Source organism: Phormidium tenue FACHB-1052 (assembly GCF_014696675.1).
GTDB classification, from domain to species: domain Bacteria; phylum Cyanobacteriota; class Cyanobacteriia; order Phormidesmidales; family Phormidesmidaceae; genus Nodosilinea; species Nodosilinea tenuis_A.
The window spans coordinates 113,431-170,886 of record NZ_JACJQN010000008.1 but is presented as its reverse complement, the minus strand read 5'-3'; the positions used below and the strand labels follow the sequence as shown (position 1 = coordinate 170,886).

Annotated in this window: 52 protein-coding genes (2 of these 52 cut by a window edge); 26 read left to right on the top strand and 26 right to left on the bottom strand. The window is 58.8% G+C overall.

Annotation, left to right across the window (positions count from 1 at the left end):
- Positions 1-1,843, bottom strand: partial view of a phosphoketolase family protein gene (locus H6G07_RS12980; RefSeq protein WP_073608487.1) — the 5' portion only. It extends 557 nt beyond the left edge of the window; 1,843 of the gene's 2,400 nt are visible here — the first part of the coding sequence; the start codon lies at positions 1,841-1,843; the stop codon falls past the left edge of the window.
- 87 nt (positions 1,844-1,930) lie between these two features.
- Between H6G07_RS12980 and H6G07_RS12975 the strand changes: the two genes are divergently transcribed.
- A complete protein-coding gene (locus H6G07_RS12975; protein WP_139297031.1) occupies positions 1,931-2,260 on the top strand; it encodes a hypothetical protein in 330 nt (109 codons plus the stop codon).
- 40 nt (positions 2,261-2,300) lie between these two features.
- Here H6G07_RS12975 and H6G07_RS12970 read toward each other — a convergent pair whose 3' ends face one another.
- Both H6G07_RS12970 and H6G07_RS27285 read right to left on the bottom strand, forming a co-directional pair.
- A complete protein-coding gene (locus tag H6G07_RS12970; RefSeq protein ID WP_073608488.1) occupies positions 2,301-2,831 on the bottom strand; it encodes a ComEA family DNA-binding protein in 531 nt (176 codons plus the stop codon).
- A gap of 34 nt (positions 2,832-2,865) precedes the next feature.
- Positions 2,866-3,246 carry an NINE protein gene (locus tag H6G07_RS27285; RefSeq protein ID WP_199312062.1) on the bottom strand — a complete coding sequence of 127 codons (381 nt, stop codon included), beginning with the start codon at positions 3,244-3,246 and terminating at the stop codon, positions 2,866-2,868.
- 168 nt (positions 3,247-3,414) lie between these two features.
- Between H6G07_RS27285 and H6G07_RS12960 the strand changes: the two genes are divergently transcribed.
- From H6G07_RS12960 to H6G07_RS12935, 6 genes are all read left to right on the top strand, one after another.
- A complete protein-coding gene (locus H6G07_RS12960) occupies positions 3,415-4,380 on the top strand; it encodes a tetratricopeptide repeat protein (RefSeq protein WP_073608490.1) in 966 nt (321 codons plus the stop codon).
- Between the two features lie 152 nt (positions 4,381-4,532).
- A complete protein-coding gene (gene acnA / locus H6G07_RS12955; RefSeq protein WP_171973010.1) occupies positions 4,533-7,226 on the top strand; it encodes an aconitate hydratase AcnA in 2,694 nt (897 codons plus the stop codon).
- Positions 7,227-7,331: 105 nt separating this feature from the next.
- On the top strand, positions 7,332-8,456 hold the full coding sequence (locus tag H6G07_RS12950) for an anti-sigma factor antagonist (RefSeq protein ID WP_244901923.1): 1,125 nt from the start codon (positions 7,332-7,334) through the stop codon (positions 8,454-8,456).
- A 54-nt stretch (positions 8,457-8,510) separates the two neighbouring features.
- Entirely contained in the window at positions 8,511-9,662 is a 1,152-nt protein-coding gene (locus H6G07_RS12945) for a Ycf66 family protein (RefSeq protein ID WP_073608491.1), read from the top strand.
- A gap of 221 nt (positions 9,663-9,883) precedes the next feature.
- A complete protein-coding gene (gene ileS / locus H6G07_RS12940) occupies positions 9,884-12,709 on the top strand; it encodes an isoleucine--tRNA ligase (RefSeq protein WP_242026764.1) in 2,826 nt (941 codons plus the stop codon).
- Between the two features lie 14 nt (positions 12,710-12,723).
- Positions 12,724-13,347, top strand: a complete 624-nt coding sequence (locus tag H6G07_RS12935) for a Uma2 family endonuclease (protein ID WP_073608493.1) — start codon at positions 12,724-12,726, stop codon at positions 13,345-13,347.
- A gap of 17 nt (positions 13,348-13,364) precedes the next feature.
- Here H6G07_RS12935 and H6G07_RS12930 read toward each other — a convergent pair whose 3' ends face one another.
- Both H6G07_RS12930 and H6G07_RS12925 read right to left on the bottom strand, forming a co-directional pair.
- On the bottom strand, positions 13,365-14,426 hold the full coding sequence (locus tag H6G07_RS12930; protein ID WP_073608494.1) for a potassium channel family protein: 1,062 nt from the start codon (positions 14,424-14,426) through the stop codon (positions 13,365-13,367).
- A gap of 147 nt (positions 14,427-14,573) precedes the next feature.
- Positions 14,574-14,771, bottom strand: a complete 198-nt coding sequence (locus H6G07_RS12925) for a hypothetical protein (RefSeq protein ID WP_073608495.1) — start codon at positions 14,769-14,771, stop codon at positions 14,574-14,576.
- A gap of 230 nt (positions 14,772-15,001) precedes the next feature.
- Between H6G07_RS12925 and gloB the strand changes: the two genes are divergently transcribed.
- The 6 genes from gloB to H6G07_RS12895 all read left to right on the top strand — a co-directional run bounded on the left by gloB (position 15,002) and on the right by H6G07_RS12895 (position 22,546).
- On the top strand, positions 15,002-15,775 hold the full coding sequence (gloB, locus tag H6G07_RS12920) for a hydroxyacylglutathione hydrolase (RefSeq protein WP_073608496.1): 774 nt from the start codon (positions 15,002-15,004) through the stop codon (positions 15,773-15,775).
- A gap of 96 nt (positions 15,776-15,871) precedes the next feature.
- Entirely contained in the window at positions 15,872-16,219 is a 348-nt protein-coding gene (locus tag H6G07_RS12915) for an NAD(P)H-quinone oxidoreductase subunit M (protein WP_073608623.1), read from the top strand.
- 210 nt (positions 16,220-16,429) lie between these two features.
- Positions 16,430-18,775, top strand: coding sequence for a PP2C family protein-serine/threonine phosphatase (locus H6G07_RS12910; protein WP_073608497.1), 2,346 nt, complete (start codon positions 16,430-16,432; stop codon positions 18,773-18,775).
- A 44-nt stretch (positions 18,776-18,819) separates the two neighbouring features.
- Positions 18,820-20,460 carry a CHAT domain-containing protein gene (locus tag H6G07_RS12905; RefSeq protein WP_073608498.1) on the top strand — a complete coding sequence of 547 codons (1,641 nt, stop codon included), beginning with the start codon at positions 18,820-18,822 and terminating at the stop codon, positions 20,458-20,460.
- Between the two features lie 97 nt (positions 20,461-20,557).
- On the top strand, positions 20,558-21,181 hold the full coding sequence (locus tag H6G07_RS12900) for a hypothetical protein (RefSeq protein WP_073608499.1): 624 nt from the start codon (positions 20,558-20,560) through the stop codon (positions 21,179-21,181).
- 198 nt (positions 21,182-21,379) lie between these two features.
- Positions 21,380-22,546 carry a tetratricopeptide repeat protein gene (locus tag H6G07_RS12895; protein WP_073608500.1) on the top strand — a complete coding sequence of 389 codons (1,167 nt, stop codon included), beginning with the start codon at positions 21,380-21,382 and terminating at the stop codon, positions 22,544-22,546.
- Here the strand turns inward: H6G07_RS12895 and H6G07_RS12890 are convergent.
- Positions 22,512-23,042, bottom strand: coding sequence for a phosphoribosyltransferase (locus H6G07_RS12890; protein ID WP_073608501.1), 531 nt, complete (start codon positions 23,040-23,042; stop codon positions 22,512-22,514). The genes H6G07_RS12895 and H6G07_RS12890 overlap by 35 nt on opposite strands.
- Positions 23,043-23,264: 222 nt before the next feature.
- On the opposite strand from H6G07_RS12890, the gene H6G07_RS12885 reads away from it, so the two are divergent.
- Positions 23,265-24,686 (top strand): MFS transporter, encoded by a 1,422-nt coding sequence (locus tag H6G07_RS12885; protein WP_073608502.1) that lies wholly within the window; start codon positions 23,265-23,267, stop codon positions 24,684-24,686.
- A gap of 78 nt (positions 24,687-24,764) precedes the next feature.
- Here H6G07_RS12885 and cupB read toward each other — a convergent pair whose 3' ends face one another.
- The 3 genes from cupB to H6G07_RS12870 are packed head-to-tail and all read right to left on the bottom strand — an operon-like array spanning position 24,765 to position 29,368.
- A complete protein-coding gene (gene cupB, locus H6G07_RS12880; RefSeq protein ID WP_073608503.1) occupies positions 24,765-25,901 on the bottom strand; it encodes a CO2 hydration protein CupB in 1,137 nt (378 codons plus the stop codon).
- Complete coding sequence (locus H6G07_RS12875) at positions 25,898-27,523, bottom strand: NADH-quinone oxidoreductase subunit M (RefSeq protein WP_073608504.1); 1,626 nt, start codon at positions 27,521-27,523, stop codon at positions 25,898-25,900. Before H6G07_RS12875 ends, cupB begins: the two co-directional genes overlap by 4 nt.
- Before the next feature lie 9 nt (positions 27,524-27,532).
- Entirely contained in the window at positions 27,533-29,368 is a 1,836-nt protein-coding gene (locus tag H6G07_RS12870) for an NAD(P)H-quinone oxidoreductase subunit F (RefSeq protein WP_073608505.1), read from the bottom strand.
- A gap of 851 nt (positions 29,369-30,219) precedes the next feature.
- Here H6G07_RS12870 and H6G07_RS12865 point away from each other — a divergent pair.
- The 6 genes from H6G07_RS12865 to ccmO all read left to right on the top strand — a co-directional run bounded on the left by H6G07_RS12865 (position 30,220) and on the right by ccmO (position 35,022).
- Positions 30,220-30,528: a carbon dioxide-concentrating mechanism protein CcmK gene (locus H6G07_RS12865; RefSeq protein WP_073608506.1), complete on the top strand. Its 309-nt coding sequence runs from the start codon at positions 30,220-30,222 to the stop codon at positions 30,526-30,528.
- A 137-nt stretch (positions 30,529-30,665) separates the two neighbouring features.
- Positions 30,666-31,004, top strand: a complete 339-nt coding sequence (locus H6G07_RS12860) for a carbon dioxide-concentrating mechanism protein CcmK (RefSeq protein WP_017296879.1) — start codon at positions 30,666-30,668, stop codon at positions 31,002-31,004.
- Between the two features lie 6 nt (positions 31,005-31,010).
- Positions 31,011-31,313: a beta-carboxysome shell vertex protein CcmL gene (gene ccmL, locus H6G07_RS12855; protein WP_073608507.1), complete on the top strand. Its 303-nt coding sequence runs from the start codon at positions 31,011-31,013 to the stop codon at positions 31,311-31,313.
- A gap of 127 nt (positions 31,314-31,440) precedes the next feature.
- Complete coding sequence (locus tag H6G07_RS12850; protein WP_073608508.1) at positions 31,441-33,402, top strand: RuBisCO small subunit-like domain-containing protein; 1,962 nt, start codon at positions 31,441-31,443, stop codon at positions 33,400-33,402.
- Between the two features lie 24 nt (positions 33,403-33,426).
- On the top strand, positions 33,427-34,110 hold the full coding sequence (ccmN, locus tag H6G07_RS12845; protein ID WP_139297032.1) for a beta-carboxysome scaffolding protein CcmN: 684 nt from the start codon (positions 33,427-33,429) through the stop codon (positions 34,108-34,110).
- Positions 34,111-34,146: 36 nt separating this feature from the next.
- On the top strand, positions 34,147-35,022 hold the full coding sequence (ccmO, locus tag H6G07_RS12840) for a beta-carboxysome assembly protein CcmO (protein WP_073608510.1): 876 nt from the start codon (positions 34,147-34,149) through the stop codon (positions 35,020-35,022).
- A 182-nt stretch (positions 35,023-35,204) separates the two neighbouring features.
- On the opposite strand, the gene miaA is transcribed toward ccmO, so the two are convergent.
- Positions 35,205-36,185 (bottom strand): tRNA (adenosine(37)-N6)-dimethylallyltransferase MiaA, encoded by a 981-nt coding sequence (gene miaA, locus H6G07_RS12835; protein ID WP_084173130.1) that lies wholly within the window; start codon positions 36,183-36,185, stop codon positions 35,205-35,207.
- A gap of 125 nt (positions 36,186-36,310) precedes the next feature.
- On the opposite strand from miaA, the gene gyrB reads away from it, so the two are divergent.
- Together gyrB and H6G07_RS12825 are read left to right on the top strand one after the other, a co-directional pair.
- A complete protein-coding gene (gyrB, locus tag H6G07_RS12830; RefSeq protein WP_073608511.1) occupies positions 36,311-38,251 on the top strand; it encodes a DNA topoisomerase (ATP-hydrolyzing) subunit B in 1,941 nt (646 codons plus the stop codon).
- A gap of 188 nt (positions 38,252-38,439) precedes the next feature.
- Positions 38,440-39,498 carry an oxidoreductase gene (locus H6G07_RS12825; protein ID WP_199312061.1) on the top strand — a complete coding sequence of 353 codons (1,059 nt, stop codon included), beginning with the start codon at positions 38,440-38,442 and terminating at the stop codon, positions 39,496-39,498.
- Positions 39,499-39,558: 60 nt separating this feature from the next.
- Here the strand turns inward: H6G07_RS12825 and H6G07_RS12820 are convergent, their stop codons facing one another.
- The 4 genes from H6G07_RS12820 to H6G07_RS12805 form a co-directional block, all read right to left on the bottom strand.
- Positions 39,559-40,188: a cupredoxin domain-containing protein gene (locus H6G07_RS12820; protein WP_073608513.1), complete on the bottom strand. Its 630-nt coding sequence runs from the start codon at positions 40,186-40,188 to the stop codon at positions 39,559-39,561.
- 107 nt (positions 40,189-40,295) lie between these two features.
- Positions 40,296-42,548: a heavy metal translocating P-type ATPase gene (locus tag H6G07_RS12815; protein WP_073608514.1), complete on the bottom strand. Its 2,253-nt coding sequence runs from the start codon at positions 42,546-42,548 to the stop codon at positions 40,296-40,298.
- A 33-nt stretch (positions 42,549-42,581) separates the two neighbouring features.
- On the bottom strand, positions 42,582-42,776 hold the full coding sequence (locus tag H6G07_RS12810; RefSeq protein ID WP_073608515.1) for a heavy-metal-associated domain-containing protein: 195 nt from the start codon (positions 42,774-42,776) through the stop codon (positions 42,582-42,584).
- A 384-nt stretch (positions 42,777-43,160) separates the two neighbouring features.
- Positions 43,161-43,316 carry a hypothetical protein gene (locus H6G07_RS12805; RefSeq protein WP_171973011.1) on the bottom strand — a complete coding sequence of 52 codons (156 nt, stop codon included), beginning with the start codon at positions 43,314-43,316 and terminating at the stop codon, positions 43,161-43,163.
- 443 nt (positions 43,317-43,759) lie between these two features.
- On the opposite strand from H6G07_RS12805, the gene H6G07_RS12800 reads away from it, so the two are divergent.
- Positions 43,760-45,151 (top strand): NCS2 family permease, encoded by a 1,392-nt coding sequence (locus H6G07_RS12800; protein WP_073608516.1) that lies wholly within the window; start codon positions 43,760-43,762, stop codon positions 45,149-45,151.
- 97 nt (positions 45,152-45,248) lie between these two features.
- Here H6G07_RS12800 and H6G07_RS12795 read toward each other — a convergent pair whose 3' ends face one another.
- Both H6G07_RS12795 and H6G07_RS12790 read right to left on the bottom strand, forming a co-directional pair.
- A complete protein-coding gene (locus H6G07_RS12795; RefSeq protein ID WP_073608517.1) occupies positions 45,249-45,641 on the bottom strand; it encodes a hypothetical protein in 393 nt (130 codons plus the stop codon).
- 46 nt (positions 45,642-45,687) lie between these two features.
- Positions 45,688-47,115 (bottom strand): site-2 protease family protein, encoded by a 1,428-nt coding sequence (locus tag H6G07_RS12790; protein ID WP_338420701.1) that lies wholly within the window; start codon positions 47,113-47,115, stop codon positions 45,688-45,690.
- 184 nt (positions 47,116-47,299) lie between these two features.
- Here H6G07_RS12790 and H6G07_RS12785 point away from each other — a divergent pair, with 184 nt between their 5' ends.
- On the top strand, positions 47,300-48,004 hold the full coding sequence (locus tag H6G07_RS12785; RefSeq protein ID WP_073608519.1) for an MBL fold metallo-hydrolase: 705 nt from the start codon (positions 47,300-47,302) through the stop codon (positions 48,002-48,004).
- A 179-nt stretch (positions 48,005-48,183) separates the two neighbouring features.
- The gene (ispG, locus tag H6G07_RS12780) at positions 48,184-49,422 is read left to right on the top strand and encodes a (E)-4-hydroxy-3-methylbut-2-enyl-diphosphate synthase (protein ID WP_073608520.1); all 1,239 of its coding nucleotides are present in this window, start codon (positions 48,184-48,186) and stop codon (positions 49,420-49,422) included.
- A 60-nt stretch (positions 49,423-49,482) separates the two neighbouring features.
- Here the strand turns inward: ispG and H6G07_RS12775 are convergent, their stop codons facing one another.
- Together H6G07_RS12775 and ureE are read right to left on the bottom strand one after the other, a co-directional pair.
- Positions 49,483-50,196 (bottom strand): urease accessory protein UreF, encoded by a 714-nt coding sequence (locus H6G07_RS12775; RefSeq protein ID WP_073608625.1) that lies wholly within the window; start codon positions 50,194-50,196, stop codon positions 49,483-49,485.
- The gene (gene ureE / locus H6G07_RS12770; protein ID WP_073608521.1) at positions 50,183-50,653 is read right to left on the bottom strand and encodes an urease accessory protein UreE; all 471 of its coding nucleotides are present in this window, start codon (positions 50,651-50,653) and stop codon (positions 50,183-50,185) included. Before ureE ends, H6G07_RS12775 begins: the two co-directional genes overlap by 14 nt.
- 164 nt (positions 50,654-50,817) lie before the next feature.
- Here ureE and H6G07_RS12765 point away from each other — a divergent pair, with 164 nt between their 5' ends.
- The gene (locus tag H6G07_RS12765) at positions 50,818-52,170 is read left to right on the top strand and encodes a hemolysin family protein (protein WP_073608522.1); all 1,353 of its coding nucleotides are present in this window, start codon (positions 50,818-50,820) and stop codon (positions 52,168-52,170) included.
- A gap of 35 nt (positions 52,171-52,205) precedes the next feature.
- Here the strand turns inward: H6G07_RS12765 and H6G07_RS12760 are convergent, their stop codons facing one another.
- The 8 genes from H6G07_RS12760 to H6G07_RS12725 form a co-directional block, all read right to left on the bottom strand.
- Positions 52,206-52,604 carry a DUF1622 domain-containing protein gene (locus tag H6G07_RS12760; protein ID WP_073608523.1) on the bottom strand — a complete coding sequence of 133 codons (399 nt, stop codon included), beginning with the start codon at positions 52,602-52,604 and terminating at the stop codon, positions 52,206-52,208.
- Positions 52,605-52,612: 8 nt separating this feature from the next.
- Positions 52,613-53,413 (bottom strand): peroxiredoxin-like family protein, encoded by an 801-nt coding sequence (locus tag H6G07_RS12755; RefSeq protein WP_073608524.1) that lies wholly within the window; start codon positions 53,411-53,413, stop codon positions 52,613-52,615.
- A gap of 80 nt (positions 53,414-53,493) precedes the next feature.
- Positions 53,494-54,384, bottom strand: coding sequence for a M23 family metallopeptidase (locus H6G07_RS12750; RefSeq protein ID WP_073608525.1), 891 nt, complete (start codon positions 54,382-54,384; stop codon positions 53,494-53,496).
- Positions 54,385-54,483: 99 nt separating this feature from the next.
- Positions 54,484-54,681, bottom strand: a complete 198-nt coding sequence (locus tag H6G07_RS12745) for a hypothetical protein (protein ID WP_073608526.1) — start codon at positions 54,679-54,681, stop codon at positions 54,484-54,486.
- An 84-nt stretch (positions 54,682-54,765) separates the two neighbouring features.
- On the bottom strand, positions 54,766-55,335 hold the full coding sequence (def, locus tag H6G07_RS12740; protein ID WP_073608527.1) for a peptide deformylase: 570 nt from the start codon (positions 55,333-55,335) through the stop codon (positions 54,766-54,768).
- 85 nt (positions 55,336-55,420) lie between these two features.
- A complete protein-coding gene (locus H6G07_RS12735; RefSeq protein ID WP_073608528.1) occupies positions 55,421-55,816 on the bottom strand; it encodes a hypothetical protein in 396 nt (131 codons plus the stop codon).
- Between the two features lie 96 nt (positions 55,817-55,912).
- A complete protein-coding gene (locus H6G07_RS12730) occupies positions 55,913-57,046 on the bottom strand; it encodes a glycosyltransferase (protein ID WP_073608529.1) in 1,134 nt (377 codons plus the stop codon).
- 152 nt (positions 57,047-57,198) lie between these two features.
- Positions 57,199-57,456: the 3' portion of an ATP-binding protein gene (locus H6G07_RS12725; RefSeq protein ID WP_073608530.1), read on the bottom strand. It continues 201 nt past the right edge of the window; the window shows 258 of its 459 coding nt (coding positions 202-459); its start codon lies beyond the right edge, outside the window; its stop codon occupies positions 57,199-57,201.

Genomic DNA, 57,456 nt, shown 5'->3' with positions numbered 1-57,456 from the left:
AAATACCCAGGCCCTTGGTGCAGTGAATAATCGCCTGCTCCATATTGAGGTACTGGAGATGGTTCTGCTTGTCGGAGACAATCACGTTGATGTAGTCAACGCTGCGGAAGCAGTGGTCGGCCACCGACAGCAGACAGTTGGCATCGGGCGGAAAGTAAACCCGCACCACGTCGGGGCTTTTGTTGGTCACCAGATCGACATAGCCGGGGTCTTGATGGCTAAAGCCGTTGTGGTCTTGCCGCCACACCAGCGACGACAGCAAAATGTTTAGCGACGACACCGATCGCCGCCAGGGCACGTGATTTTTGCAGATATCGAGCCACTTGGCGTGCTGGTTAAACATCGAGCTGACCACGTGGGCAAAGGCCTCATAGCTATGAAACAGACCGTGGCGACCGGTGAGCAAATAGCCCTCTAGCCAGCCCTGGAGGGTGTGCTCGCTGAGCATTTCCATCACTCGGCCATCTTGGGAAAGCTCGCCACCGTCGAGGTCTTCAGGCAAAAAGTCGGCCATCCATGCCTTTTTAGAAACCTCGTACACCGGGTTCAGCCGGTTGGAGGCGGTTTCATCTGGCCCCATGAGGCGGAAGTTGTTGGGGTTGTGGCGCATAATTTCGCGCATTAGAATGCCCAGGGCCTTGGTGTTCTCAAACTCCACGCTGCCGGGCCGGGGCACATCGATCGCATAGTCTCTAAAATCAGGCATCTTCAGCGCCTTGCGCAGCATGCCGCCGTTGGCGTGCAGGTTGGCGCTCATGCGGCGGGGGCCAGCAGGAGCCAGCTCCCGCAGTTCTGAAACCAGGGTGCCGTTTTCGTCGAAGAGTTCGTCAGGGCCATAGCTGCGCATCCACTCTTCGAGCAGGCGCAGGTGCTCGGCGTTGCTGTGCATGCCGCCCATGGGTACCTGGTGCGATCGCCAGAAGCCTTCCACCTTATGGCCATCCACATCCTTCGGCCCCGTCCAGCCCTTGGGGCTGCGCAGCACAATCATCGGCCAGCGGGGGCGATACACATTGCCATTGACCCGCGCATCCCGCTGAATTTCTTTAATTTTCAGGACACATTCTTCCATCGCCGCCGCCATTTTTTGGTGCATTTCGGCGGGGTCGCTGCCCTCCACAAAGTAGGGGGTATAGCCATAGCCCACAAACAGCGCTGCCAGCTCCTCGTGGGAGATGCGGGAGAGAATGCTGGGGTTGGCGATTTTGTAGCCGTTCAAGTTGAGAATGGGCAGCACTGCCCCATCGCGGGCCGGGTTAATGAATTTGTTCGAGTGCCAGGAGGTAGCCAGTGGCCCGGTCTCGGCTTCACCATCCCCCGCCACGCAGGTGACAATCAGATCGGGGTTATCCAATACTGCCCCGTAGGCGTGGGAGAGGCTGTAGCCCAGTTCCCCCCCCTCGTGAATGGAGCCAGGGGTTTCGGGAGTGACATGACTACCGATGTGGCCGGGGAACGAGAACTGATTGAAGAAGCGGCGCATGCCGTCTTCATCCAGGCTCTTGTCGGGATAGATCTCAGAATAGGTGCCTTCTAGATAGACCGGCCCTAGCACCCCTGGCGCACCGTGGCCCGGCCCGGCCACAAAGATCATGTCGAGGTCGTACTTTTTAATTAGCCGGTTGCAGTGGATGTAGGTAAAGCTCAGGGCAGGGGAAGCGCCCCAGTGGCCAAGCAGCCGATGCTTGACATGCTCAGGTTTGAGCGCCTCTTTTAGCAGGGGATTGCTGCGCAGGTAGATCATGCCGACGGCGAGGTAGTTGCAGGCTCGCCAGTAGGCGTGCATCTTGCGCAGCTCTTCGTCGGTGAGGGGTTTAGTTTGGGGCGGGGAGGCGACTACCATGACATTAATTCCAGCAAAAGTGCTCGCTATTTTGAGGAGGCAAGGACAGAGATTTCAGTCTTAGATCGGCCTAGCTAATGTCTGTCCATGTTTATTACTACAATAGGCTCAATAGGCCAAGTTGGCATTCCTAAACAGGGGGTTTTTCTGAATTACGCTTTGGTTAATGTTCTAAAGCATTTTTTATTACCTGAACAATATTTCTATAAAATTAAGCTGCGATCGCGATTTCTTAAAGGGGTCTTAACCCTTGCTGGGCAGGGCTTAGGGCAGATTGGCGATCGCAATCTGTCATCTTGCTTCTACACTCTGCCTACGCTGTCGAACAACTATTCAACCTATAGAATTGACCCAATGGCAGATGCAATTGCTTTGGGAGCAACTTCAAAGAAAGCGTTAAAAATATTATTTTTGTGAGAATTGCTATAGCTGTTCCCAAGGGCCTTTAAACCCACAGTTAGGGCCGTAGGTAGTACATCAAAGCCTGCACCAGGTCGGGAGCCAACCCCAGGCGACGCTGGAGGTCGGCTAAATCTTGGTAGGGGCCGCGATGCGATCGCTCCTGTACAACAGCCTGGGCCAGCGCAGGGGGCATCCCCGGTAGACCACACAGTTGAGAAACCGTAGCCTGGTTCAGGCTCACCGTGGGCAGAGTACCGCAGTGCTCCTCGTAGTAGCAAAACGACAGCACCGCCGCCAGGGGAGTCAGTTGGGTCGGGGCCGTTCCCAATGCCGCCGCCAAATCCTCCAGGCAGTGAAACTGTACCCCAGCCTGGCGTAGGCGCACCAATCCTTGGGCCTGGCGAATCGACAGACCCGGCAACCGCAGCCAATCATCGACCGTCGCCCGGTTTACATCCAGGGTGAACCCCAGCTTGGCAGCCTGGTCAACTTCCTGGTAAGACCGCAACCGATAGTTTGGGTCTTGGCTCAAGCGACTAGCGAGGGGATCGAGCTGCGCCCTCAGAGTTTGCCAACGCCTCAACACAAAGTATCTACCCCTTTTCCGACTGGGTTTCTGCCTAGGCTACCTGATCGAGCAGTAAGCGGCGCTTCTGCTCAAATTCAAGCTCCGAAATCAGTCCCTCTTGGCGCAGGGTATCCAGTTCTCGCAGGGCTTCTCCCAAAGCATTGATCTGCTTGAGGTCAAGGCCCGCCTTAGCCTCTTTAGCCGGAACAGCGATCGCACCAAAGGCATCTGCGGGCTGAGTCATTAACAGCAAACCTTCAACAGCGCAGGCGACCCGAGGAATTTGTGTCCAGCCCAGGAGCAAGTAAACGACTCCCCAAAAAGGTTGCCCCAGGTAAAATTTATGTAACCCTGACAGGGGAAGAAAACTGGGAGTGAAAACCCCAGCCCACGCTAGAATGACGGCTGTTCGACGGGAACGCTGTGCCAACATTATTGCCCTTCGCTATCCGATGGAGCCCGTAGAGGCCAAAGCTTTGAACTATCTTGTGAATTCAGTATAGGACGGGCGTAAAGAATCGACATTGCTCTCCGGATTCTGGTATGCCGTTCCTACGAATTCCGCGACAATAAAATAATCTCCCCTAAGTTCTGTTCCTGAATGCCCCACGCTGCCTTCTCCCCCGAATGGCTCAACCGCTATACCGATCCCTATGCGCTACTGGGTGTGTCAGTGGCGGCTGACGAGCGTCGCATTCTGAAACGCTATCGCGTGGTGGCTAAACAGCTGCACCCCGATGCATTGGTCGATGTGCCGACCGAGCTGCGCCAGCTCGCCGACCAAGTGCTGCCCAAGCTAGTCAACCCTGCCTACCAGCGCCTCAAGCAAGATAAGGGCCGCAACGAGGTGCTAGCAGCCCTCCGCTTTAAAGTGCGCCGCCTCAGCCGCGATCAGCAGCTTCAGCCCACCAGCAAGCCTGGCAAGTATCTGCTAGACGTGGCGGAGGCCGAGGTAGACGTGTTTTACGAACAGGCGGTCGATCAGCTGTGCGATCGCCAATACGCGTCGCTAGCTGAGTTTGAAACTTGCACTCAGCAGCTCAGCGAACTCAACCTGGTGTATCTGCGCCGCAAAATGGGGGCACCGGTGATTCGCGAAAAGCGCAGCGGGCTAGTAGCTGCCACCGCGATCGCCTCTGATCCCCTAGCGGATCACCCTGCTAACAACGGCAAATCATCGGGGCAGGCCTACGCCGATCGCCACTACGGTCGAGCCCAGGAATATCTCAAGGGCAAAAACGTGCAGGCCGCCATCCAAGAACTCAAGGATGCCTTGAAAATTGATCCCCAAAACAGCAGCTACCACTGCCTCATGGGCCAGGCCTATCTGCTGCAAAAACTGCCCGGCATGGCCAAGGTGCACTTCAGGCAGGCGCTGCGCCTCAACCCCAAAAATGCCGTGGCTCTGAAATATGCCCGGCAGCTTAACCTCACCATGACTGATCCCCCGCCGCGCCCTGCCGCCACACCCACCCAGGACAGTCCTAAGCAGCCGGATAGCAAACCCTTAGACAGCCCTAAGCGATCGCTGTTCGGCAGGCTATTTTCCAAAGGTTCTAGCCGCTAAGCGCTGAGCTATCCTCAGGCAATCCTTAGGTTTAGAGAATGATTGGCAACAAAGCCTACAGCACAGCGGTACGGCGAATGTAATAAAATCGCAACGCTATCTATGATCTAGGTAGTTATAGATCCCCGTCGCGATCGGAGAGGCCCAGCCCTGTGAACAGCCCTGTGAATAGTTACGACGCCAAGACCCACCTCACCGTAGGCGACACCACCTACACCATTTACAGCCTGCCTGCGGCGGCGGCAGCCCTAGGCGATATTAGCCGCCTGCCCTTCAGCCTCAAGGTGCTGCTCGAAAACCTGCTGCGCCACGAAGACGGGCGATCGGTCACAGCAACAGATGTGCAGGCAGTAGCCGACTGGCTTCAAGACAAAACCTCCAACCGCGAGATTGCCTATCGTCCAGCCCGCGTGCTAATGCAAGACTTTACCGGCGTGCCCGCCGTGGTAGACCTGGCCGCCATGCGCGACGCCATGGTCAACCTGGGTGGCGACCCCGACAAAATCAACCCCCTCTCTCCGGTCGATCTGGTGATCGATCACTCGGTCATGGTCGATGCCTTCGGCAGTGCCGATGCCTTTGGCCAAAACGTCGAAAAAGAATTTCAGCGCAACTTTGAGCGCTACGCCTTTTTGCGCTGGGGTCAGAGCGCCTTCGACAACTTCCGCGTCGTGCCCCCCGGCACCGGCATTTGCCACCAGGTTAACCTAGAGTATCTGGCCCAGGTCGTGTGGACGAAGGACGACAATGGCGAGACCATCGCCTACCCCGACACCCTGGTGGGCACCGACAGCCACACCACGATGATCAACGGCCTCTCGGTGCTGGGCTGGGGCGTGGGCGGCATTGAGGCCGAGGCGGCGATGCTGGGCCAGCCGATCTCGATGCTGATTCCTGAGGTGGTGGGCTTTAAGCTCACCGGGTCGCTGCCCGAGGGGGCCACCGCCACCGACCTGGTGCTCACCGTAGTGCAAATGCTGCGAGCCAAGGGCGTCGTCGGCAAATTTGTCGAATTTTATGGCGACGGCCTCGACCACCTCACCCTGGCCGATCGCGCCACCATCGCCAACATGGCCCCTGAATACGGGGCCACCTGCGGCTTCTTCCCCATCGATGGCGAAACCATTCGCTACCTGGAATTTTCGGGTCGCGACCCGGAGCGGGTCGCCCTGGTCGAAGCCTACGCCAAAGCCCAGGGCCTCTGGCGTGAGGCCAGCGCCCCCGAACCCGTCTTCACCGACTCCCTATCGCTCGATCTTGCCACCGTGGAACCCTCCCTCGCAGGGCCAAAGCGGCCCCAAGATCGCGTCACCCTGGCAGACCTGGCTCAGCAGTTCAAGGAAAGTGACTTCCCTGGCTTTAGCGGCAAGCCCTACGCCGAGAAGCGGTCCATCCCTGTGGCGGGTACCGATTACAGCCTCACCGACGGCGATGTGGTGATCGCCGCCATCACTAGCTGCACCAACACCTCCAACCCCTCGGTGATGATTGGTGCCGGTCTGGTGGCCCGCAAAGCTAGAGCAAAAGGCCTCACCGTGAAACCCTGGGTCAAAACCTCCCTCGCCCCCGGCAGTCAGGTCGTCAGCGACTACCTCGAAAAGGCCAACCTCCAGGCAGACCTAGATGCCCTGGGCTTTAACCTGGTGGGCTACGGCTGCACCACCTGCATCGGCAACTCTGGCCCCCTGTCTGGCCCCATTGCCGGCGCCATCGAGCAGCATGACCTGGTGGTGGGCGCGGTGCTGTCGGGCAACCGCAACTTTGAGGGGCGCGTCAGCCCTCACACCAAGGCGAATTATTTGGCCTCGCCGCCGCTGGTGGTGGCCTATGCGATCGCAGGCAACCTCGCCATTGACCTCAAAACCGACCCCATCGGCCAAGATCCCGAAGGCCGCCCCGTCTACCTCAAAGACATCTGGCCCACCAGCGCCGAAATCTTTGAAGTGATGACCGCCGCCCTCACCCCCGAGATGTTCCGCAGCCGCTACAGCAACGTGTTCACCGGCACCGCCGACTGGCAGCAGATCGCCACCCCTGAGAGCCAGACCTACACCTGGAGCGGCGACAGCACCTACGTGCAAAATCCGCCCTACTTCACCGACATGGCCCCCAGCATCAACGGTCAGGCCTTTGCCGACATCATTGGTGCCCGGCCCCTGGCGATTTTGGGCGACAGCATCACCACTGACCACATTTCCCCCGCCGGGGCGATTAAAACCGACAGCCCGGCGGGCAGCTACCTGGTGGGCAACCACGTCACCGCCGCCGACTTCAACTCCTACGGCTCGCGCCGGGGCAATCACGAAGTGATGATGCGCGGTACCTTTGCCAACATCCGCCTCAAAAACGAAATGGTGCCGGGGTCATCGGGCGGCGTCACCAAGTACATGCCCGACGGCACCGACATGTCCATTTATGATGCCGCCATGAAGTACCAAGCCAGCGGCACCCCGCTAGTGGTGATCGCGGGCAAAGAGTACGGCACCGGCTCATCTCGCGACTGGGCCGCTAAGGGCACTCGCCTGCTGGGGGTTAAGGCCGTCGTGGCCGAAAGCTTTGAGCGCATCCACCGCTCTAACCTCGTGGGCATGGGGGTGTTGCCCTTGCAGTTTAAAGACGGGGTGCACCGGGGCGTGTTGCACCTCGACGGCAGCGAAACCTTTGACCTCACCGGGCTCAGCGGCGGCATTCAGCCTGGCATGACCGTCAACCTGGTGATTCACCGAGGCGACAATGGCAGCACCACCGTGCCGCTGCTGTGTCGCATCGACACCCTAGACGAAGTAGAGTACTTCCGCCACGGCGGCATTTTGCCCTACGTGCTGCGGCAGTTGTTGGCTGCTTAAGGGAGTCCTGGAACCGTGACGGTCTGTGTCCGTCAAGGGTAGGAATCCGCAGATTCTCCTAATCAACTCATCAACGACTCGTTAAGACTCGTTGAAGATGGAGGCGTGGTCAAGGCAACCCCAGACCGCGCCTCCTATAGTTTGGACATTGTCAAGGGAATTCTGACAGTACCTATTGCCACCACCATTACCAGGGATGCCGGTATGACCTCATCCATTGCCCCAGATCAGGATCCACAAATAGTCGCAGAACAGCTCTCCAATGAGGCGATAGACACCGCTCGGGTTGTTAGCGTGCCGTCTACGTTAACCGTTGTTGAAGCGGTCGAGTTTGAGCAACAGGTGAAGCGCCACTGCCTGAGTCAGCCAACGCCTGAAACCATCATTATTGACCTGAGCCAGACCCAATTTATCGACAGCAGCGGCTTGGGTGCCCTAGTGATCTGCTATCGCACTTGCAACACTAAAGGCATTGCCATGGTGCTGCGAGGAGTGCAAGAGCAGGTGCGCATGGTGCTGGCCCTGACCGACCTAGAGCAGCTGTTTACCTTTGAACCGGTGGCTGGTGAGCCCGAAAGCCCTGCCCTGAAACCCGAGATGCGGTTTGTAGCGCTGACTACCCATCCCTCGGTGGCCTCAAAGGGCAAGCGACTGCTCGATATTGTTGGGGCGCTGGTGGGTCTGGTGCTGACCGCAGTGCTGTCGGTGCCCATTGTGATTGCCATTAAGCTCGAAGACGGTGGCCCAATTTTCTTTAAGCAGGTGCGGTGTTCCTGGATGGGCAAGCGCTTCCACATTTGGAAGTTCCGCTCGATGGTGACCGATGCCGAAGCGCTTAAGGCCCAGGTCAAAAACGAAGTCGAAGGGCCGCTGTTCAAGAACGAAAACGACCCCCGCATTACTAAGGTAGGTCGCTTTTTGCGCCGCACCAGCCTGGACGAACTGCCCCAGTTTTGGAACGTGCTGCGGGGCGATATGAGCCTGGTGGGCACCCGGCCCCCCACCCCCGATGAAATTGAGCAGTACAAGGTGCCCGAGTGGCAGCGCCTCGACGTCAAACCTGGAATGACCGGCGAGTGGCAGGTCAACGGTCGCTCCACAGTGAAAAAGTTTGAAGACGTGATTCGGATGGATCTCGACTACCAAAAGAATTGGAGCCTGGCCTACGACATTCAGCTGATTCTCAAGACCGTGCTGGTGCTGTTCTCGAAGAAGGCTGGAGCATCCTAGGGCGGGAATAGATGCGTCCTCAACAAGCCGCGATAGAGTAGTGGTGTCGAGGTAGTGGGCACGGTGGGCGGCATGGGGGTTCACATTCTGGCGATCGCGGTTTGGTCGGGCAGCCTCTCGCTGTATGGGGCCGCCTTCTTTTTTCCGGAGGTGCACCGCCGCCACGATTTTTTTTGGAGCGGGGTGGGGGCATTCTACGGCCTAGTGCTGTGGTTTAGCGCCGTTCAGACTTCGCCCACGGAGCTACTCGGTCATCTGGCCAGTGTAGTGCTGCTGGGCTGGCTGGGCTGGCAAACCTTGAGTCTGCGCCGCAAGCGCACACCGCTAGATTTGCAGACGCCCGTTACCCAAGATTCCTGGCCAACCTTTGGACGACAGCTAAAGCAGTGGTCGCTCGATCTGCTGCGGGCCACGCCCCTAGTGCGCTGGCTGCCCCAGGTAGAGGAGGGCAGGTTGCCGGGTGATCCGGCGATCGCAACCAGCGAAATTCGAGCGTCGTCCCTCAAGGATGTGGACTACGAGTTTGTCGATGAGTTAGCCCCCAGCCCGCGTCGGCCCTCCTCCCCTGGTACCATTCCTGACGTGGGTCACATTCCAGAAATTACTGTTTTAGAGCCGGTTAAAGCTCCGGCTTCCCCATCGGTCAAAGCCGTGCGATGGTCAAAGACTGGCCCGGTAGGGCCATCGTCCCAGCCTCGCGCTCCGCAGACTGCGCCAGCCGCTAAAAAACCTCAGAATCCCCCCAAAACTGCCCCTAAAATTTCCCCAGTCAAAACAAAGCAGAAGCCTCCTAATCTTGGGGGCAGGCTAGCCGGGTTGAAGGCTTGGGTGGGAGACGTTGTTAAAGCCAAAACCAGCCCCAAACCCAAGCGGGCGGTGATTGAAATACCGCCCCGGCCTTCGCCGTTGGCAAAAACCAGACCTCAACCTGCCGCCAGCCCCGATCCCGTTACTCAGGTACCGTCAGGCGTAGACCAATTCTCGACGGTGACTATCGTTGATACCGAGGCCATTGCGAGTGTTGACGGATTTGAAGAGGACGAGTCCTGCCGGGATACTGGTTCTGAGTCGGTTCCCGATTCTACGGAGCCGCAGGTAGTCTCAGAACCCGATACTGTTGAAGAGATTAGCCCATACCCTCAATCCCGCGAGGTTTCTAGCATCCCTGAAGCTGAGGAAGAGGAAAATTGGCCCAGCGATCTATAAGGTCGTTCTCTCCGTATCTGAGCGCCAAGATTAACCCGACAATTGCCCTCAACCTGGCCTAATGTATAGAGATGACTCACAAGAGGCGGCCCCGAGCAATTCTCAGGCGGGCCAAATCTGCCATAATGGCGCGAGCGTTCTTTACCTTTAGTCAACCTCCGGCTGTGACAGACTCCAAAAGCTACAAAGATACCGTTCTTCTCCCCCAGACCAGTTTTGATATGCGGGCCAACGCTACCCAGCGCGAGCCTGAGATTCAAGCATTTTGGGCTGAAAACCAGATCTACGAAACTCTGTCGACCAGCAACCCCGGCGAGATTTTTGTGCTGCACGACGGGCCGCCCTATGCCAACGGCGACCTGCACATTGGCCACGCCCTCAACAAGATTTTGAAAGACACGATCAACAAGTACCAACTGCTCAAGGGCCGCAAGGTGCGCTATGTGCCCGGCTGGGACTGCCACGGCCTGCCGATCGAGCTGAAGGTGCTCCAGGCGATGGATCCGGAGGCGCGGGCTAACCTGACGCCGATCAAGCTGCGCTACAAGGCTAAGGCCTTTGCCCTCAAAACCATCGATCGCCAGCGGGAGAGCTTTAAGCGCTACGGCATTTGGGGCGACTGGGATCACCCCTACACAACTCTCTCCCCGGAGTACGAAGCGGCTCAGATCGAGGTGTTTGGGCAGATGTACCTGAAGGGCTATATCTACCGTGGCCTTAAGTCTGTGCACTGGAGCCCGACCTCGCAGACGGCCCTGGCCGAGGCCGAGCTAGAGTATCCCGAAGGCCACACTTCTCCCAGCATCTACGCGGCTTTCCCGATGGTCAGTGCCTCCCCTGACGCGAAGACGGTGCTGGAGCCATACCTGGATGAGCTGGGCGTGGCAATCTGGACGACGACTCCCTGGACGATTCCCGCTAACCTGGGCGTGGCCGTGAATGGGGAGCTGACCTACGCCGTAGTAGAGGTGGCGTCTGGGAAGCCATTTAAGTACCTGCTGATCGCTAAGGATTTGTGCGATCGCATGGCCCAGGTGCTCGGCTCTGAACTAACGGTGAAAGCGGAGATCAAAGGCGCGGCGCTGGAGCACTCCACCTACCGCCATCCCCTGTTCGATCGCACCAGCCCCATCTTGATCGGCGGCGACTACGTCACCACTGAATCCGGTACTGGCCTAGTACACACCGCTCCTGGTCACGGCGACGAAGACTTTAAGGTGGGTCAGCGCTACGGCCTGCCCGTGCTCTGCCCCGTGGATGAAAAGGGCGACATGACCGCCGAGGCTGGCCCCTTCGAGGGGCTCAACGTCCTCAAGGACGCCAACCCAGCGGTGATCGAAGCATTAGATAAGGCTGGTTCTCTGCTCAAGCAGGAACCCTACGTCCACAAGTATCCCTACGACTGGCGCACCAAGCAGCCCACCATCTACCGCGCCACCGAGCAGTGGTTTGCCTCTGTCGAAGGCTTCCGCGACGAGGCGCTGAAGGCGATTCAGTCGGTGCAGTGGATTCCGGCCACAGGCGAAAACCGGATCACGGCCATGGTGGGCGATCGCTCCGACTGGTGCATCTCGCGCCAGCGCACTTGGGGCATGCCGATTCCGGTGTTCTACGACGAGGCCACGGGCGAGCCTCTGCTCAACGAAGTTACTCTGGCCCACATCAAGGCCATCTTTGCCGAAAAAGGCTCCGACGCCTGGTGGGAGCTGTCCGAAGCGGAACTCTTGCCAGAGCAGTACCGCAACAACGGGCACACCTACCGCAAGGGCACCGACACCATGGATGTCTGGTTCGACTCCGGCTCGTCCTGGGCAGCGGTGGCCCAGCAGCGCGGCGAGCTGGAATACCCGGTGGATATGTATCTGGAGGGCTCTGACCAGCACCGGGGCTGGTTTCAGTCGAGTCTGTTAACCAGTGTGGCGGTAAATGGCTGCGCCCCCTACAAGACCGTGCTCACCCACGGCTTTGCCCTCGACGAGCAGGGCCGCAAGATGAGCAAATCCATCGGCAACGTGGTGGATCCGGCAATTGTGATCAACGGCGGCAAGAACCAGAAGCAAGAGCCGCCCTACGGAGCCGACGTGCTGCGGCTCTGGGTGTCGTCGGTGGACTATTCCTCCGACGTGCCCCTGGGGGGCAACATCCTCAAGCAGATGTCGGATGTGTATCGCAAGATTCGCAACACGGCGCGGTTTTTGCTGGGCAACCTGCACGACTTCGACCCCGCTAAAGACGCGGTGCCCTACGACCAGCTGCCCGAGCTCGATCGCTACATGCTGCATCGCATGACTGAGGTGTTTGCCGACATCACCGATGCCTTTGAAACCTACCAGTTCTTCCGGTTCTTCCAAACCGTGCAGAATTTCTGCGCCGTCGATCTGTCGAACTTCTACCTCGACACCGCTAAAGATCGGCTGTACATCAGCGCGGCAGATTCCTTCCGCCGCCGCAGCTGTCAGACGGTGCTGGCGATTGCGATCGAAAACCTAGCCCGCTCGATTGCCCCGGTGCTCTCCCACATGGCCGAAGACATCTGGCAAAACCTGCCCTACCCCACCGCCCATAAATCGGTGTTTCAAGCGGCTTGGGTGCAGATGGACGATCAGTGGCAGCAGCCGGAGCTGGCTGAAACCTGGAGCCAAATTCGCACCGTGCGCCAGGAGGTGAACCGGGTACTAGAGCAGGCCCGCACCGCTAAGGATATTGGCTCTTCGCTGGAAGCTAAAGCGCTGCTGTACGTGGCCGATCCCGACCTGCGGGCGAAGCTGGCGGCGATGAATCCTACCGATGCGATCGCCCCCGACTCTAACCACGTAGATGAACTGCGCTATCTCTTCCTTGTCTCTCAGGTCGAGGTGTTGCACTCTCCTGACGCCCTTGCTGGCGTTAAGTGCAGTAGTGAGTCCGACGCCCTGGGGATTGGCGTAGTGGATGCCGAGGGTGAGAAGTGCGATCGCTGCTGGAACTACTCGACCCATGTTGGTGAAAGCAGTGAGGATCCGACGATCTGCGATCGCTGCGTTGAAGCTCTGGCTGGTACGTTCTAAAAGAGATCGGTGGGATGTTCCTCCTCAATGAAGTCTCGAATCGGTTAGCCCTAAAGGACTCAGAAGAACGGCGGGTCTTTAGCCAGATATCTTGGCAGCAGTACGAAGCACTGCTAGCCGATTTGGGGGAACAGTCTCCCTATCGAGTGCATTTCTTAGCGGGAGATTTGGAGATTGTGGCTCCCAGCCGTCGCCATGAGAGCGGCAAGACCCGCATTGGGGATTTGCTGTTGATCTACTTTCTAGAAACCAATACCGAATACTTCCCCATGGGGTCGACCACCCTGCGTCGGCCAGAGAGGCAGGCGGGGGGCGAACCCGACGAAAGCTACTGCATTGGGTCAGATAAGGACTTCCCTGATCTGGCGATCGAAGTGATTGTCACCAGCGGCAGCATTGACCGTTTAGAACTCTATCGCCGCCTAGGCGTGCGTGAAGTTTGGTTTTGGCAAAATGAGCGGCTGGCCATCTACCACCGCCGAGCAGACACCCCAGCTCAGTTCACCGCTACCGCTGGCTATGAACCCATTACCCGCAGCGAGCTGCTGCCCAATTTAGATATTGACCTGTTGACCCACTGCCTGCAAAACCCTAACCCCCTTGCTGCCGCCAGAGCCTTTCGCCAGGGGCTTCAGTGAGTGATCGGAGCGCTTGTCTACCGCACAATAGGGCTGATGATTTGGCTTAGCAGCCGCAGCTGATCGACGTTGCCCATGCTAATCACCATGTCGCCGGGGTAAAGGCGAGTGTCAGCACTGGGGGCAAAAATCAGCACCCCACCGTTCCGGCGAATAGCCAAAATCAGTGCCCCAGACTGACGACCCAGCTGCGCCTCAGCCAGGGTTTTGCCAATAATCGGACAGCTCTCGGGCAGCAGCAAAAATTCCTCGACATAGACCGTGCGCTCGGCCCCGGTGAGAATGCCGTCTAAGAAATCGACCACCTGGGGCCGCAGGGCTGCCGCCGCCATCCGCTTGCCGCCGGTAATGTAGGGCGACACCACCACATCGGCCCCGCCCCGCTGAAGCTTGAGAATGGCCTCTTCGCTGCTGGCTCGGGCAATGGTGCGAATATCGGGCGATAGGGTTTTGGCTGAGAGCACAATGTAGAGGTTTTCGGCATCAGAGGGTAGGGCCGCCACCAGACAGCGGGCCCGTTCTACCCCAGCCTGGAGCAACACCTGATCTTGGGTGGCGTCACCCTGAAGCGTGATATATCCCAACTGCTGGGCCCGCTGCACTGCGCTATCTTCAGAGTCAACCACCACAAACGGAATATTTTCTGCAAAAAACTCGGTGGCGACCTGGCGACCCGTGCGGCCCAGACCGCAGATAATGTAGTGACCCTGCATAGATTCCATAAATCTGCGCCGTTTAAGTGAGCGAAACCCGGCTTGAAAGTGCCCCTGCACGATCGCCTCGGTAAGATTGTTGAGGATATAGGCAATCACGCCGACCCCCGTCATGATCAGCAGAATAGTAAACAGGCGGCCCCTGGGGCTCAGCGGGTTGGTTTCGCCAAAGCCAACAGTCGAGAGGGTGATCACCGCCATGTAGACCGAGTCTAGCCAGCTCCACCCCTCCACAAAGTGATACCAGCACACCCCCGACACCATCACACAGCCCAGGGCGATCGCCCCGCGAGTCAGGTGTTGCCGGGTGCGCCGGTAGCTTTCTTCAACAGTCGTTTCGCCATAGCGAGGGCGGTTTTGACGCACAGGTGTTAACCGCTGAATCTCTAAATCTAAACGTGGCCCCAAAACACGGCCACCCCGTAGCTTACCGCAGCTCTATCGACCCTAGATTGTAAAAGCAAAACGCCCTGGGGCTAGCCAGGGCGCAGCGGTGCTCAATTGGGAAAAAGCTTAGTCGGCCAAGCGCACTCGCCCAGAGCGAATACTATCAAACACTTGGTTGATGTACTGGCGATCGCGGGCAGTCAGCAGCGGATTGCTCAACATCGCCGTCGATAGGCTCAGATGGTCGCGGCGGCTCAACGTCCCTTGCTCTATGGCAACGCTAACAAGCGACTGAATATCTGGGGCAGGTAGAGACGACACCATGATTGCAAATCCTCGATTCAGGAGTGACGATAGTAGAAGCTAGCTGGGTCATACCGCAGGCTGCGCTGTAGCCCTTGCTACAATTTCATGCTTCCTTCAGCATGCCCAATCTCTAGACACTACGGTTGAGCGACTAGTGAAGATTCAGTAAACCTGTATTAAAGCTTGGGCAACGGCAGGGATTCCACAGAAAAGTTACGGAAAAACCAGTTCACAGCCAGGAGTCCCCAATGGATATTCACCGGGTAGCGGCCTTCCGCGACAATTACATCTTTGTGCTCCACGATGCTGAGCAGGGCCAGGCCGCCGTAGTTGACCCCGGCGATGCCGAGCCGGTGCTCCATACCCTAGAGGAGCTGGGCGCAACGCTAACGGCCATTTTTAACACCCACCACCACAGTGACCATGTCGGCGGCAACCGTCAGTTGCTAGAGCGATTTCCCCAGGCCCAGGTCTACGGTGGCCTCGAAGATCGGGGCCGCATTCCGGGGCAGACCCACTTTTTGCAGGAGGGCGATCGGGTAGCGATTTGCGACTGCCAAGCCGAGGTTATGTTTGTACCCGGTCACACCCGCGCCCACATCGCCTACTACATCGCTCCGGCCACACCCAACGATTGGGGAGAACTCTTCTGCGGCGACACCCTGTTTGCTGGGGGCTGCGGTCGTCTATTTGAGGGCACCCCCCAGCAGATGCTTGAGTCGCTGGGCAAGCTGCGTCAGCTGCCCGACACCACCAGAGTGTGGTGCGCCCACGAGTACACGCTAAACAACCTCAAATTTGCCGTTACCGTGGATGGCACCAATGCTGCCCTGCAACAGCGGCTGCAACAGGTACAGGCGACCCGCGCCCAAGACCAACCCACGGTGCCCACCGAGCTAGGGTTCGAAAAACAGACCAACCCCTTCCTGCGGTGGGATGATGCCAGCCTACAGCAGGCGATGAACAGCACCTCAATGGTGCAGACCTTTGCCCGGCTGAGAGGCAAAAAAGACCTGTTTTAGGCTTTGGCCAGGGAACGGTTGCTATACAATCACAACAGCACATTCTGGGGTAAAGCCACCCTAGAGCATACCTATTTAGAAGGGCGACACCTGGCCATGATGCTTAAATCGACCACTCGGCACGTTCATATTTACACCGCCATTGTTGCCAACAACGAGCTGGTGCCCAGCGACGACAAGCTCACCCTAGACATTGACCCCGACAACGAGTTCAACTGGTCTGACGATGCCATAAAGGCCGTCTATGCCGAGTTTGATCGCCTCGTTGATGCCGCTGCTGGAGAAGACTTGACCGACTATAACCTGCGCCGCATCGGCTCCGATCTAGAGCATTTTATCCGGCAGCTCCTGCAGCAGGGAGCCATTAGCTACAACCTCAAAAGCCGCGCCCTCAATTACAGCATGGGGCTGCCTCGGGTTGAGGCCGATAAATCAGCTAGCTAGGGCTATCCCTGGCACCCTCCCCTAGGCGATAACCGCCGTGGAAGATATAGGTAAGGTATTGCTCTAGACCTGTCGCTGTCGAGGTTAGCTAGGCTGGGGCTAAAGATTCTGGCATTGAATCGGCTGGGGTTAGATACCATGAGAGATTAAGAGCTGTTTACCTACCTCAAACGGATCGTGATCCAGTGCTCTAATCCATCCTGTCGGTCGGTGTCGCCCCCCCCTGCCAGCCACTGCAAGGTTTGCCAAACTCCCCTGCTGTATCGCTTTTTGCTGGCAGTCGGCGATGGGCCGCTCACGGGGCGCTCTGGCACATTGATCGCCGGGCGCTTTTTGGTCTGGGGCGAGGGTCAAAAACGGCCCCAGGGGAAACATCAAATCTGGCTCGACACGCGGCCCGACACCCCTCCCCCTACTCTAGAAAAAATTCCGGCCCCGGTAATGGCTTACCTAAAGCTGTTTCACCTGGCTCAGCAGGTTCCTCGCCCCTATGCCTACCTAACGTCAGAGCAAACTGGGCTATCGGCCACGGTGCTGCTCTTGGACAGCGCTCCCATCGCTATGCGGCTACATTCCCAGGCCGTTGACGGGAAAAGTTTCCTTCCTGGGCAAGGGAAAATCGAAGCCGCTATCCTACCTTCCCTAGCTCAGCGGTGGCCAGAGGGTTCGCCGTTGCAGCAGCTTAACTGGCTACGGCAGGTAGCCGCTCTGTGGCCGATTCTGGCAGAAGAGCAGCTAGCTACCACCCTTCTAGAACTCGACGACCTGCGGATAGATGGTGCGCTGCTGCGGCTCACCACGCTGGTAGCCGACGATCCTAGCCCTACCCTGGTCCAGCTAAGCCAGCGGTGGCAGTCGCTGGTGGCTACGGCTCAACCCCAGGTGCGCCCCTACCTTAGCTGGCTGTGTAAGGCCCTCAAAGAGGGGAAATTAGCCTCCGATCAAGAGCTTGTAGCTGAGTTAGAGGGAGCCATTCATACCCTGGCTCAGGGGTTGCAAGTGACCGTGGATTGGGCGGCAGATACAGACCAGGGGCCGAGCCGCGATCGCAACGAAGACGCCTGCTATCCCGAAAAAGACCCCCACCAGCAGCGCCTACCGGTCTCAGCGGACAGCGTTGAGACCCTGCCGCTGCTGCTGGTGTGCGACGGCATTGGTGGCCATGAACAGGGCAATGTGGCCTCCCAAACAGCCATTAAGCTGCTTCAGCAGGAGTTAGAACCCCTCACTCAGCAGGCTTACCCGTCTCCGGGGGCGATCGCCCAGCGTCTCAGACAGGCGCTCATTTTGGCTAACGATGCCATCTCTGCCCGCAACAACGACGAGAATCGCTCAGCCCGCGCCCGTATGGGCACCACAGTAGTAGTGGCCCTAGTACATTTCCCCTACGTGTCCATCGCCCACATTGGCGACAGTCGCGCTTACCGAATCAGCCCCTACACCTGCTACCAAATCACCGTTGACGACGACGTTGCTTCCCGAGAAGCCCAAATGGGCTATGCCCTCTACTCAGAGGCCGTCCAGCTGCCCAGCGGTGGGGCGCTTATTCAGGCGTTGGGCATTAGCGACTCGGGGCAGCTATACCCCTCCGTACAGCACCTGCTGCTCGACGACCCGACGGTGCTACTGCTCTGCTCTGATGGTCTCAGCGACTACGATCGCGTCGAAATCCTCGCGCCCTACCTGGTAGCGCCTCTAACAACTGCCGCTAGCCCTCTCAGCCCGGTGGTAGCCGCCCTGATTCAGCAGGCGAATCGGCTCAATGGCCACGATAACGTCACCGTTGGGCTAATGCGGTTTATGCCCCAGCTCGGCCCGCTGCCGATCCTACCGGGGGGCTCCCTACGGCAGGCAGACCATGCTATTCCCAGCGTTCTCAGGGCTCCCGTTGCCGACGGTGCAGCCGTAACGCCGTCAACCCGGCTGGTGGCTCCAGTCTCCCCAGCCGATCCAACCCCAGTCCCCAGTCGGTCAGGCTTTCCCTGGGTGCCCTTTTTGGGGGGCGTTGGTATAGTGCTCGCCGCGCTAGCAGGCGTGGGCCTAGCCTTGAACCGCAGTTCCTCCGAGGCTGTTGCTTTCCGGCCAATGGCCTCCTCAGGGTTGGGACCGGCCCTGACGGGGCGACCGCTGCCAGAGGCCGCCTTGGCCGCCATTGTTGAGATCGCGGTTGGCTCCTTTTGGCAATCTGCCCCGCCTTTGAGTGCAACCGGCAACAGTGAACTGCTACAGCTAGGCCAACAGCCTGCCTTGAGTGCGGCGGAAGAGACTCGAGCCGTAGCCACAGGCAGTGTCCTTAGGGTTGTCAGTCGCCAAACCACGGCGGACAATGTCGATTGGGTGCGACTGCGGGTCTGCTCAATTCCCTCGGGCGAGTCCCTTGACCAACAACCTCAGGAAACCAATCAACCCCCTTCTGCCCTGCCTACCGCCCCTAAGCTGGGCCAACGCCTGTTGGCTCCGGGGGAAGAGGGCTGGGTGCAGACTCGCCAGATCTATGGGGCAGGCACGTTGCTAAAGCTAGTCACCCCGGCCCAAGCGGGTCGCTGCACGCCCTAACCTCCCCCTCATTATTTTTTGGCCCTAATGCCCTAGGCCTTCCTATGCCGTCATTCGATGACCTCACCCTGTGCCTTGCCATCGATCGCCTCACCCAGGCCGACTCTACCCACTACGCCATCTGGGTATTAGAGAGTCCGTTTCCGGGCGGCTATGCCCACCACGATCGCCTCTGGGATAGCCAAATGGCCCAAATCTGGGAGAGCTGGCAGCAGTTCTTTTCGCTGCGGGGGCTGCCCCAGGTGCCCCACGTGCCCTCGGCCTACGTGCCCCAGTTTCACCTCGACGATCTGCTCGATCGGGTGGCTCCGGCGGCGGAAGCTGGCGGCTACACCGGGCGGCTGATGCAGGGGCTGGGGGTCAGCCTATGGGAGTGGCTGTTTGATGGCCCCATTCGTCAGACCCTGGAGCGCAGTCTGGGCATGGCGATCGGTCAAAATCGCCCGCTCAAACTGCGGCTAGAGGTGCGCCCGCCTGAGCTGATTAGCCTGCCCTGGGAAATTATGCAGCCCCAGCCCGGCTGTCCGGCGCTGTCGCTGGGGCCGCAGGTGTTGTTTAGCCGCACTGCCAGTGCCGTCGAGCCGCTGCCGGAGGCGGAGCTGGATACCTCACTGCGTATTCTGCTGGTGCTGGGCCAGGACGACCCTGGCATCAGCGCTGGCGGTACCGAGCCGGTCTTACAGCTGCCCCAGGAAGCCGAGGCCCTGAAGCAGCTGCTAGAGCTGAGCGCCTCTCGCCTGAGCTACCGGGGGGCAAGCCCGGTGGTTTGCCAGGTGCAAACCCTGCTCGAACCCGATGCCAAAACCCTGCTCACAGCTCTGGAAACTGGCTATTTCAACGTGTTTTTCTACGCGGGGCATGGGGTGCCCGCTCCCGATGGCGGCATGCTGTTTTTGCGCCAGGGGGGCAGCCTCAGCGGCACAGAGCTGGCCCAGGGGCTGGCCCACAACGGCATTCGGCTGGCGGTGTTCAACACATGCTGGGGAGCTCAGCCCGACCTGCAACAGCAGCAGGTCATCCCCCGCAGCAGTCTGGCGGAGGTGCTGCTGCACCACGGGGTGCCGGCGGTGTTGGCCATGCGCGACTCCATTGCCGATGAGGAGGCTCTGAGTTTCATTCAGGTACTGGCTCGGGGGCTGGCCGAGCGCCAGCCGGTGGCCCAGGCGGTGGCTTTGGCCCGCCAACACCTGCTGACGGCCTACCGTTTTAACCACCCGGCCTGGACGCTGCCGGTGCTGTATCAGCACCCGCAGTTTGAGGGGCATCTGCTGCGTGAGGCGGCCTTAGCTGTGACCCAGCTGCCGGGGCAAGATCTGCGCATGACCCAATCGGTAGTACTGCGCTGTCTTGCTACCCCGAGTCGGCTGTGGCGGCTCTACGACGGCTATCTGCGGGTGGGGCGACTACCCGACAACGACTTGGTAATTTTGGAACCCTGGGTCTCGGGGCAGCATGCCGAAATTTTCTGCCGCACCCAGTTTGAGAATGGCGTGCAGGAGACTTTCTACTATTTGCGCGATCGCTCCCGCTATGGGTCGTACTACTTTGACAACCACGGCTGGCACCACGTTCACCGGGCCGAGGTGCCGCTGACCCTGGGCACGGCGATTCGGTTTGGCAGCCCCGAGGGCGAACTGATGGAATTTACCCTTGAGGGTAGCCCCAAATCATCCCCGCCCTGCTAGGAAAACCCGGAAATTGTTCGCTCCGTACGGAATCCTCTAGCCGTGCGTTGTATCCACAGTCATCAGGCTTTGTTACCCTCTTGTGCATCTGTAGATTATGAATCAGTCTTCCCTGTCGTCTAACTCCGCCGCTGAGCCCGCCATGGCCCCTGAACTCGATCTGCTTGTCAGTATTCTCAGCCCCGAAACCGGGTATCCCTGGCAACCGCTGGCCCCCGAGGCCGAGAGTTATCTGGCCAGCCTGGAGACAGAGTTTGACGCCCTCGACGGGGGAGAGCTGGATACGGCGATCGCAGCGGGATGGCAAGTCTTAGCGGCCCAGATGGCGACCCAAATGGGCGACTTCGAGTCTCAGCCGGCGGTGAATCCAGTGCTTGAGCAACTGCGACAATTCCAAAGTCGCGTACCCAGCGGGCTGCTGCACCGTCTGGCGATCTCTGCCACCGCCCTAGCCCGCAGCGGTCAACCCCTGATTGAGCAGATGGTACAGTGCGTGGATGACATTCTGCCCGGCTGGAACGCTGACGATTTGGCAGTCCTGGCTCGCCCCCTGGCCTACTCTCTACGCGATGGTCGAGGCGAAATTCTAGAGCTTAATCTGCGAGCCATTCCGGCAACTGACTGGGACTCGCTATCGAGCTTAGAGCAAGCGCGGCTCACCCTGACCGTGGCCTCGGTGGCCCTCAAGGTGGCCCAGGGCGAAGGCAACGAGCCCCTGTAACGTTGCTACAAATCCCGCTTTCTACAAATCCTTCTAGCGAGGGGGGCGATCGCGGCAATGAGTTGGCGATCCTGTATGACAGCGACTACCAAGCCCTAATGCTCCGTTACATTCTCGTAACGCTTCACTGACACGGCCAGTTTCCGAAGAGATTATGGGGGTGGTTGCTTCTCCGCCACCACACTATTCTCAAGGTTCATGGGACTCTACCTCACCCCCTGGTTACGTCGTCAGCAGGCTCGCTATCGTCATCGGCAAGCCTTGACCCAGATGCGAAAGGGCAACGTTGAGGTGGCGCTAACGGTGTTGCCCCATGCCCTAGATCACTCGCCCTGTCCAGCCAATATCCACATTGAGCTGGGTAAAGCCCACTGGCAAATTGGAGAGACGACGGCGGCACTAGAACATTTTTCGGCGGCGATCGCCCTTGACCCTACAAGCGTGCGCGCGTTCGGCAACCGTGGGCTACTCTACTGTCAGCAAGGGCGAGACGACTTAGCTCTGGCCGACTGGCATCAGGCGCTTCAGCACCAGCCCGGCCACGCTCTAATTCACTACAACCGGGGGCTACTATACTTCCGGCGGCAGGACTATGCTGCTGCCTTGGTTGACTTTGACGCCGCTCTAGACGACAACCCCAACCTGGCTGAGGTTTATCTGCACCGGGGCCACGTTCACGAGCAGCTAGGTCAAACCATCGCCGCTGCCCACGATTGGGAACTGGCTCTCTGCAACGATCTCAACCTTGATCAGGCGCGGCTAAAGCTGCACCGCTTGCAGCAGGTTGACCGCGATCGCGCCCTCTCCCAACGCCTCCAGGCGGAGCTGGGGCTCAGGCAAATCGTCATCGAGGCTGAGCATCAGGATGATTGTCTGAGCATTCAGGTGTACCGCCCGATGGGGGTAGGGCTCAACTATTTCACCCTGCCCGATCACATTCGCGCCCTGCTCATTAGCTGGCAAATGGATGACATCTACAGCTTTAACCTCACGGGCCAGGTTCAAGACCAGTCGATGGTCGAGTGGCGCGGCCATTACAAAGTGTTTCAAGGGCAACCCTGCCCACCAGCCCGGTGGCGTCAGGTGTTACTGACCGCCTTTGTGATTTTTCCGCCCCTGGGGATTCCGGCCTTGGCCTATGCCATGAACCTGCGCCAGGCCTACCAGCAGGGCGACTACCTCAGCGCCCTGCGGGCCTCTAAGGCTATTCAGGGACTGTGCCGCGCCGGGGGCATTATTTCCCTTACTCTGGTGACTATGCTAGGGGGATATTGGGGCTACCAGCGCTTCCATGGCCCGCCCGAAGCCTCAGCAGCACCCGCAGAGCTAGCTAAGCCACCGATTCCGGCTGAGGCTGAAAACTAGCTGCCAGCTCGGCTGGGCTCATGGTTTCGTAACGCTCAAAGGGTTGGTGAATCCAGGGGTTGTCGGGTAGGTAGACCACGTGATAGTCAGGCTTGATGATCGATTCGGCTTTGTACCAGAGCACCGCTGTCCGCACATCTTCAATGTAAAAACCATATTTGTGGTGCAGCCAGGCCATAGATTTCTTTAGGCTGTAGCCCGAATCGACCAGGTCATCGACGATCAGCACCTGGCTACCCAGGCTGGGGGTGGTCATGCTCAGATCGCGGGAGAAGGTGATCGACCCTCGGGTGCGACCATCAGCCCCACCATAGGAAGCGGTGGATAAAATTGCCAAGGGCACATCGAATAACCGACAGAGGGTATCGCCGATGCGCAGCCCCCCCTTCGCTAGGCAGACAATTTGGTTAAATTCCCAACCCGACTCGTAGATTTGAATGGCAAGCTTTTCAATATCTCGGTGGTAGTCGTCCCAGCTTACGTAAAAATCAGCCATGTCCGTCCTCCTTTGACGCCGCCCCCGGCAGGTCGCTGTGCTCAGCCAGATTTAAGCTCAAGTGTAGAGTTTTGCCTAGGGAAGCGCTACAGTTCCTAAGCTGGCTTCGGTGTAAAGCATTGTGCGATGGGGAAATAATACACTGAGGACGCCGTTTGAGTTGTCGTTCCCGAGCGGTTGCCTTGTCATCGATCGAGTGTGGATTCACTAAGCAGGTAATCTATGGCTTCTAACCCGCCTTTTCCCGCCGCTGCCCCTGCCAAGTTTTCCCTTTGGGGCAAGCTGGCGTTTGGGGCTGGAGACATCGGGCCAGGGATGACGGCCAATCTGCTGTCGTTTTCATTTTTGATCTTTTTGACGACGGCGGCGGGCCTGAGCCCAGTGGCGGCGGGGTCGGTGCTGGCGATCGGGCGCATTTGGGATGCGTTCAACGACCCGTTTATTGGCTATCTGAGCGACAAAACCCGCACCCGCTGGGGCCGCCGCTATCCCTGGATTGTGCTGGGGGCGATTCCCTTTGGGGTAACCTTCTTTCTCACCTGGGTGGTGCCGGACTGGGGGGACACCGCTCGGTTTTGGTACTACGTGGTGATGTCGCTGCTGTTTCAGGTGTTCTATACAGTAGTGAACCTGCCCTACACCACCCTCACCGCCGAACTCACCAAGGACTACGACGAACGCACTGAGCTGACGGCCTTTCGGTTGGGATCGTCGTTGTTTGGGGCGATCGCCGCCCTCGGCCTTGGTCTAGTCATTACCCAGGTAATTGCTGACCAGCGCCAGCAGTATTTAGTCCTGGGCGGCATCTGCGCAGTGCTGTCGGTGCTGCCGCTGCTGTGGTGCGTGTGGGGCACTTACCCCTGCGCCGTGCAGCGCAACGCCCTCCAGCCCGCCGAAACTGACGAAGCGGCGCTGCCCTTTCTCCAGCAGATCAAGGTGGTCTTTTCCAACCGGGCCTTTGTGTTTGTGGTGGGCATCTACCTGTTTGCCTGGCTAGCCCTACAGATGACCGCCAGCATCATTCCCTTTTACGCCACCTTTTGGATGGGGCTTGACTCTTACTTTTTGGCGGCGCTGCTGGTGCAGGGCACCGCCATCGTGATGATGGGGGTGGTTAACTACCTCAGCCGTCGCCTGGGTAAGCAGGAGGTGTTTTATATCGGCATTGGCACCTGGATTATTGCCCAGATTGCCCTGTTCTTTGTGCAGCCGGGGCAGGTGGCGGCACTCTACCTGCTGTGCATTGTGATTAGCTTTGGAGTAGCCACTGCCTATGTGGTGCCCTGGGCCATGCTGCCCGATGTGATTGAGCTAGATGAGATCAAAACCGGCCAGCGGCGAGAAGGAATTTTCTACGCCTTTATGACGCTGCTACAAAAAGTGGGCCTGGCTCTGGGGCTGCTTTTGGTGGGCCTGGCGCTACAGTCTTCGGGGTTTGTTAGTGAGGCGGCTCAGCAGTCTGACTCGGCCTTACTGGCCATTCGCATTTTTATTGGCCCAGTACCCATGGTGCTGTTGGCCATGTCAATGTTGTTAACCCGCTTTTACCCTATTACTCGCCAGATGCACCAAGAAATGCTGCTAAAGCTGGCTGAGCGCGATCGCAACCAGGAGCCGCATGATACGCACGACTCAAATGGTTGAACGGCTTAAGCTAACGCTACTAAGCTAATGGCTCAGATTGCAGGTTGTAGCTACTACTACAGACTTGATTAGCATCTTTTACAGCTGCACAACATCAAGCCGGGAAGTGGCTAAACGATCCATCCATCCGGCTAGGAAGGCGTGGTTGGCAGCTCGCTCGCGGGGATCTTGGGTATCGGCGGGGTGAGGAAGCAGCCCTTGCAGCGAGGCGCTGGTCACACAAAACATTGACTTTTGAAAGCTCTGGCAAATCTTAACTCGCACATCGTCGAGGCCACGACCACTGGACTGGTAAAACGCCGTCAGATAGTCAGGCAGGTAGTGGCGCATATCCTGCATGAGCAGTGTGGGGGGAATGCCCGCCCCGCCAATGGGTAGGGGGTCGGCATAGAGAGCACCATACTCAAAGCGACCCTGATCGGCGGAAATTTGGTTAGCTTGAGCGTTGTAGGAAACTGTACCTAAAAACGGCGTGCCGCGAAAGAACACTGCCTCTACGTAGGGAACCGCCACATCCATCAAAAACGTTAGCCCAGCAGACTTGGGCAGCAGCTCGTAACTAGTTCCGTTGATCTCGACGGCATAGGAGATGGGATTCGCCGCCGCTGCCACCAATCCCGCTTTGACAAAAGCCACCACCTCAGGAATGGTCTGCACCTTGCCCGCATCGTAGGCGTCGGACAGGTCGATAAACAGATCGCTCATCACCCGCCAAAACTGACCTAGGGCGCTGTAGTAAGCGAGCTGACGGACTTGCTCAGGCAGAAAGTCAGGAAATAGACCATTTAACGCCCGAATAGGTAGGTTGGTTTTGGTCTTGGCGGCAACGGCGGCCTGACAGTGCTGCAAAAAGTCGTCGCTATCGAGGTATTCGTCCATTTTGCCGCCGCCGTGCCAAAGCATGGTTTTCATGCAGTATTCGGCGTACTCAAAGTTGATGCGATCGTGCCACCAGTGGCGCAGTAGCTGAGGCAGCGTCACCTTACCGTTGAAGTACTTGAAGAACGGAAACAACACCAAGAACTGATGATCGGCAATATAGATCAGGTTCTTGGAGTAGGCATCGAGCACCACCCCATAGCTCTTGAGAATGCCCACCACTTCGATCACGTTGCTCTCGGAGTCGGGCAGCAATGCCTCAGCCCCTAGTAGCTTTTGGATAAAGGGCTCTAGGGGATGGAGATTAGATTTGGCCAGAGACAGGGTTTTGGTCATGGCAGGGAGATCTCAGCACTGGGGTCGGCAAAGACAGGAGAAGCGGAAATTGGCAAAGCTGGAGTCGGGTTAACTAACCGGGTATCGGCTACAGCGGGTAGGGCTGTGGGGGCAAACCGAGTTCTGGCCTGCACAAACCCTTGGTAGGGCTGGTGCAATACCAGGGTGGTGTGCTCGCTCCAGCGGGCCAGCCAGTTGGGCTGAAGCCCAAAGGCGATAATCAGCATGGCTAAACCCAGGGCTGGGGCGCGATCGCGCCAAGTCACCGAGGGCAGATCAATATCGAGCTGAGGTGCAATGGTGGGGGGCGCGATCGCCAGTCGGCCAAAGAAAACCCGGTTCACCAGCAGCAAAAAGTACACCGCCGTCAGGCCCGAACCCACCATGCACAGCAGCGTCTGCACTGGAAAGATCAAAAAGCTGCCTCGAAACACCAGAAACTCGGAAATAAAGCCCACCATACCGGGAATGCCGGCACTGGCCATCACCCCTAGGATCATCATCGACCCAACAAAGGGCAGACCCCGCTCGGGGTTGAGCAGACCGCGTAGCACCGTCATGTCGCGGGTGCCCGTGGCCTTGTACACCACTCCCACGAGCAAAAACAGCAGCGCCGAGATCAGCCCGTGGCTAATCATCTGAAACACCGTCGCCACAATGCTCACCGGGGTGGAAGCCGCTGCCGCCAACAACACGTAGCCCATGTGGCCAATGGAGCTGTAGGCCACCATTTTTTTCATGTCGGTTTGAGCGATCGCCGCCAGCGATCCATAGAGCACGCTGATCACAGCCCAGGTCGCCATCCAGGGGGCCAGAGCCATCCAGGCGTCGGGCAGCAGGCCCATACCAAAGCGCACGACGCCGTAGGTGCCCAGCTTCAGCAGCACCCCAGCCAGCAGCACCGACACCGGCGTTGACGCTTCCACGTGGGCATCGGGCAGCCAGGTGTGGAACGGAAACAGCGGTACCTTGATGCCAAAGCCGATCAACAGCGCCACCAGCAAAGAAACCTGCTGGGCCAGGGGCAGGGCCGTGGCCAGACCGCTGTCGTAGTCAAAGCTAGTATTGCCCGACAGCCACACTAGGCCCAAAAAGGCTCCCAAGATCAGCACCCCCGATAGGGCGGTATAGATCAAAAATTTAGTGGCGGCGTAGCCTCGTCGCGATCCGCCCCAGATGGCAATCAGCAGGTACAGCGGAATTAGCTCTAACTCGTAAAAGATAAAAAACAGCAGCAGGTTAGCCGCCAAAAACGCCCCCGCCACAGCGCTGTTAATTACGAGCAGCAGCACGTAGTAGAGCCGAGTGCGATGCAGGGTAGGTTCGCTGATGTAGATCGCCACCAGGCTCAGCAGGCTATTTACTGCCAGCAACGGTAGAGACAGCCCATCGAGGCCAAGGCGATAGCTCAGCCCCAGGGGCTCGACCCAGGGCAGCAGTTCCTCAAACTGAAATCCCGGAGTTGCTAGCTCAAAGCGGCTGGCCAAAAAGCCGATCAAAGCCAGGGTGAGGGCCAAACCAATGCCGCTCACGACTTTAGCGGTTTGCGCCTCTAGTTTGCCGGGCCACAGGATCAACACCAGGGCCGCCACCAGCGGAATTAAAATCAGTGCACTCAGCATCGCCAACCGTTACCAAAGCGTCCAGGTCATGAAAATTCCGATCAGCCCTACCCCGGCAAAGATGGTCAGTAGATAGAGCTGCGACTGGCCCGAGGCACTGTATTTAAGCCCCTCGCCGCCAAACAGCGAGGCCAGACCCACCCCGTTTACCAGACCGTCCACCACATATTGGTCAAACCAGCTGCTAAACCGGGCCAGGGTAGACACCGCCGCCACCACGGTTTTTTCGTAGAGGCGTTCGGTGTAAAAATCGTAGGCTAGCAGATCTTGGGCAATACGCAGGGATCGGTTGAGCGATCGCGCCAGCGATTTCGACAGCGGCACCGTCGCCCCTACCGCTACTCCTATCCAGCCCGATGCCAGGGTCAGTACCGCGATCGGCAAGTTGATGTATTGCCAAGGGGGCAGCACCAGCAGCTTGCCCATGATCAGCGGCAGCAGCAGCGTAATAATCGAGAGGGTAACCATCGGTACCGCCATCTGCCACGGCACCTCTGGAGCGCGGCGGGTTTTAGGCTGAGGTGTCCCCAAAAACACCAGACGAAACACCCGCGTCAGATTTAATGCCGTGAGCCCGTTGACCAGCAGAAACACCAGCGTCAGCAGCGGATAGTCACGGCTGAGAAAATCGGCTCCCATCCGCAGCCCCCAGAAGCAGCCCAGGGGTACCACACCAACCATTCCCAGAGCGCCGGTCACAAAAGCCAGGCTAGTCGCCGGCATTTTTTTCCCCAGACCGCCCAGCTCAGTCATGTTTTGGCAGTTGGTGGTCATAATAATTGACCCCACCGCCATAAAGAGCAGCGCCTTGGCTACAGCGTGGGTCAGCAGCAGCAGCAGCGCCACCCCCGGCCAAGTCGTGCCGACGGCAATAAACACCAGCCCCAGGTAGGCGCTCGTAGAGTAAGAGAACGTGCGCTTCAGGTCGACCTGGGCCAAGGCAACTAGAGACCCGCCCAGGGCCGTCACCGTGCCGATCGCCACCAGCGTGCCCAGGGCTACCGGCGACAGTACCACAATCGGCTGTAGGCGAATCAAGATGTAGGCACCGCAGGTCACCACAACCGAGTTCCGCAAAATCGAGGCGGGGTTTGGCCCTTCCATCGCTTCATCGAGCCACAGGTGGAGCGGAAACTGCGCGCACTTACCAATCGGCCCGGCGATCAGTGCCAGCCCTAGGAGAGTGGCCATAGCGGGGGATAGATTCTCTACCTTGACCCACTCGTACAGATCGTTGAAGTCAAGGCTGCCCGCCAGACAGGCGAGGGAAACCACTCCCATCAACAGCAGCACATCACCAATGCGCTTAGTCAAGAAGGCGTCGCGGGCGGCGGTCACCACTAGCGGCTGGGCATACCAAAAACCCACCAGCAGGTAGGTCGACAGCGTCAGCATCTCCAGCAGCGAGTAGGAGACAAACAACGAGCCGCTCAACACCAGTCCGCTCATGGCAGATTCAAAGACTCCCATCAGGGAATAGAAGCGGGCTAGGGCCCAGTCTTTCTCTAAGTAGCCTAAGGCGAAGACTTGGGCCAGCAGGCTGAGGCCTGTAATCAGCTCCAGGGCACCCAGGTTGAGCACCGAGATATCAAGGGCTAGCGTGAGGTGTAGATCGGCAAAGTCGAACCAGGAAAACAGCAGTTCCTGTGGACCCTGATTCCAAATGCCGCGAAACGCCAGGAGCCCGTGAACAAAGGACACCAAAGTCATCACAATGTTGAGGTAGGCCGATGGTCGAGGGCCGGTGCGGCGAATCAACCCCGTTGACCAGGGCAACGACAGCAGCGCCCCAATCAGGCCATATATCGGCAGCAGCCAGCTGGTCTCAACAAAAAATTGGGTCATCCCGACGTTCTCTGACAACACCTTAAATGCTTATCTCCAACGGCGATGGTTCAACAGATAAAAGGCCAAGGCTGCCTGGATTCAGCAGCCCCAGAACGAGTGGGCGAGGCGATCGCACCCCCGTGTCGCTAGTTAGTGACCTATTAACCGCAGCAGTCTGCCAACAGCTAACCCCAATCAAAGCGCAGCCTGCGGCATCAGACCTAAAACCGATAGTCAACCCATCCGCCCCAACCCATCCGAGAATCCGCCGGGCTGAGTACGACCCCTTCCAAAGCTGGCAGGGCAAAATTTTGGGCTTCTTTGCCTCTATCTCAAAGCGTTTTGCTATTCTACCTGATTCCCTGAGGGGGATCAGCTCAAGAGCCGCGAGTTTAGAGGGTTAACCGATCAAAGACTCCTGAAGCGATCGATTAGAAATCACAACCCAATCCAGGGCATTCGCACTGAGGATCAATGAATTTGGAGATTTGGGCGGCCTGCCCCAGCTAGGCGAGCGCTAAAACGACTACGCTTTCTACCGCCCACCGATTCGGCAGAGTCTCAAGCCCAATCCACAGGTGAGCAGACACTATTGCCAACCTGTGGATTGGTTGCGAGAAAAAAACCTTTATGTCATCAGCTTTAATAATATTCAACATTAGCAACAATCATTGGGGCTTATATTGCAAAAGTGACTACGGACACCTATGCTTAATCTGTCATCAAGAATTTTTGGGCAATCTGAAGTTTTTGCTTCCCCAACGGTGATTCCCGGCTTGTCATCTTTTGGGACGTTTTTTTGCGCCTGAACAGCGGAAAAGTGTGCTAGGTAAACCAGGGTTGTCTAAATTTATAAGGAGATTTTGACTATGCCGATTGCTGTGGGAATGATTGAAACGCTGGGTTTTCCGGCTGTGGTGGAAGCCGCTGACGCGATGGTAAAAGCGGCCCGAGTTACCCTGGTGGGCTACGAAAAAATTGGTAGTGGCCGCGTCACCGTAATTGTGCGGGGCGACGTGTCTGAGGTGCAAGCCTCGGTAGCAGCTGGTGTTGAAAACGTGAAGCGAGTCAATGGTGGCGAAGTTCTGTCAACCCACATCATTGCTCGTCCCCACGAAAACCTGGAGTTCGTTCTGCCCATTCGCTACACCGAGGCGGTAGAGCAGTTTCGCAGCTAGGTCTTAGACGTGCGGTTTTTTGAGACCTATTCGTTCTAAGGTTTAAGGGTCTGCTGGGCTGGTGGGCCTGGCCTGGGCAAGGCTAATTCAGCACTCGTTTGAGCTCCTGTATTCTCTGAAAGAAGGCGTATAAAAGCATGGCAATTGCAGTTGGTATGGTCGAGACGTTGGGCTTCCCCGCTGTGGTGGAAGCTGCCGACGCGATGGTGAAAGCGGCCCGGGTCACCCTGGTGGGCTATGAGAAGATCGGCAGCGGTCGCGTTACCGTGATCATTCGCGGCGACGTGTCTGAAGTTCAGGCTTCCGTGGCAGCCGGTATTGAGAACGTGAAGCGGGTCAATGGCGGCCAGGTGCTGTCTACCCACATCATCGCTCGTCCCCACGAAAACCTGGAGTTTGTTCTACCCATTCGCTACACCGAAGCGGTTGAGCAGTTTAGAGAGAGCGTCAGCGGCATCCGCCCCTACGGCAGATAAGTCACTATGCTCTTGGCTAAGGTTCGTGGCACGGTAGTTAGCACCTGCAAGGAGCCTAGCTTGAGCGGCACAAAGTTTCTACTGGTGCAGCTCATTAGCGAAACCGGCGACTTGCTGCCTGACTATACGGTGGCCGCCGATGTGGTAGGGGCTGGCCCCGGTGAATGGGTGTTGATTACCCAGGGCAGCGGGGCCCGCCAGCAGCGCGGCTACGAAAATCGTCCTGTGGATGCGGCGGTGGTTGCCATTGTCGATACGGTGAGTCTCGACAGCGGCAATCTCTACAACAAGCGCGATGATTTTAGCTAGCTGGGTTTCTTTATGCTGGGCGATCCAGTTCAGCTAGCGCAGGCAGAAACTACACTCTCCCCATAATTAGCTCATGTCTGTGGTTGAGCGGCTAGTTAATCGGGGTTTTTTGGGAGGACGTACGGCAATGGCGATCCGCACACCAGCGGCATCTCCGACTCAGGCATGGGGTTTGCAGCAGTCATCTGGGTCGTCGGCTCGGGTGCATGGGTTAGCCCAGGTGCAGGGTCAGGTTCTAGTCGAGCCTGGAGCAGTTTTGGCTGCTGGCTCGGTGGTTCGGGCCGAGCCTGGAGCTGCCGTGCGGCTCGGTGCTGCTAGCACCCTGCAGGAGGGAGCTACGGTATATGGTCGTGCCCAGGGCCAGGTGCTGGGAGACGATCGCAGCCCCTGGGCAGTCTGGGTGGGCGATCGCGCTATCCTCACCCACAAAGTGCTGGTGCAGAGTCCGGTCTATATTGGTGCCGACTGCTTTATTGGCTTTCGCTCAACTCTTTTTAATGCTCGATTGGGAGCCGGGTGCGTCGTGATGATGCACGCCCTGGTGCAGGACGTGGATGTGCCGCCCGGCAAGCTGATTCCCTCGGGGTCAGTGATTACCCAGCAGCATCAGGCCGATGCCCTCCGTGACGTTGGCCCCATTGATATTGCCCTAATTAGGGAACTTGCAGGAACGCCCGGCCATGCGCCCCCCTTGGGTGGGTCAGCTAGCACAGCGTCTCTAGATACCACAGCACACTCAAACGAACGCGATGGATTAGGCACTATGAATTCTCAACTGCTACCCCCCGACGTTGTCCAGCAGGTTCGTCAGTACCTGGCCCAGGGCTTCACCATTGGCACCGAGCACGCCGACTCTCGCCGCTATCGCAGTGGCGTGTGGCAGACCTGTAGCCCAGTTCAGTCCCAGCGGGAGCCTGAGGTGCTAGCTGCGATCGAAGCCTGTCTGTCTCAGCACTCGGGTGAGTACGTGCGCATGTTCGGGATCGATCCGAGGGCAAAGCAGCGGGTCGCCCCCATCACTATTCAGAGAGCCGACGGCAAAGCTGTCGCCAACAGCGGCTCAGCGACTTCCCATGCTAGTTATTCCAGCCCTTCTAGCAATGGTGGCCAGCGTCCGGCCCCAGCTACGGCCACCGGCCCCCTGTCGCCAGAAGTGGTGCAACAGGTGCGTCAGTACCTCAGTCAGGGCTACCGGATTGGTACCGAGCATGCTGATTCTCGCCGTTACAGCAGCAACGTCTGGCAGACCTGCTCCCCCATTCAGTCGTCCCGCGAGGGTGAGGTCTTTGGTGCCCTCGAGCGCTGCCTAGCCGAGCACTCAGGTGAATACGTGCGCCTGTTTGGCATCGACCCCAAAGCGAAGTGCCGCGTGGCTCCTATCACCATTCAGCGCCCCGACGGCAAATCTGTGGCGACTAGTTCGCGATCGGGCGGTTCTCCTAGCAGCTCCTACACCTCAGCCCCTAGCCCGAGCGGCGGTTCGTCTCAGGTCGGCGGTGACGTAGCTCAACAGGTGCGCCAGTGGCTCAGCCAGGGGTACCACGTTGGGGCTGAGCATGCCGATGCGCGCCGCTACAGCAGCAACGTGTGGCAGTCTTGTCGAACCATTACCAGCAATCGTGAGGGCGACGTCCTAGGCGCTATCAATGCTTGTATAGATGAGCACCCCAACGAGTACGTGCGGGTATTTGGCATTGACCCCAAAGCGAAGCGGCGAGCGGCGGCAGTCACCGTGCAGCGCCCAGGTTCTAAGTCGGCACCAGTTGCCCCGTCGCCCTCCTACTCGCCCTCTAGCGCTCCGACCAGCAATGGGGCGGCTCCCATGGGAGGTCTTCCTCAGGAGGTCGTGCAGCAGGTGCAGCAGCTATTCAACCAGGGCTATCGCCTCAGCCTTGAGCATGCCGATGTGCGTCGCTACCGCAGCGGTGCCTGGCAAAACGCTGGTATTTTAGAGGGCAGTCGGGCCTCGGATATCCTCAACGCCCTAGAGTCGCAGCTGCGAAACCACTCGGGTCACTATGTGCGCCTGGTGGGCATCGATCCAAAGGTGAAAAAGCGAGTGCATGAAGCCACTATTCAGCGACCCTAGAGACCTCTCACGCAACCTTTGACCGTGGCAGTACCCGCCCAGGCGATCGCTCAGCCTACCAATGGCTACATCCAGGGAGATGTAGATTTAGCACCTGGAGTGGCGATCGCACCTGGGGTGTTGCTAGGAGCTGCCCCCGGTTGCCGTCTGGTGATCTCTGCGGGTGTCTGTTTGGGGGCTGATGTAGTAGTGCAGGCCAGCCACGGCGACCTGGTGATTGAGCTAGGGGCAAGCTTGGGCAGCGGGGTGCTGGTGGTAGGCCATGGTTCCATTGGTCAGCACACTTGTATTGGTGCCAACAGCACCATTATTAACCCCAAGTTAGGAGCCTCCCAGGCGATCGCACCGGGGTCTTTGCTGGGCGATCCAACGCAGCCATCTTCTGCCCAGGAGCCTGCATCTAATGGGTCTACTCCTAGTAGCAGTAACCCCATTTACGGGACTACCGACAGCTTGGGAATTACGGGAAATCCCGGCAACGGATCGGGGCACACCGCTGTTGGAGCGGCCCAAAATGGCAGCATCCCCAACGGTTTTGCCCAGAACGGTAATCCTCAAAACGGTATTGAGCAAAATACTGCTGGGCAAAATGCTGCTGAGCAAAACGGATCCTCCGTCTACGGCAAAACCCAGGTCAACCGCTTACTAGCCACGCTATTTCCCCAGCGTCATTCACTCAATGGCGCTAGCTCAGAGGACAGGCCCTAGAATGGAGAGGCAGACACCCCTGTGTAGAGGCATCCTATGCAACCCGACGGCAAACTAGCCTCGCCCCTTGACCTCAAGTCTGGCACGCCCAAGCGGTTGACCCTGGCCACCCCTGCGCCCGGTCAAAAAGAAGCCCAGCGGCGCGACAAGTATCGCGGTGCTGCTTTGGGTATGGTGTCGACGGAGAGCTTTCCGGCGGTGGTGGGTACGGCTGATGCCATGCTGAAGGCCGCCGACGTGCTGCTGGTGGGCTACGAGAAAACGGGTGGTGGGCACTGCACTGCGATCGTGCGCGGGGGCATTTCCGACGTGCGCATGGCGGTGGAGGCTGGGATTAAAACCGCTCAAGATTTTGGTCAGTTTGTCTCGTCAACGCTGATTCCACGCCCGTTGCCCAACCTGGAAGCGGTGCTACCGATCTGCGCCCGCTGGGACGAGTTGCGGCGCGATAGCGGCGGTAGAATGAGCAGTCAGGCTATTGGCCTGCTGGAGACCCGTGGCTTCCCGGCCATGGTGGGAGCCGCTGATGCGATGACCAAGTCAGCCGATGTGCAGCTAATGTCCCACGAGACGATTGGCGAAGGCCTTTGCACCATTTTGATTCGGGGGTCGCTGCCCAATGTGGCGATCGCGATCGAAGCCGGCATGCATGAAGCCGAGCGCATCGGTGAACTCCACGCGGTCATGGTCATTCCCCGCCCCCTCGATGACCTGGTTGAATCGCTGCCTGTTATGGAAATGGAGCAGGAGCAGAAGCAGCCCGAACCCCTGCGCATTCCCCTCAACCTGGAAGTCAAACAAGAGGAGACCGAAGCCGAGCCGGTGCTGATCGAAGCGGCGGCGGAAGAGGCTACCCCGATTGCCCTAGAACTGACTGTAGACGAGCAAGAGCTAGCCGACGAAGAGCTTTAGAAAGTTAGGCAGAGCAGAGATCTGAGGAAAGCCGATGCCTATGGTTAAGCGGTGGCAGTTAGCTTACTTCAGTCGTGCTGCTTGCATATTGCAGCAGTTAACTTAGTCAGAACCCTCCGACAGACGGAATCCTTTGGTAGGAACCTTGCAGTGCAATGTCCCTACGTCAAATCTGTCCTCACTCAATGGACGTTTGCTGCGTCTCTACGCTCTTTGAACCAATCCCAAACTTGCTCTACTAGATCTTTGGCATCGGCATCAAACCACTGCGCTGCTGCGCGGTTGCGAAACCAGGTGCGCTGCCGTTTGGCGAACTGGCGGGTGTGCTGCACGATGTCGGCCTGGGCGATCGCTAGAGAAACATCCCCCTGCACGTAGCGCAGCATTTCGCCATAGCCCAGGGTTTGCAGCAGGGGCAGCTCCGGGCCGTATTTTTCCAGCAGATGTGTCACCTCATCCACAAATCCCGCCTCAATCATCGCTTGCGTACGCTGAGCAATGCGGCGTTCTAAAGCGAGGGCATCACAGTCAAGGGCCAGGTAGAGCACCGGATACGCCGGAGGTGCTTCTCCCTGGAGAGCCGACATGGGCTGGCCAGTAACGTAGAACACCTCTAGGGCACGCACCGTACGTACCGGATCATTGGGGTGAATGCGTTGGGCCGCCGCCGTATCCAGGCTTTTGAGTAGAGCATAGCAGTGGGGCTGCCCCAGAGCCTCCAACTGTCTGCGCAGGGAGGGCTGGGGAGCCACGGGCGGAATCCGTAATCCTTTCACCACCGCATCTATGTAGAGCCCTGTACCACCCACCAGCATGGGCACAGCACTTGTCTGGTGAACGGTGTGAATTAGATGCTGGGCTTGGCGCTGGTACTGGGCTAGGGTAAGGGTTTCAGTGGGGTCGCAGATATCTATTAAATAGTGGGGAATTTGCTGTCGCTCAAATGCCGAAGGTTTTGCCGTCCCAATATCAAACTCTCGATATACTTGACGGGAATCGGCACTGAGAATGCACCCCTGAAGGCGTTGGGCGAGGGCGATCGCCAGAGACGACTTGCCCGTGGCCGTGGCTCCACCAATCACCCACAGAAAGGGTACACTTGAACTATTGCCTGCCGTTCTTAGAAACGGTGATTCTAGCTGGGAAAATTTTGGTGATTGCATCCCTGGTTCATTCTTGAGCTGACGTTGCCTTAGAGCCCGCTGTGGCTGCTTTGTGCTATAATTTCTAGGTGTTTTGACCTGGCGAGCATTCAGGTGGCTTAGAGCCCATTTTTGGAGCGTACAGTATGACAACCGACTACGGTGCCGATCAGATTCAGGTTCTAGAGGGGCTTGAGCCTGTTCGTAAACGCCCGGGCATGTATATCGGCAGCACTGGCCCCCGTGGACTTCACCACCTAGTGTACGAGGTTGTTGATAACTCCGTAGACGAAGCGCTGGCAGGTCATTGCGATCGCATCGACATTTCCCTCAATGCCGACGGCTCAGTCTCTGTCACCGACAACGGGCGCGGTATTCCCACCGACATTCACCCCCGCACCGGCAGGTCGGCCCTCGAAACCGTGATGACCGTGCTCCACGCTGGGGGCAAGTTTGGCGGCGGCGGCTACAAGGTGTCTGGGGGCCTCCACGGGGTGGGCATCTCCGTAGTCAACGCCCTGTCGGAGTGGGTAGAAGTCACCGTGTGGCGCGAGGGTAAGGTGCACAAGCAGCGCTTTGAGCGCGGTGTGCCTATCGGCGAGCTGAAAGCGGAGAAAATTGCCGAAAAGCGCCAGGGCACCTCGGTTACCTTCTTGCCCGACACCGAGATCTTTCACAACGGCACTGAGTTTGACTACGACACCCTGTGCGGGCGACTGCGTGAGCTGGCCTACCTGAATGCGGGCATTCAGGTCATCTTCACCGACTACCGTCTGGATGTGATCAAGTCAGACAAGCCCAAGGTTTCGACCTACCACTATGCGGGCGGCATCATCGAGTACGTCAAGTACATCAACAACGACAAGCAGCCCATCCACGACGAGATCATTCACATCTCCTCCGAGCGTGACGGAGTGCAGGTCGAGGCAGCGCTCCAGTGGTGTATCGACGCCTATTCTGACAACCTGCTGGGCTTTGCCAACAACATTCGCACCATCGACGGCGGCACTCACTTGGAAGGGCTTAAAGCGGTGCTGACCCGCACCCTCAACAACTTTAGCCGCAAGCGCAACAAGCGCAAAGATGCCGACTCAAACCTGGCGGGGGAAAACATCCGTGAGGGGCTGACGGCCATTATTTCGGTAAAGGTACCCGACCCCGAATTTGAGGGTCAGACCAAAACTAAGCTGGGCAACACTGAGGTGCGGGGCATTGTTGATTCTCTGGTAGGTGAAGCCCTAACTGAGTATCTCGACTTTCACCCCAACGTGGCCGACGCCATTTTAGAGAAGGCCATTCAGGCTTTTAACGCCGCCGAGGCCGCCCGCCGAGCGCGAGAACTGGTGCGCCGTAAGTCAGTGCTAGAGTCGTCTACTCTGCCCGGCAAGCTGGCCGATTGCAGCAGCCGTGACCCCAGCGAGTCGGAAATCTTTATTGTGGAAGGCGACTCAGCCGGTGGCAGTGCCAAGCAGGGGCGCGATCGCCGCTTCCAGGCCATTCTGCCACTGCGGGGCAAAATTCTCAACATTGAGAAAACCGAAGACTCTAAGATCTACAAAAACACTGAAATCCAGGCGCTGATTACCGCCCTGGGCATGGGCATTCGCGGCGAGGAGTTTGACCCATCGCAGCTGCGCTACCACCGCATTTGTCTAATGACCGACGCCGATGTGGATGGAGCCCACATTCGCACCCTGCTGCTGACGTTCTTTTACCGCTACCAGCGCGACCTGGTCGATCAGGGTTACATTTACATCGCCTGCCCTCCCCTTTACAAGGTGGAACGGGGTCGCAACCACTGGTACTGCTACAACGAGCGCGAGCTGCAGAACCTCATCACCAACGAGTTTCCGGCCAACGCCAACTACACGGTGCAGCGGTTTAAGGGTCTGGGGGAAATGATGCCCCAACAGCTGTGGGAAACCACCATGGATCCTACTACCCGCACCATGAAGCGGGTGGAGATCGAGGATGCCGCCGAGGCCGATCGCATCTTTACGATTTTGATGGGCGATCGCGTCGCTCCCCGTCGCGAGTTCATTGAGACCTACGGCCCCCGCATGAAGCTGGAAGACCTCGATATTTAGGGTAAACAGTCAGAAGCAGGATGCTTGCGATCGCACAGCTTTCTTGACCCATGCATGCCCGATTTGGGGCGCTGCAAAAGCAGTTGAGTTTGATCAAAAAATGGGTCGTGAGTAAGGGACGAAGGTTTGGGTTGGGGGTGTTGGATTCTACTGCGGTTCACTCAACCTACCTTGCTGGTGGCTAGATGATGAATGAAATCTGCGTCGGGTTGATTGGCTATGGCATGGCGGCTCGTACCTTCCATGTGCCGGTTATCCAGTCGGTGCCGCAGCTGAGCCTAAAGAAAGTTGTGGCGCGCCACCGAGACCCCTCACTCGATCGCTACCCGTCAGTCGAGGTCTTGCCAGACACCGCCGCCCTCTTGCAGGACGAATCGATTGATCTGGTCGTGATTGCGACTCCCAACCGCTCCCATTTCGACTTGGCCAGCCAGGCTCTGCTCGCCAATAAGCACGTCGTGGTCGAGAAACCATTCACCACGTCGTCAGCCCAGGCCCAGCAGTTAATTGAGCTAGCGCGCCAGCAAAACCGGCTGGTCAGCGTTCACCACAACCGTCGGTGGGACGGCGACTTTCAAACGGTCAAGCAGCTATTGAGCAACAATCTCCTGGGCCGCCTGGTCGAATACGAGGCCCATTACGATCGCTTCAGAAATTTTCCTCGACCCAACGCCTGGCGAGAAGCAGCAGGCGAGGGCAGCGGCATCCTCTTCGATCTGGGCTCTCACCTGATCGATCAGGCGCAGGTCTTATTTGGCCTGCCGCAACGGGTGACGGCTGACCTCAGAACCCAGCGAGATTTTGCCCAGGCCGTCGACAATTTCGATCTGACCCTGCACTACGACGGGCTAAAAGTGATTCTCAAAGGAGGAATGCTGGTGCGCGGGCCGGAACCCCACTTCATTTTGCACGGCACCGCAGGCTCCTTCATTAAATACGGCATGGACCCGCAGGAGGAGGCGCTAAAGCTCGGCCTCACCCCAACAGATCCCGGCTGGGGCGAAGAACCTAGGGAGCGCTGGGGCACGCTCAACACGCAAATTAACGGGCTGCACGTCGAAGGGCAGGTAGAGACGCTGGCAGGTAGCTATCAGGCCTATTATCAAAACATTGCCGAGGCGATCGCCGGACGCGCCGAGCTAGAGGTTAAGCCCGAAGAGGCGCGGGACACCATCCGCATCATCGAACTGGCGATGCAAAGTAACGCACAAAACTGCACGCTTCCCCTGCTGGCGCGATCGCTATAGCTCCTGCCAGCGGTGCAAAACAGGCAGCTCGACAAAGTCAGTTGGTAGACCTGTCTAGCCTTAAAGTCTGGCCAGCAAGAACTGGTGTTGCCCACTGGTGCCGTCGCCCATATTGTTGTGATGATCGGCAGATCCGGCTGTGGCTGTCGCTCTAGGGAGAACTACGCCTCCGTCCTCGGCCACCACCTCGACAGTGCCACGAAACATATTCATGCCGCAGGTAAACTCGTAGCGACCAGGCTGGGTGGGGGTGAACGCGATCGCCGTGGTCTGGTTCACCGGCAGCGCCTGGGCAATGCGAAAGTCCGGGAAGCGCACCTCTTCTAAACAACTGCTGGGGTCCTTGCGATAGAAGTTGAGCCGCACCGGCTGTCCAGCCTGCACCACGATGTGGCTAGGCTCGTAGCCGCCATCAACGGTGACGGTAATTTCTTGCTTACCGCCCGTGGTGGTGGCCTTGCGAGACTTGGGCTTACTGATTAAGAACCACCAGAGTTCGAGGCCAATCAGCCCCAACCCTGCCCCAGTAACGGCGACTCTCGACCACAGCGGTTGTTCAATGCGCTGGAACTGGCCGGTCGAGGTAGGGGTCAAGTCATCGTGGCTCATTTGGGCCGGGGTGCCGCTGGCGAGGGTGAGGGCAAGGGTGAGGCTGGCAAGCGTGGTGAGGGGAAGGTGTTTGGTTTTCATGGGGAATCTCTTGGGGAATGTGGGGAGTGAGGGGAGATGGTGAATTCAAAGTTCAAAATTAAGAAGGCAAAATTTTGAATTTTGAACTTTGAATTCCACCTACCCCATCACCCTTGCAGCCTGGGCTTAAAGTTCCGCAATCTCAGGGCATTTGTCACCACCGACACTGAGCTAAAGGCCATGGCGGCTCCGGCGACGATGGGGCTGAGCAGCCAGCCGAAGATGGGGTAGAGAATGCCCGCCGCGATCGGGATGCCCGCGACGTTGTAGATGAAGGCAAAGAACAGGTTTTGGCGAATGTTGGCCATGGTGGCGCGGGAGAGCTGAATGGCGGTGACAATGCCGTGCAGGTCGCCGGAGATCAGGGTGATGTCGCTGGCGGCGATCGCCACATCGGTGCCGGTGCCGATCGCCATGCCGACATCCGCTTGGGCCAGGGCAGGCGCATCGTTGATGCCATCGCCCACCATCGCCACGACCTTGCCTTCCCGTTGCAGGCGTTCGACCTGAGCAGCTTTTTGGTCGGGACGCACCTCGGCAAAGACGCGGCTAATGCCGACTTCACGGGCGATCGCCTCGGCGGTGCGGCGGTTATCGCCGGTCAGCATCACCACCTCTAGGCCCATGCGTTGCAGAGTGGCAATAGCGGCGGCAGAGGAGGGTTTGACTGCATCGGCGATCGCCAGAATCGCCTCTACTGTGCCATCTACCGCCAGCCACACCACCGTTCGACCCTGAGACTCTAGCTGCTCCCATTGAGTTTGCAGGCGATCGGTGACGATGCCGAGTTCGTTCATCCAGCGGTGGGTGCCAATCTGCACCCGCTGCCCGGCAACAGACCCTTGAACCCCGCTGCCCGCCACGGCCTCAAAGCCTTGGGGATCTTCCAAGGCCACCCCTTGGGCTTGGGCGTAGTTGACCACCGCTTCAGCCAGGGGATGCTCAGAGTTGCGTTCCAGCGTTCCGGCCAGTTTTAGCAAATGCAGTTCGGTGGCAGTGCCGTTCACGGTTAGGTAATTGGTCACCGTGGGCTTGCCCTGGGTAATCGTCCCCGTCTTATCGAGCACGATCGCCTGAATGTTGTGGGCCAGCTCCAGACTGTCGGCCCCTTTGATCAAAATGCCGTTCTCAGCCCCTTTGCCCGTGCCCACCATGATTGAGGTCGGCGTGGCTAGGCCCAGCGCACAGGGGCAGGCAATAATCAGCACGCCCACGGTGGTAATCAGCGCCATCGTCACGTTGCCCATGACGTTGTACCAGACGATGAAGGTGAGAATCGCGATCGCCATTACGGCGGGCACAAACCAGGCCGTCACCTGATCCGCCAGCTTTTGAATCGGAGCCTTCGACCCCTGGGCCTGCTGCACCAGCTTGACGATCTGGGCCAAAAAGGTGTCTTTGCCGACGCGAGTGGCGCGAAACTTGAAGCTGCCGGTTTTGTTCAGCGTTGCCCCAATTACCTCATCGCCCACGGTTTTCTGCACAGGCACGCTTTCGCCGGTCACCATCGCTTCATCGAGGGTAGAAGCGCCATCGACAATTTGGCCATCGACCGGAATTTTCTCCCCAGGCCGCACCAGCACCACGTCGCCCAGCACCACCTCCGCAATGGGAATGTCATACTCGCGGCCCGCGCGGATGACCCGCGCGGTTTTAGCCTGCAACCCCATCAGCTTGCGAATCGCCTCGGAGGTCTGGCCCTTGGCCCGATTTTCCAGCAGTCTCCCCAGCAAAATTAGGGCAATGATGACGGCGGCGGCTTCAAAGTACACATCGGGATTGAGCCCCTGGTCAATGAACCACTGGGGATGAAACGTGGGCAACAGCGAGTAGAGAAACGCGGTGCCCGTGCCCACCGCCACCAGCGTATCCATGCTGGCAGAGTGGCGCTTGAGGGCTTTCCAGGCGTTGATAAAAAAGGAATTCCCGGCCCAGAACAGCACGGGCGTAGTCAACACTAGCTGTAACCAGGGATGGTGCAACCACATCGGAATCAAGGGAATCGGCAGGCCAGTCATCACCGGCAGCGAGCCAATCACCAAAATGCCGCCAATGACTAAGCTAAATACAGCCTTGCGGGTGAGCTGGCGGTGCTCGGCCTCTCGCTCTCTGCGCTCGGCATCGTCCTCAGCAGTCAGCGGGTCGTCGCTGAGGGGCTGCGCCCCGTACCCGGCTTCATCCACCGCCGCCTGAATGTGGGTGAGGTTGGTTTGGTGGGGGTCGTAGGTGACGGCGGCTTGCTCAGCGCCAAAGTTAACGCTGCACACCTCCACGCCAGGCACTGCGCGAATGGCCGCTTCGATATTGCTGGCGCAGGCGGCACAGCTCATGCCCTGCAGCTTTAGCAGTTGATTTTCCATGGGTGTTGTCCTCGAGGGTGAATCGCTGCGGAGTCAGGCAACGGTGTAGCCGGCCTCGACAATGGCCTGCTTGATGGCCGCCTCGGCGGCGACAGTGGCAACCTCAACCTGCTTTGTGGTGGGGTCAGCTTTGACCTGGGCGGTGGTATCGATCGCCTGGATGGCTTGAGTCACGGTGCCTACACAGGCAGAGCAGGCTAGATCGGGAACGGTAAATTTAAGCGCCATGGCAAACCTCTAAACTTTGTATGGATTCATCTTGAAGCCTCCAGTGCGCTGGAGAGTCAAGGGGGCAAACCAAACAATTTGTAAAGTGATCTGTTCTGCTGTTTAGGTATTCTGCCTATCAGTCGAAAAAAACAATGGGGGACATAGTCTTTATGCCCCCCATTGCCTTAGCCATTAGGTTTTATCAGCCCGTACCGGGGCGCTCTTGCCAAGGCGCTCAGCCAGCAATGGCTCAGCCAATCGCCATGCCCAGGCGGCGAGAGGTTTCTGCCCAGCGGCGACACATCTCGGCACAGGCCTGCATTTGGGTATCGTTGCCCATTAGCAGTTCTCAATGCACGGCTGCATCTGACCTCTCACCCCAGTGCTGAGGGCTGTTGTTGCCTACTGTCGCCAGTCATCGTTGAGCCAGGTGCGGGGGATACCTGGAAAACCGGCCAGTACCCAACCCAGCACCAGGGAAAGCACTAGGGCTGCTGCAATATTGTCCCACTGACCGTAGTAGTCAGGGGCCATGGCCCAAAGGTCGAAGGCGTCCATGCTTTAATCCAAAGGTAACCGGCCTAGGGTGCCCAAAACAAAACCCCCACGGGCTAGCAGCACTTTTGATCGGGCCGTTGGCAGCGATCGCCCCATCGCTTAGAGTCTAAGGGGCAGCTTTGTTCACCCTAGAGCACCTCTGTCTATGCCCGATGATATAGGCCCTTTTCTTTTGGGTGTTGCCCTGCTGGTGCTGTACCTGGGTTGGTCAGCGGCAACAGAAATGGGCACCCGCTGGCCCTGGCGAAAGTAATGGCCTCAGGCGAAGCCGCCCTGCGTCTGGCTTTGAACATAGCGCTTGGGGATGTAGCGGCATGAAAGACCAGAGATTGTAGCTCTGATAGCAGATCCAATGGGGTAGATGTCGTGGACTAGGGCTGAGTCTATTGGCCTTGGGGGTCTATAGGGGCCAATTGCCGATCCACTTATAAGGAGGTCTAACCGTGACCCAACCCACTGAACAACTGCCCCAAGCGCCGCCCAAGGCGGGGCCAGGGAACAAAATCGCTGAGTTTTTTGAGTTTGCTGCCCATGGCACCAACTTTCGCACCGAGTCGCTGGCGGGGCTGACCACCTTTGTCACGATGGCCTACATCTTGATTGTGAACCCGGCCATTTTGTCGAATGCGATCTTTCTCAGCGAGTCGGGCGATCTGTTCGGAGAATTGGTGATGGCCACGGGCCTGTCGGCGGCCCTGGCTACGCTGGTGATGGCGCTCTACGCCAAGCTGCCCTTTGCCCTAGCCCCTGGCATGGGCATCAACGCTTATTTTGCTTTTACGGTGGTGCTAGGCCTGGGAATTGACTGGAGAGTAGCGCTGGCGGCGGTGCTGGTTGAGGGGGTGATCTTCATCCTCATGACCATCTCCAATGTGCGCGGCCAGATTGTAGAGGCTATTCCCGATGCGGTGAAGCACGCCACCACGGCGGGAATTGGTCTGTTTATTGCCTATATCGCGTTGAAGGGGGCAGGCATTATTGTGCCGTCGGAGGCCACGTTGACGGCGCTGGGCAACCTGCGATCGCCCCAAACGGCCATGGCCCTGCTCGGTCTGGGCATCACCGCAGCGCTGTTCGCTCGGCGGGTGACGGGGGCACTGCTGTGGGGCATTTTGGGTACCTCAGTGCTGGCGTGGTTATTAGGGGTGTCGCCCTGGCCGACGGGGCTAATGGCAGTGCCTCCGGCCCCGGTCGATCTATTTGGTCAGGCCTTTGTCGGGTTGGGAGAACTGTTTCGCATCAACTTTTGGCAAATGGTGAGCATTGTCTTTGTGTTCCTGTTTGTGGATTTGTTTGACACCATTGGCACCCTGACCGGGCTGGGCTCTAAGGCTGGCTATATCGACAGTGATGGCCATTTCCCTGGGGTCGAAAAGGCGTTTATGGCCGATGCCGTAGGCACCACCGCCGGGGCGGTGCTGGGCACCTCGACAGTGACGACCTACATTGAGTCGGCCTCGGGCATTTCTGAAGGGGGGCGCAGCGGCTTTACGGCCCTGGTGGTCGCGGCGCTGTTTTTGGTGTCGGTGCTGTTTATCCCGCTATTGCAGGGCATTCCGGCCTTTGCCACCGCCCCGGCGCTGATCATCGTGGGGGTGCTGATGATGTCGGCGACTAAGAACATCGACTGGGATGAGCCTGCCGATGCGATCGCCGCTTTTCTGACCATCATCATGATGCCCCTGGCCTTCTCCATTGCCGAAGGTTTAGCCATGGGACTAATTGCCTACCCGTTGGTCAAAGCCTTCCAGGGCAAAACCTCGCAGACCACCATTGGCATGTGGATTTTGGCCGCTATTTTCTTGCTGCGCTATATCTTCGTCGCGGGCGGCTAGGGGTAAATCTTAAGACGGTCGTTGAAGAGCGATTGGGTGCAGCATTATTCTCCTGCCGAGCCCCTGCCCTCTTGAAAAAAGGGGGTTGAGCAGTCCATTACTTCAGCGCGTCGAAGGTGTCGCCCAGGGCAGCGGTGAGGGTTTGGCGGGTCTGGGCATGGGCCGCCTGCTCAGCCTGCAACTGCTGGGTGAGGTCTTGGCACTGCTGCACCAACCCGTCGAGGCGCTCCTGCAAACCCTGGAGGGAGTTGACGGTAGACAAATCTTTCTCGAACACAGCACCGGGGTCGGCGTCGAGGCGCTGCTGAAGCGCGTCGATCTGGGCCTGAAAGGCGATCGAGTCTTCGCGCCGCTGACGGGCTTCGGTTTCGTAGAGGCGACGCCAGTTGGCAGCGCTGTTGTAGGCCTGGTCGCGCTCTTTTTGGGTGTCGGCCAACTGCCGCTGGAGGGTGCGCACCTCCGCAATCCACTGGGTCAGGTCTTGGGACATGGCGGTTATCCAAAACAAGGGCCAGAACTAAGGGGCAGCCCTGGGGCTAATACAGCAGCCGGGTAAGAATGCCCGGCGCTGGCAGCACAATCATAACCAACAGTGTCAAGGCCACCAGCCCCAGCAGGTCGCGGCGATCGTCTAGCTCACTGACATCGTTGAGGGCGGGCTGATCTGCCGCTGGAATAAAGAACAGCAAAATTGCCCAAATCATCAGCTCGGGATGCACCAGGGCGAGACCAAACACCAACAGCCGAGCCACCTGGCCCACAATGCCGCCAATCCGCTGACCGTACATGGCGTGGACGATGTGGCCGCCATCGAGCTGGCCCACGGGCATCAGGTTGAGGGCGGTGACGACTAGGCCCAGGCAGCCCGCGATCGCGATCGGGTGCAGGTGAATCGCCTCATCGGCCCCCACCGCCGATCCCAGCACCAGCTTCGACAGCAGGGTCAGCATCACGGAGGCCTTAGGGTCTAGGGCCTCAAAATTGAGCAGGCTAGCGCCGGTTTCGGGAATCGGCACGATGGTGGACTGGCTCAGCCCCCACAACAGCAGCGGCACCGCCACCACCAGACCCGCCAGCGGCCCGGCAATGCCAACGTCAAACAGGGCGCGGCGGTTGGGCACGGGGGATTTCATCTGAATGAACGCCCCCAGGGTGCCTAAGAAAAACGGCACCGGAATGAAGTAGGGCAGCGTAACCCGCATCTTGTAGCGACGAGCGGCCAGGTAGTGGCCCATCTCGTGGCAGCCAAGAATGATCAGCAGCCCCAGGGCGTAGGGCAAGCCCTGCAAAATCAGCGCGGGCGTGGCCTGAAGCTGTTCTTCGGTGACGCCCGCCAGGTAGGTGCCCACGGCGGTGGTGGTAAACAGGGTAACGAGCAGCAGACCCAGGGCCAGCCCTGGGCGGGTCAGGGTTTGAGCGCTGCGATCGCCCTTCTCCACCTGAGGGTTGGGCACCAGCGCAAACACCGGCTTGCCCTGAAGACCTTCCTGAAAAAGGACGAGGAAGCGATCGCCAAAGTGGCGGCGAATATTCTCTTTTACCGTGTCGTAGGCCACGGTGGGTGTCGAGCGTAGCTGCCCTCGGCAGATCATCGCCTGGGGGCGGTACTCAATGTTTTGCAGATAATACACCGACCAAGGGAAGCAGCCCTGAAGCATCGCCTCTTCGTCTTTGTCGATGGGGCGTAGGGTAGGTTTAGACAGAGGCGGCAGCGGGGGGGAAGCGTCGCCTGACTCGGCCTTGGACTTAGCTGTCTGGGGCTCAATGCGTCCCTTTTGAATTAACGCCCAGTAGAGCAGCGGGCAAGCAATAAATAGACCCAGCAGCAGGGCGGTGGGGGCAGGCTCTTCATTGCCATGCACCATTACCCAGGCAGTCAAAACAAACGCTGGCATCATCATCACCAGCCACAGCAGCCCCACGGGGGTACGGGTGATGCGGCTAACGCTGCGCTGAAGCAGCATATAGGTCACCAGACCAAGAACTATAAGCCAGAAAAACACCATCGAGTAGCCAGTGGAGTGCAACGATCAAAACCAGAATCACCGTTTTTAGGCGGCTGACCCAACAAAATTAGCCCAGGCGAGGGGGGCGCGATTCAGCTAGTATAGGCGTCTCAACGGTTTTTCTCACCCCTTCTCCGTCTCCATGACAGCAGCTTCAGTGCCGGTTTCATCCTCCAGCCCCAAGGCTCCGCGCCCGGTGTTTGACACCGTCTATGCCTTTGCCCCCAACCGCGACACCCAGGGAGCTACGGCTTACTTTATTGTAAACAACACCGCCCAGGGGCTGCCCGCCAATCTACTCATTGATGCCCCGGCCTGGGATGAGGAAAATCGGGCCTGGCTGGCGGCTCAGGGTGGGGTGCAACGGCTGTTCATTACCCACCGGGGCAGCCTGGGTCGGGCCGCCGCGATTCAAAAAGCTCTGGGCTGCGAGGTGGTGATTCAAGAGCAGGAGGCCTACCTGCTGCCCGATACCCCCACCACTACGTTTCACCACAGCGTTACCTTTAGCCCCGAGCTAGAAGCTTTTTGGACGCCGGGCCACTCGCCAGGGTCGGCCTGCCTCTACTACCGCGCCCACGGTGGCGTGCTGTTTACCGGGCGACACCTGCTGCCCAGCCGCTTGGGTGAGCCAGAGCCGCTGCGCCTGTCTAAAACCTTTCACTGGCCCCGCCAGCTCCAGCAGGTAGAGGCGATAAAAACCCGCTTTTCGAAGGAAACTCTGGCCCACATCTGTCCGGGGGCAAGCACGGGCTTTTTGCGGGGGCAGCGCACCATCGATCGCGCCTACGAACGGCTTCAGGCAATCGATATCGAGACCTATCGCGGGGTGCAACCGCTGCTTTGAGATCGAGGTATCGAGCCGCCCATGCCGCCGCGATTTTGCGGCAGTTTTTGCGGTTCTAGCGTCTCTTGGCGGCCATTCTGTGGCACTCTGGGAGGTGGATGTGCGAGGGCCAGCACCGGCCCCTGCGATCGCCCCACCCCCCCTTAAGTCTCAGCACCGGCAACCATTGAGCCCAGGCCATGCAAACGCTTCCCAATCCCGTTTCCCAGGCTTCTGCTAACGTTTTTGACCCCTTCGACACCACCATTCACCGCCGCCAGACTCGCCCGGTGCCCGTGGGCAGTATCACCATCGGCGGTGGTCATCCGGTGGTGGTGCAGTCAATGATTAACGAAGACACCCTGGATATCCAGGGCTCTGCCGCTGCCATTCGCCGCCTGCACGAGATCGGCTGCGAAATTGTGCGCGTCACCGTGCCCAGCATGGCCCACGCCAAGGCTCTGGCCGACATTCGCAAAATTTTAGAAGACACCTACCAGCCCGTGCCCCTGGTGGCTGACGTGCACCACAACGGCATGAAGATTGCCCTGGAGGTGGCCAAGCATGTCGATAAGGTGCGGATTAACCCCGGCCTCTACGTGTTTGAAAAACCCCAGGCGGGCCGCACCGGCTACACCCAGACTGAGTTTGAAGACATTGGCACCAAGATTCGCGAAACCCTAGAGCCACTGGTGGTTTCACTGCGCGACCAGGGTAAATCGATGCGCATTGGCGTCAACCACGGGTCGCTGGCCGAGCGCATGCTGTTTACCTACGGCGACACCCCCGAGGGCATGGTGGAGAGCGCCCTGGAGTTTATCCGCATCTGCGAATCGTTAGACTTCCGTAACCTGGTAATTTCGCTCAAGGCGTCGCGGGTGCCGGTGATGGTGGCGGCCTACCGGCTGATGTGCCATCGCATGGACGAGCTGGGCATGGACTACCCCCTACACCTGGGCGTCACCGAAGCGGGCGACGGCGAGTATGGCCGGATCAAATCGACCGCTGGTATCGGTACCCTGCTGGCCCAGGGCATTGGCGACACCATTCGCGTCTCGCTGACGGAAGCGCCGGAAAAAGAAATTCCGGTCTGCTACAGCATTTTGCAGGCGCTGGGCCTGCGCAAAACCATGGTGGAGTATGTGGCCTGCCCCTCCTGTGGTCGCACCCTGTTTAACCTCGAAGACGTGCTCCACGAGGTGCGCGAGGCCACCAAGCACCTCACCGGGCTCGATATTGCGGTGATGGGCTGCATTGTCAACGGGCCGGGCGAGATGGCCGATGCTGACTACGGCTACGTGGGCAAAACCCCCGGCTACATTTCGCTATACCGAGGTCGCGATGAGATCAAGAAGGTGCCAGAGGAGCAGGGGGTGGCGGAGCTGATTAACCTGATTAAGGCCGATGGCCGATGGGTGGAGCCGGACGTCAAAGTTTAGGGTTTAAGGTTCAGGAGTTCAGGTGAGACCTTGAGCCTTGGCCTCTGCCCCCGAATACTCCTAACTCCGAAACAGTCGCGTGTAGAGAGCTTCGTGCTGCATGGTAGCCAGCGATGTGCCCCAGCTGCTGAGGGAGAGGTCAGCCAAATCTTGGATGGCCAGAGCGCGATCGCCCGCCTCCTCTAGCACCGGATACAGCTCCAGCAGCATCTCCTGCCCCACCGTCTGCCCCAAAGGAATCAGCTTGACAGCGCTAGTAATTAAGTTAGCGGCCCAGCTGTGCAGGTAGCCCAGCACCGCCGATGGGGCATCAATCTCCCACCGGGCCGCTACCAGGGCAAAGGCCACAGCAAAGTTGCAGGGGCTGCCCGCCGCGCTAAACCAGGGCTTGAGATCGGGGTGTAGGTGGGTGCCCATGCGCACCAGGGCGCGGCCCATATCCCAGCTCTGCTGGCGAGTTTCTTCGCTGTCGCGCAGGGCCGAGAGGTCTTGGTTGAGGCGGGCGATCGCCTCAGCCATAGAGAACTCCGGTTGAGCCACCAAACCAGCCTGGGTGGCAGCGCTATGCACTAGCCCCACGACAGCACCATCGAGCACGACCAGTCCGTAGGTTAATTCTTGAGTGAGCCAATGGAGCATATCTGCGGAGGTCGCAATCACCCCCTGCTCGACTAAGGTTTCTAGCCCTTCAGAATAGCTGTAGGCTCCCACCGGCAGGGCTGGGCTGGTGAGCTGTAGCAGCCGCAGCAGGGCTTGGGCCTTAGTTGTGATCATGGCTGTGGCCATACTGGCTGTGGGCGGCAGGGCGATAGGCCCCAGATTCAGGTTCAAAGGGCAGGGTGGCGGCGGCGAGTTCTAAGTTGCCTAGCTGGTGCAGCATGGCTTCGAGCACGGGGTCGGGCTCTAGGGTGAGGCGGTCTGGGGCCAGCTCTAGCGAGACGTGGCGGTTGCCCAGGTGGTAGGCGGCCCGCATCAGGTCAAAGCTAGATTGGGCCGTGACCACCACCACCGGCTCTGGCTTAGCCACAATGCGAATGACGGTTTCATCATCGCCCCCCAGCAGATCGCCCCCCAGCAGCACGGTGCCGCGCGGCAGGTTGAGATAGACAGCGGTGCCATCGTCTGCGGTGAAGCGGTGGCGCGATTTGGCGCGATCGCCCGCCGTCAGCGACAGGGTGGCGACCACAGGGGCGACCCCATCGGGGGGCAAGATACGATTGACAGTCAGCAAAACAGCTCAGCGATAGGATAGGGGGCCAGCCACTAAATCGTTTTACCACAGCAGGCGGATATGTCGTTCAATACAGAGTGATAAACCTGCTATAGATGTCATACGGTTTTGTGGTTTAGGCTAGCTCGCTGTTGTCTTCTTTTCTCATCGTTCAACCTCCCCCTATGTCCGATATTGCCCTCAAAAGTGTGCTTATTTTTCTGCTGATCGTGGCCAATGGGGTATTTTCAGGGTCAGAAATTGCCCTGGTGTCAGCTCGCAAGGCTCGCCTAGAACACCAGGCCCGGCGCGGTAACGCTAAGGCGCGGCTCGCCCTCAAGCTAGCTAACAACCCCAACGACTTTCTCTCGACGGCACAGATTGGCATTACGCTGATTGGCATTCTCAGCGGTGCCCTGGGGGGAGCCACCGTAGCCACCAGCCTGAGCCAGACGCTAAACCAAGTTCCTGCCCTGGCCCCCTACAGCGATGTGCTCGGTTTGGCGATTGTGGTGGGGCTAATTACCTACCTATCGCTGGTGGTGGGCGAACTGGTGCCCAAGCGCATTGCCCTCAGCTACCCCGAGGCCATTGCCTGCCAGGTGGCTGGCCCCATGAAGGGGCTGTCTCGATTGGCCACCCCTTTGGTGGTGCTGCTGGGCATGTCTACCAGCTTTTTAGTCAACCTTTTGGGCCTCAAAGAACGCCCTGAAGCCGCCATTACCGAAGACGAACTGCGGCTGCTGATCGATCAGGGCACCGAGGCTGGCACCTTTGAGGTGGCCGAGCAGGAAATGATGGGCCGGGTACTGCAACTGGGCGATCGCCCCATTCGCGCGATCATGACCCCCCGCACCGATATTGAATGGCTAGATGTCGATGCCTCCTTTGCTGAGCACAGCGAGCTGGTGATGCAGAGCGCCCACTCCCACTTTCCGGTGTGCAACGACAGCATCGACGACTGCGTGGGGGTAGTGTCGCTCAAGGCGCTGCTGCCCAACTACCTCAGCCAAAACACCGAGCCAACAACCCTGCTCAGCCTGGTGCAACCGCCCCTGTTTGTGGCTGAGAGCACCTACGTGCTCAAGGTGCTAGAGCTGTTTAAGGCCTCGGGCACCCACTTTGCCATGGTGCTCGACGAGTATGGCGGCGTGGAGGGACTAGTCACCCTTAACGACGTGGTCGAGGCGATCGTAGGCGATCTGCCCTCCCTAGAAGACGCCGACGACCCGATGATGACCCAGCGGGACGATGGCTCTTGGCTGCTCGACGGGCTGCTGCCGGTGGAAGACCTCAAAGACCTGCTCCACCGCGAAGAGCTGACCGAAGACGAAGACAACTACCACACCCTGGCGGGCTTCATCATTCGCCAGATGGGCCGCATTCCCAATGCGGGTGACTTTTTTGAATGGGAAGGGCTGCGGTTTGAGGTCGTCGATATGGATGGCCGCCGCGTGGACAAGGTGCTGCTGCAAAATTTGCCGTCGCGATCGGAGTTGACGTCGTTCTCTCGGGACGATGAGGACGTGGCGAGATAAGCTAGCGGGCGATGCACGCGCCTCTAAGGCTCGATTTAGCGACCTTTGATGGCGTCTTTGTCCAACGTCTTTTGCTCTTTCACCAGGGCCAGTTCAGAGGCCATTTCTCGATCTAAAAAATAGTTGAGAAATGTGCGAATTACGGCAATCACCCCCAGTTTGATCAAATCTTGGGTGGTGGGTGCCACGGTGGTCGATAAAATATCGGCCCCTAGCTGAAACTCTAGGGCTAAAGCCAGCCAAGTGCCAAACCGCAGCCGCACCTGGTTAAACGGAAACTCTTTTCCCCGACGATGGCGATTGAGTCTCAAGGCCAAGCGCGCGGTTTGGCATAACCCTGCTACCACGCACAGCACCGAGATGGCCTCTAGGCAAAAGGCAACGACTAAGACAATGTCTTCGAGCAGCGCCTCTAGAGGTTCAAGCCATGCCATAGCCGCCCTCAAACCTGGTTAGCGGGCACGCGATCGTCTAGAAATGCGAGGGGGTTGGCCATGGTCTCAGCAAAGCCAAGAATGCCGCGATCGCGATGTTCGTACAGCAAAGTTCCCTGGCGATCAAACAAAAAGGTGCCGCCGCGCTGGGTCAGGTAGGCAGCATCGGGCACGTAGGTGCTCCAGTGACTCAGCACCTCAGTCATGTTGCGCAGGCGCAGGGTAGCCAGTTCGATGGGTCGCTGAAAGCCGCTGCCGCCGACAAGGTTAAAGGCTTTGCCGGTCAGCGGCGGTAGGGGGCCAGCTTTGACTACTTCCTCGTCACCGATCAGCTGGGGGGCACGGCGATCGCCCGTATAGCCCCGCAGCACTTCCCGCAACGTGCCTGGGCTAGCAATACCCGCACACATCAGCATCAGGTTGAGCCATGCGGCTTGTCCTGGTTTCAGGCCCGGTGGCTTGAGGGTCAGCCCCTGGTACAGCCCCAGCTCGCGGTGCAGGGCGGCGGTTTGATCGACAAACAGCGATGCGGCGGGGAAGCCGGTGTAATCGCAGAATTTTTGGCCGGAGGCGCGATCGCCAATGCCCACCGCTCGTACGGCAATTCCCCGCTGACACCCTGTGTCAGCCTCGCGCTGCAACCACCAGGCATACTCCAAGCTGTCGAAGTCGCCCAGTTGAGGCCACACCAGCATTAAAATTTGGGCGGCTCCCTCACAACCCTTCAGCAGAGGCACTGTTTGTCCATCGCTCACCCGCTGCCGCTGAGTTAGGGCCAAAATTTCGTAGCTGCTACTGGAATTATGCATGGGGCGATGGTTTGAAAATGCTGTTTCGGATCGTGGGACAGTGCGCACGCTATCACCCTTTACCCATCCACCCACCTGCCCTACTCAAAGCCGCGATCGCGCCAGGGGGTTGGGTCTACACACACCCCGTGGACATACAGCCCCCAGTGCAGGTGCGGCCCGGTGGCCGCGCCAGTGCTGCCCACGGCCCCAACCACCTGCCCCGGCTGCACCATGGCCCCTTCGCTAACGTCAATGCGGCTGAGGTGAATCATAATGCTGAGCACCCCCTGACCGTGGTCAATGCCAACGGTGTTGCCGTGCAGCTCAAAGCCGTCGGCCACGCGCCCCACCAGGGCAACCCGCCCGGCAGCGGGAGCCATCACGGGCGAGCCGGTGGGCGAGGCGTAGTCAAGGCCTCGGTGGTAGTAGTCTTGGGCAAATACACCGTTATAGTAGCGGCGCACGCCGTACTGAGTGCTGGTACGGCCCTGGTTGGGGCGTACCAGCGGCCCATTCCAGTAGCGCTCAGGGCTGACGATGTTTTTGAAAGCGGCGACCCGGTCGAACTCGTGCTGGGTGCCCAGGTCGCTCTGGCTAGGCGACAGGGTAATGCGCTGGGTAGGAAAGTTGCGGTTTTTGAGCCCCACTGCTAGGTTGCGGGTTTCTTCTGTGCCGATTACCCGAATCACCATGCGACCGGGAGGGTTCAGCGGGCTGGTGGGCACTAGCGCCCGAAACCGATTGCCGTCGATGGGGAAGGTGGGATATTCAAGGCTGTCGTTGACCGTTACCTTGGGGGGAGTCGTGGCCGCCGGATCTCGGGGGGTGACAATCACGGAGATGGTGTCGCCCAGCTCTGGGGCCGTAGGATTGAGCACCACCTCGTAGGCCTGGGCCGGGCGACTCAGCAGCACGGCCATGGAGCCTGCGGCGGTAGCGGCCAACAGCGATCGCCGGGTCAGCAAACGGGGGTCTCGGTTCGGCTCCATAGCTCCGTCCTCTATCAATGGTTCCTATAGTAGACGCTGCCTTAAAGCGGAAGATCCCAAACCATCGGATCATCCTTAGCGATGGCGGTCACCATCGGCCTATTCTTCGTTGGCCTTAGCGTCTTTGACAGCCGCATAGAAGAACACCCCAACTAGCGGCACACAAAGACCGAGGATAACCGTGGTCGGCACCGTGCCCCAGTCGGGGCTACCGGAAGACAGCTCAAAGATAGATCCCACTGCGGCGATCGCAGCGATGCAGGAACCAGCCAGCAACAGTCCACTCTTGGGGGTCACAGGGTTTCTCCTAAACGGCTAAGGGGGCCATTTTTTTGGCCCTAACGGGGCAGCATACCACGGCCCTAGCGCGCCCTAACGCAACTAATGGGCTGCGATCGGCTGCACGTCTTTGGCATAAAAGCCGTTCTTCTTCAGCTCTTGGTTGAGGGCCAGGGCGTTGTCTACCCGATCCACAAATAGCACCCCAGCCAGGTGATCCATCTCGTGGAGAATGCAGCGGGCCAGCAGCTCGTTAGCCTGGAGCTTTTTGGGGCGACCGTTCTCATCTTTGTAAGAAACTTCAAGCGCCGCAGGGCGAACCACGTCAAGGTAGACACCGGGAATGCTGAGGCAGCCCTCTTGACCGGTAGCGATGTCTTTAGAAACTTTGACGATTTGGGGATTAATCAGCACTAGGGGCTGGTTAGCGGCATTTTCAGGGTCGATATCAACCACTAGCAGTTGCTTGTTGACCGCCACCTGGGGAGCCGCCAAACCAATGCCATCGGCACTGTACATGGTTTGCAGCATTTCCTTCACCAGGGCACGAATTTCGTCATCGACCTTGGCCACCCGCTTGGCGGGCTGGCGCAGCACGCGATCGCCCAGGGTGTGAATTTCCAAAGGCGGCTGCTTGAGCTTGGTTTTTTCGACTTGAATGGCGGCGGGCATAGGGAGGAGGTCCAGGGTTATAGCGTTATGGTATCTATCCTAACAACACAGACTCACTTCGACATAGCGGTTAACCGCAGTCGAGCTAGTCTCCCTCGGGCAGGATGGGTTTGGCCTCGACGGTGACATCCACCGCCGTGATGTCAATGGTGCCTTCCTCGGCCACCCGCGAGAACCCACCCAGCTCGGTGTGCAGCGGGGTGCCGCAGTTGAGGCAGCGGGTCTCGGCCCCCTTGATGCCGGTCAGGGGGGTGGCACAGACCGGACAGGCAGCCTGCACCAGGTTGCGCCGCAGCCAAAACCGCAGCCCAATGAACCCCAGCACTGGGGCCACCAACAGCAGCACCACCAGCACCGCCAGCGACTTCACCAGCCAGCCCAGACCGACGGCCCCCAGCAGCCAGATCACCCCAATCAGGGTGAGCCAGCAGCCCAGACCTGAAAAGTTAACTTGAACTTGTTTAGAGCTATTTGGGTTCACAGGGGCATTCTCCGCACGGCACAGGCAGGGGCTTAAACCATATTGACCAGACCCTAGCCTTGACTCTGTATTCTAGCGCTGCGGCTACTACGCTACTCAATAGCGGGCGATCGCACTTTCCAGGTGTCCGGCCAGGGCTGGGGTGCCAAAGGCCGCCAACGCCTCCTGCCGGAGCCATGCCCCCTGACAGCGCAGGTCGTGGCCAGCCAGCATCTCGATACAGGCGGCAGCAACTGCGTCGGGGCTGCGGTAGGGCACTCGCCAGCCGAGCCGCCCGTCTTGCAGGGGGTCGGCGGAGCCATCCTGATCGCCGGAGAGCACCGGCAAACCGCAGGCCATCGCCTCTAGGTAGACAATGCCAAAGCCTTCCTGGGAAGGCATCACGTAGGCGTCGGCCAGCCGGTAATGGGCAACCAGGGCCTCTGTGGGCACAAACCCGGCAAACACGACGCGATCGCTCACCCCCAACTCTTCAGCCAAAGCCGCCAGTCGGGGCTGGTCATCGCCCCGGCCAATCACCAGATATTTCACTGTGGGCACGGCAGCAGCGATGGTGGGCAGCGCCCGAATTGTGACATCCACGCCCTTGTAAATATCCCCTGACCACAGGCGAGCCACGGTCATCAGCACTCGGCAGTTGGCCAAGTTGTAGGCCGACACCAGGGCCGGATCAGCAGGACCAGGGCTAAAGCGATCGCCATCGACCGCGCAGGGAACCATAAATGCCCTGGCCGGGTCTAAACCATTGGCCATGCAGGCGCGATCGCGACTGTAGCGGCTGTTGGCCCAAATCCAGTCGGCCTGACGCAGCGCCTTCTGCTCTCGCTGAGGCAGTGGCTCCCACACCTCCTTGCCGTAGATCATGACGGTGTAGGGCAGTCTGAGCAAGCGGCAGAGGGTCGAGACCAGAGGCAGCAGCAGCACGTGGCCACAGACCACCTGGCGCGGTCGCTGGACTATCAAATGCTGTAGCAGTGCAGCCACTAGCCGGACACGCCCTAGCGCTGACGATGCCGATGCCAGGTAGTGAAATCGTAGGGGGGAGCGATCGCAGGGGTTGTGGCAATCTGGCCCATCCCGCAGCAAAAAAATATCGGCGGGGGCAGGACTAGGCTGCTCTAGGTAAGCCGCCAACACATCCTTAACGTAGGACTGAATACCGCCCTCCCAGGAAAAAACTTCGAGAAAGACAAAGACCAGCGATCCCTGTTTTCCTGAGTTAGAAACCATAGAGATGTCAGTAAGTCTACCTTCAGTGGCCCCCTGAACAATGGGCTGATCAGTAGCGGAAGAACCCATAGCAGACAGCACAACAACAGCCAAGTCTCCCTAGGCTACCCAAAACGCTGCCCTTGGCAGCGGCAAACAATGTCCAAGGCAGCCTAGTAGGTCGGAAAAGTGCCGTACTTGACGATAGATAGGCAGTTGCGCCCATCCTTAGAGCGATGGTAAGTCACCTTGTCAGCCAGGCGGCGCAGCAAAAACCAGCCGTAGCCGCTTTCTAGCAGTTCGCCGGGCTGGGGTTCGGGTAGTAGCTCTGGGTTGAAAGGGTCGCCGTGATCCCAAATGCGAATTTCAACGCAGTCGGCGGCTAGGGAGAGGTCGATGTCAATGTCGGTGTCGGCGGGCAAATGGGCGTG

Coding starts and splice junctions, on each gene's coding strand:
- H6G07_RS12975 (WP_139297031.1), top strand. CDS start 1,931: ATGTTTATTACTACAATAGGCTCAATAGGCCAAGTTGGCATTCCTAAA.
- H6G07_RS27285 (WP_199312062.1), bottom strand. CDS start 3,246: ATGTTGGCACAGCGTTCCCGTCGAACAGCCGTCATTCTAGCGTGGGCT.
- H6G07_RS12960 (WP_073608490.1), top strand. CDS start 3,415: ATGCCCCACGCTGCCTTCTCCCCCGAATGGCTCAACCGCTATACCGAT.
- ileS (WP_242026764.1), top strand. CDS start 9,884: ATGCGGGCCAACGCTACCCAGCGCGAGCCTGAGATTCAAGCATTTTGG.
- H6G07_RS12935 (WP_073608493.1), top strand. CDS start 12,724: ATGTTCCTCCTCAATGAAGTCTCGAATCGGTTAGCCCTAAAGGACTCA.
- H6G07_RS12925 (WP_073608495.1), bottom strand. CDS start 14,771: ATGGTGTCGTCTCTACCTGCCCCAGATATTCAGTCGCTTGTTAGCGTT.
- gloB (WP_073608496.1), top strand. CDS start 15,002: ATGGATATTCACCGGGTAGCGGCCTTCCGCGACAATTACATCTTTGTG.
- H6G07_RS12915 (WP_073608623.1), top strand. CDS start 15,872: ATGATGCTTAAATCGACCACTCGGCACGTTCATATTTACACCGCCATT.
- H6G07_RS12905 (WP_073608498.1), top strand. CDS start 18,820: ATGCCGTCATTCGATGACCTCACCCTGTGCCTTGCCATCGATCGCCTC.
- H6G07_RS12900 (WP_073608499.1), top strand. CDS start 20,558: ATGAATCAGTCTTCCCTGTCGTCTAACTCCGCCGCTGAGCCCGCCATG.
- H6G07_RS12895 (WP_073608500.1), top strand. CDS start 21,380: ATGGGACTCTACCTCACCCCCTGGTTACGTCGTCAGCAGGCTCGCTAT.
- H6G07_RS12890 (WP_073608501.1), bottom strand. CDS start 23,042: ATGGCTGATTTTTACGTAAGCTGGGACGACTACCACCGAGATATTGAA.
- H6G07_RS12885 (WP_073608502.1), top strand. CDS start 23,265: ATGGCTTCTAACCCGCCTTTTCCCGCCGCTGCCCCTGCCAAGTTTTCC.
- cupB (WP_073608503.1), bottom strand. CDS start 25,901: ATGACCAAAACCCTGTCTCTGGCCAAATCTAATCTCCATCCCCTAGAG.
- H6G07_RS12875 (WP_073608504.1), bottom strand. CDS start 27,523: ATGCTGAGTGCACTGATTTTAATTCCGCTGGTGGCGGCCCTGGTGTTG.
- H6G07_RS12870 (WP_073608505.1), bottom strand. CDS start 29,368: ATGACCCAATTTTTTGTTGAGACCAGCTGGCTGCTGCCGATATATGGC.
- H6G07_RS12865 (WP_073608506.1), top strand. CDS start 30,220: ATGCCGATTGCTGTGGGAATGATTGAAACGCTGGGTTTTCCGGCTGTG.
- H6G07_RS12860 (WP_017296879.1), top strand. CDS start 30,666: ATGGCAATTGCAGTTGGTATGGTCGAGACGTTGGGCTTCCCCGCTGTG.
- ccmL (WP_073608507.1), top strand. CDS start 31,011: ATGCTCTTGGCTAAGGTTCGTGGCACGGTAGTTAGCACCTGCAAGGAG.
- H6G07_RS12850 (WP_073608508.1), top strand. CDS start 31,441: ATGGCGATCCGCACACCAGCGGCATCTCCGACTCAGGCATGGGGTTTG.
- ccmO (WP_073608510.1), top strand. CDS start 34,147: ATGCAACCCGACGGCAAACTAGCCTCGCCCCTTGACCTCAAGTCTGGC.
- miaA (WP_084173130.1), bottom strand. CDS start 36,185: ATGCAATCACCAAAATTTTCCCAGCTAGAATCACCGTTTCTAAGAACG.
- gyrB (WP_073608511.1), top strand. CDS start 36,311: ATGACAACCGACTACGGTGCCGATCAGATTCAGGTTCTAGAGGGGCTT.
- H6G07_RS12825 (WP_199312061.1), top strand. CDS start 38,440: ATGAATGAAATCTGCGTCGGGTTGATTGGCTATGGCATGGCGGCTCGT.
- H6G07_RS12820 (WP_073608513.1), bottom strand. CDS start 40,188: ATGAAAACCAAACACCTTCCCCTCACCACGCTTGCCAGCCTCACCCTT.
- H6G07_RS12815 (WP_073608514.1), bottom strand. CDS start 42,548: ATGGAAAATCAACTGCTAAAGCTGCAGGGCATGAGCTGTGCCGCCTGC.
- H6G07_RS12810 (WP_073608515.1), bottom strand. CDS start 42,776: ATGGCGCTTAAATTTACCGTTCCCGATCTAGCCTGCTCTGCCTGTGTA.
- H6G07_RS12805 (WP_171973011.1), bottom strand. CDS start 43,316: ATGGACGCCTTCGACCTTTGGGCCATGGCCCCTGACTACTACGGTCAG.
- H6G07_RS12795 (WP_073608517.1), bottom strand. CDS start 45,641: ATGTCCCAAGACCTGACCCAGTGGATTGCGGAGGTGCGCACCCTCCAG.
- H6G07_RS12790 (WP_338420701.1), bottom strand. CDS start 47,115: ATGCTGCTTCAGCGCAGCGTTAGCCGCATCACCCGTACCCCCGTGGGG.
- H6G07_RS12785 (WP_073608519.1), top strand. CDS start 47,300: ATGACAGCAGCTTCAGTGCCGGTTTCATCCTCCAGCCCCAAGGCTCCG.
- ispG (WP_073608520.1), top strand. CDS start 48,184: ATGCAAACGCTTCCCAATCCCGTTTCCCAGGCTTCTGCTAACGTTTTT.
- H6G07_RS12775 (WP_073608625.1), bottom strand. CDS start 50,196: ATGATCACAACTAAGGCCCAAGCCCTGCTGCGGCTGCTACAGCTCACC.
- H6G07_RS12765 (WP_073608522.1), top strand. CDS start 50,818: ATGTCCGATATTGCCCTCAAAAGTGTGCTTATTTTTCTGCTGATCGTG.
- H6G07_RS12760 (WP_073608523.1), bottom strand. CDS start 52,604: ATGGCATGGCTTGAACCTCTAGAGGCGCTGCTCGAAGACATTGTCTTA.
- H6G07_RS12755 (WP_073608524.1), bottom strand. CDS start 53,413: ATGCATAATTCCAGTAGCAGCTACGAAATTTTGGCCCTAACTCAGCGG.
- H6G07_RS12750 (WP_073608525.1), bottom strand. CDS start 54,384: ATGGAGCCGAACCGAGACCCCCGTTTGCTGACCCGGCGATCGCTGTTG.
- def (WP_073608527.1), bottom strand. CDS start 55,335: ATGCCCGCCGCCATTCAAGTCGAAAAAACCAAGCTCAAGCAGCCGCCT.
- H6G07_RS12730 (WP_073608529.1), bottom strand. CDS start 57,046: ATGGTTTCTAACTCAGGAAAACAGGGATCGCTGGTCTTTGTCTTTCTC.